Origin of the sequence: Streptomyces sp. NPDC004539, assembly GCF_040610055.1 — a bacterium.
GTDB lineage: Bacteria > Actinomycetota > Actinomycetes > Streptomycetales > Streptomycetaceae > Streptomyces.
On record NZ_JBEXLS010000044.1, the window covers coordinates 1 to 56846 of the forward strand.

The window sequence follows — 56846 nt, forward strand, 5'->3', positions numbered from 1 at the left end:
ACCCAGCCGTGCTGCGTCGCCAGGTAGCCGGTGAGCTGCTCGGCGAAGTACTGGACCATGTCGTTGCGTTCGGCCTCGCCGTGCACCAGCACGTCGATCCCGGTCTTCTCCTGGAAGGAGACGACCTCCTGGATCTCGGCCTTGATGCGCTCCTCGTAGCCGGCGGTGTCGATGCGCCGGGCCCGCAAGTCGGCTCGCGCGGCGCGCAGTTCACCGGTCTGCGGGAACGACCCGATCGTGGTCGTCGGCAGCAGCGGCAGCCCGAGGTGGGCGCGCTGCGCGATCGCGCGCTCGGTGTACGGCTGCGAGCGGCGGCCGTCCGCGTCGGTGACCGCCTCGGCGCGGGCCCGCACGGCCGGGTCGCGGGTGATCGGGGAGGCGGTGCGGGAGGCCAGGTCGGCGCGGTTCGCGGCGAGTTCGGCGGCGATGGTGTCCGTGCCCTGCGCGAGGCCCTTGGCGAGGGTGACGACCTCGGCGGTCTTCTGCTTCGCGAAGGCGAGCCAGCGCAGGATCTGCGGGTCGATGTCCTGCTCGGCGGCGGCGTCGAGCGGCACGTGCAGGAGGGACGACGAGGCGGAGACGTCGACCTGGTCGGCGAGGCCGAGGAGGGTCCCCAGGACCGACAGGGACTTCTGGAGATCGTTGATCCAGATGTTGCGGCCGTTGACGACCCCGGCGACCAGCCGCTTGCCGGGCAGCCCGCCGACGGCGGCCAGGTCGTCCAGGTTGGCGGCGGCAGCGTCGGTGAAGTCGAGGGCGAGCCCCTCGACCGGCGCCTTTGCCAGCACGGAGAGCGCCTCGCCGAGCCGGTCGAAGTACGAGGCGACCAGCAGCTTCGGCCGGTCGTTGAGCGCGCCGAGGTCCCGGTAGGCACGGGTCGCGGCGTTCAGCTCGGCCGGGGTGCGGTCCTGGACGAGAGCGGGCTCGTCGAGCTGCGCCCACTCGGCGCCGGCCGCGCGCAGGTCGGCGAGGACCTCCGCGTACACCGGCAGCAGCCGGTCCAGGAGGGTCAGCGGCTCGAAGTCCGAGGGGGCGCCGGGGGCGGGCTTGGCGAGGAGGAGGTAGGTGACGGGGCCGACCAGGACCGGGCGCGCGGTCAGGCCGAGCGCGAGGGCTTCCTTGAGTTCCGCGGCCTGCTTGGCGGATTCCGCGGAGAACACCGTGTCCGGGCCCAACTCTGGGACCAGGTAGTGGTAGTTGGTGTCGAACCACTTCGTCATCTCCAGCGGCGGCACGTCCTGGGTGCCGCGCGCCATGGCGAAGTAGCGGTCCAGCGGGTCCTCGACCGACGCGTGGCGGGCGGGGATCGCGCCGACCATGACGCTGGTGTCCAGGACGTGGTCGTAGAACGAGAAGTCGCCGGTCGGCACTTCGTGGACACCGGCGTCGGCGAGCTGCTTCCAGTTCGCGGCGCGCAGGTCGGCGGCCGTCGAGCGGAGTTCCTCTGCGGTGACGCGGCCCTTCCAGTAGCCCTCGATCGCCTTCTTCAGTTCCCGGTTCTGGCCCTGGCGGGGGTAGCCGTACACGGTGGCCCGTGCTGCCGCGGCTGCGGACTTGCTGGTCACGGAGATCTCCTTCGCGAGATGAATCCCTGAGATCCCGGAGACGGGACGAGAGCGCGAAGGGGATGACGAACCGGACGGCCACGACCCCGCGCGGCAAAGGCGCGGTCGTTCCGTCTGGTGTGTACGCCGACCCGCCCACGAGGTCACCGGGATGTCCGCGCCCGGAACGGTCCGCGCGCGGGCAGTGGGCAGGTCTTCGGACTCGCGGGCCCGTCCTCCTGCCGGAGGACACCTACTGGCCGTCGCTTCCCAGACCCTGTACGCCGGGCCCAGTGCGTATGACGGCGGTCGTTCCCACTCACCGCTGCGGGGCAGTCCCGGATTCCCACCGGGTTCCCTCTTACGACACCCCGCCTGGCTGGCAGGGCGAACCAACTGCTGCGGTCACCTTAAGGGGCGCCACGGCGTGGGGAAAGAGCGCGTTCCACCATGCGGACGGTGACATGGAACGCTCCGGGACACATCAGCCCTGGTCGTAGCGGTGGAAACCCCGGCCGGTCTTCCTGCCGAGCAGGCCCGCCTGCACCATCCGCTGGAGCAGTGGAGGCGGTGCGTAGAGGGGTTCGCGGAACTCCTCGTAGAGGGATTCCGCGATGGCCGCGACGGTGTCGAGGCCGATCAGGTCGGCGAGCCTGAGCGGGCCCATGGGATGCGCGCAGCCGAGTTCCATGCCCGTGTCGATGTCGGCGGCGGTGGCGAAGCCGGATTCGGCCATCCGGACGGCCGCCAGGAGGTAGGGGACGAGCAGCGCGTTGACGACGAAGCCGGCCCGGTCCTGCGAGTGGACGACCGTCTTACCGAGCGTCCCGGTGACGAACTCCCGTACGGCCGTCACCGTCCCCGGCGAGGTATGGAGGGACGACACCACCTCCACCAGCGGCAGCACCGGGACGGGGTTGAAGAAGTGCAGGCCCACGACCCGGTCCGCGCGGGACGTCGCCATGCCCAGCCGCATGATCGGCAGGGAGGAGGTGTTGGTGGCCAGCACCGCCTCGGGGTCCTCGACGATCTTGTCGAGCGTGGCGAACACCTCCGTCTTGGCGTCCGGGTTCTCCACGACGGCCTCGACGACGAGCTGCCGGTCGGCGAGGTCCGCCAGGTCGGCGGTGAAGACCAGGCGCGCGAGCGCGTCGTCAGCCGCCTCTCGCGTCAGCCTGCCGCGCCGTACCGCGCGCTCGAGGGAGCCGGTCACCCGGTCGCGGGCGGCGTGAGCCGCGATCATGTCCGTCTCGCAGACGACGGTGTCCAGCCCGGCCCGCGCGCACACCTCCGCGATCCCGGCCCCCATCTGCCCGCCGCCCACCACACCGACGCGCCTCACGCTCCGGCCTCCGTCCCGCGCACCAGGTGGCGGCTGTAGGCGTCCGGGGTGAAGAACAGTGGCAACTCGCCTGTCATTGTGGTCCGTTCGAAGAGGCCACGGACATCGGACCCGGCGCCGAGCGCGGCGATCTCGTCGTCGACGATCCGCTCCACCGTCTCCCGGTCGACGAGCCGGTGACGCAGCCACTGCCAGATCTGCACACGGGAGATCTCGGCGACGGCGGCGTCCTCGACGATCCCGTCGGCTGTGACCGTGCCCTGTCCGTGCAGCCAGACGGTGAAGTACCGCAGGGCGGCACGGACGTTCGCGCGCACCCCGTCGGAGGTGGGCGGGCGGCTGACCCGGCGCACCGACAGCAGGTCGGCCGGGGTCACCTCGACGGCGTCCCGGTGCCGGTCGCCGGGGCTGGCGTCGAAGACCTCGCGGCAGACCGGGACGAGGGAGGGGTGACGGACCCGCGACCCGTCGAAGCCGGCGGTGGCCTCGCGCTCCTTACCGAGCCGGACCTCGGTGACTGCGCCGGGGAACTGGTCCGTCGTCGCGCCGATCGCGTGCGCGCCGCGCCGGTGGCAGGTGTCGACCAGGAGGTCGGCGCAGGCGAGCAGGAAGGGCGCGGACGGGGTGATGTCCGAACGGTCGGGGAGGAGGAAGTCGGTGCGGTGGCCGAACGTCTTGACCAGGCTGGTGAGGTGGTTCCAGTAACCCAGGGCCAACCCCGAACTGTGCTCCCGCAGTTCGTGGAGGATCTCCTCCATCTCGAACGCGGCGGTGATCGTCTCGATGACGACGGTGGCCCGGACGGTGCCGCGCGGGATGCCCAGCAGATCCTGGGCGAACAGGAAGATGTCGTTCCACAGGCGGGCCTCGTAGCGGTTCTCCAGCTTGGGGAGGCAGAAGTACGGCCCCTGCCCGGCGTCGGTCCGGCGCCGCGCGCAGTGGAAGAAGTAGAGGCCGAAGTCGACGAGCGCGGCGGGCACCGGGCCGCCGCCGCACTCCAGGTGCTCCTCGTCGAGATGCCAGCCGCGCGGTTGCACCACGACCGTCACCGACCGCTGCTCCACCGCGTCCAGGAGATTGAGCTGTCCGCCGACGACGTTGTCCCACAGGGGCGCGGTGGCGTCCTCGAAGTCCGCCGTCCACACGCAGGCACCGGAGCCGAGCGCCTCGGCCGTCGTACGGCGGTCAGGCGGCCCGGTGATCTCCACCCGGCGGTCGGTGAGGCCCGGTGCCGGCGGTGCGACACGCCAGCCGGGGTCGGCGCGCGCCGACCGGGTGACCATGGGGAAGTCCAGCGGGGACCCGGCTGCCAGCCGCAGGGCCTGCCGCCGGCGCTCCTTCATCAGCGCGCGGCGCCGCTCGCCGAACGCGGCCACCAGCCGGCCGACGAAGTCCAGCGCGGCGGGGGTGAGGATCTCGTCGTGACGGTGACCGGGCGCGGCGAGGACCCGGACGGCGTGGGTGAGTGCGGTGATCGACATCGGCGTCTCCTGAACGGCGGGGGAGGGGTGCGCTCGCGCGCACCCCGGGGGACGGCTAGTGGAACTGCTCCTCCTCCGTGGACCCGGCCAGCGCGGTCGTCGACGAGGCCGGGTTGACGGCCGTCGACACCAGGTCGAAGTACCCGGTGCCGACCTCCCGCTGGTGGCGGACGGCGGTGAACCCCTGCGCCTGCGCCGCGAACTCCCGCTCCTGGAGGTCGACATAGGCGGTCATGCCGTGCTCGGCGTAGCCGCGCGCCAGGTCGAACATGCCGTGGTTGAGGGAGTGGAACCCGGCCAGGGTGATGAACTGGAACCGGTACCCCATCGCCCCCAGCTCCCGCTGGAACTTGGCGATCTGGTCGTCGTCCAGCGCGGCCTTCCAGTTGAAGGACGGCGAGCAGTTGTAGGCGAGCATCTGGTCCGGGTGGTGCGCGTGGATCGCCTCGGCGAACTCCCGCGCCTGCGCCAGGTCCGGAGTGCCGGTCTCGACCCAGATGAGATCGGCGTACGGCGCGTACGCGAGACCGCGCGCGATGACCGGCGCCATGCCGCCTCGGACCCGGTAGAAGCCCTCCGCCGTGCGCTCGCCGGTGGTGAACTCGGCGTCGCGCTCGTCGACGTCGCTGGTCAGCAGGTTCGCGGCGAGCGCGTCGGTGCGGGCGACGATCAGCGTCGGAACGTCCGCGATGTCGGCGGCCAGGCGGGCCGCGTTCAGGGTGCGGACGTGCTGCGACGTCGGCACCAGGACCTTCCCGCCGAGGTGGCCGCACTTCTTCTCGGAGGCGAGCTGGTCCTCGTAGTGGATGCCGGCGGCGCCCGCCGCGATCATCGCCTTCGTCAGCTCGAATGCGTTGAGTGGACCGCCGAACCCGGCCTCCGCGTCGGCGACGATCGGCGCCAGCCAGTCCGTGGTGTCCCCGGCGTTCTCGGCGTGCGCGATCTGGTCGGCGCGCAGCAGCGCGTTGTTGATCCGCCGGACCACCTGGGGGACGGAGTTGACCGGGTACAGAGACTGGTCCGGGTAGGTGTGACCGGCCTGGTTGGCGTCCGCCGCGACCTGCCAGCCGGACAGGTAGATCGCCTGGAGACCCGCTTTGACCTGCTGGACGGCCTGGCCGCCGGTCAGCGCGCCGAGCGCGTGGACGTAGTCCAGCTCGTGCAGCTGACGCCACAGCCGCTCGGCGCCGCGCCGGGCCAGCGTGTGCTCCTCACGGACACCGCCGGACAGCCGTACGACGTTCTCGGCGGTGTACGTGCGCTCGACACCCCGCCAGCGGGGGTCGGTGGCCCAACGCCGCGCGAGTTCCTCGGCCGCCTGCGTCCTCGCATCTGCCATGACTTGTCACCGTCTCCTCGGTCCGAGCGGATTGCCAACCCCGCTACCTGTGCGTGAAAGGGGTGGCACTGCGTGTCGTTTGTATGAGTGCGGCCCGCCGTCACTAGAGGGGCGGAGCTGAGCAATGCTGCCGTCGCAGGCGCCGACCGGTACCGGATCATCCGACGTCAGGGCAGAAGTCGTGGTCCGGTTCGGGTCCTTGCCTGCCGTTGTCCGGCGGGCCGCACTGCGACTGTGACATCGGCACTGAGTGCCAACAACCTTGGATGTCTGCCAACTTCTGCGAATCTTCCGGCCGTGTTCTGCCAACTTTGAGAAGGGTTAAGAACGGAGGAGCGTCCCGTACGCTGACCCGATCGAATCCCGGCCCCGAGGAGATGTCGGTGGGGAAGACGTACGCGGGGGCGCGGCTGCGGCGACTGCGCGAGGAACGCCGCATGAGCCAGGCGGAGCTGGCGCGGGTGCTGGGGATCTCGCCGAGTTACCTGAACCAGATGGAGCACGACTCCCGCCCGCTCACCGTCTCCGTCCTGCTCCGGCTCACCGAGGCGTTCGGCATCGACCCCGGGTTCTTCTCCGAGCGCGACACGACCCGGCTCGTCGCCGACCTGCGCGAGACGCTCGCCGGTGAGATCGCCGGGTCCCGGATCTCCGCCGCCGACCTCGGCGACCTCGCCGCCCGCCTCCCCGGCGTAGCCCAGGTCCTCCTCGACCTCGGCCACCGCAACCAGCAGCTCACCGAACGCCTCGCCGGCGCCGCCGACCACCGCGACGGCGACCGCACCACCGCCTTCTCACCCCACGAGGAGATCCGCGACTTCTTCTACCGCCGCCAGAACTACCTCCACACCACCGACCTCGCCGCCGAACACCTCGCCGCAAAGATCGGCATCCGCCCCGGCGAAGTGATCGGCGCCCTCACCACGCGCCTGTCCGACACCCACGGCGTCCGCCTCGGAACCGCCCCCGGCGACCGACTCCACCACTACGACGACAGAACCCGCACCCTCCACCTCTCCCCCCAACTCCGCCCCGGCCGACGCGCCTTCCGCATGGCCACCCAGCTCGCCCTCCTCGAACACGGCGACGACCTCACCCGACTGGCCACCGAGGACTTCACCCCCGAAACCCCCGCCCACGCGCTCGCCCGCATCGGCATCGCGCACTACTTCGCTGCCGCCCTGATCCTCCCCTACACCGCCTTCCACACCGCCGCCGAGGAAGCGCGCTACGACATCGAACGCCTCACCGACCACTACGGCCTCGGCCACGAGACCGTCTGCCACCGCCTCAGCACCCTCCAACGCCCCCGGCTGCGCGGCGTCCCGTTCTCCTTCGTCCGCGTCGACCGCGCGGGCAACCTCTCCAAACGCCAGTCCGCGTCCGGCTTCCCCTTCTCCCGCGCCGGCGGCACCTGCCCCCTGTGGAACGTCTACGAGGCGTTCTCCTCACCCGGCCGCATCCACGTCCAGATCGCCGAAATGCCCGACGGCGGACGCTACTTGTGGACCGCCCGAGCCATCACCCGCCACCGAGGCGGCTGGGGCGAACCGGGCCGGACCTACGTCATCGGCCTCGGCTGCGAGATCCGCCACGCCCACCGCCTCGTCTACTCCGACGGCCTCGACCTCACCAACGCCTCCACCGCCACCCCGATCGGCATGGGCTGCCGCGTCTGCGAACGCCTGGGCTGCTCCCAGCGGGCCGTGCCGCCACTGGGGCGAATTCTGCGTATCGATCCCGGCAGCAGCACGTTCGTGCCGTATCCGGTCGAGGACGACCGGGGCGCGTGACCAAGACCCGCTGCGCTCGATCATGGGTTGTCTACTCTTACGCTGAGGACCGGGCTGAAACTCGGCGGCGCATGGGGAGAAAGAAGGCTGGCCGGTGGAACCCAGGAGCGTTGCCGATTCCTGGGGGCGACAGCCGAGTGAATCGCCGCAGGCGTTCGAGGCGTTCGCTGTATACCGAGATCTCGGCCCGGCGCGGAGTGTCACGAAGGTGGCATGCGAGTTGGACAAGTCCCGCACGATGGCGGTGGTGGGGCGGGCGGCGGCGTGCCACCGGGAACAGGACCGGGTGTTCGTCGCGGAGCAGGCTCAAGCACGGCGTGATGTGACGCGTCGGCATGCGAGGTTGGCGCAGGCGGTGCAGAACAAGGCGGTCGCGAGGCTTCGGGGTCTTGACCCTCGGGAGCTGACGCCGTCGGAGTTTTTGCGGTACTTGCAGGTCGCGACGGAGATCGAGCGCAAGGCGGTGTGTGAGGGGGCCGTGGCGCCCGGTGTTGTGGACGGGCGGGAGGGGGCGCCGGACGCCGCCGTGCTGACGGATGAGAAGCGTCGGGCGTGGTTGGACCGGCTGGAGCTGGAGCGCCGGCTGGCGGGGGTGTGTCGTGAGCAGCGGTGGGGTGGAAGGACGGGGGGCGGCGGAGTTTGTCGATCCGTCGGTGATGAGTCTGGAGAGTGGAAGCGGAGATAGCCGAGTTGGTGCGCGCCGACGAGGTGTCGGCGCGGCGGTGGGCGTGCGAGGTGCCGGACTGCGACGGCCTGCCTCATGAGGGCTGGCGGCATCATCACGCTCGGGCGGCACAGCGGCGTCCTGGCTGGTGGTGGACGGTGTGGCTGCTGCTCACGGGGCGCGGGTGGGGGAAGACGCGGACGGGAGCGGAGGCGGTCCGGGAGCGGGCGGGGGGCGCCGGGGTTGCAGATCGCCGTGATCGCGAAGAACGCGACCCTGGTACGGGACAGCTGCTGCGAGTCCCCCAAGTCCGGTCTGCTGGCGGTGATTCCGCCGGAGGAGATGGCGAAGTGCAACTCCTAGCCCGGCGAGACGACGTTGCGGCTGAAGAAACGGGACGGTGTTCCGATGGTTCGGCGCGGAGACGCCGGACAACCTGCGCGGGTGGGCGTTCGGCAAGGCGTGGCTGTACGAGTTCGCGGCCTGGTCGCGGCACACCGCGCAGGACGTCTACGACATGCTGTGGTTCTGCCTGCGCGAGGCCGAGGAGCCGTAGGCGGTGATCTCGTCGACGCCGAAACCGCTCCCGCACGTGAAGAAGCTCGTGGAGCGCGGGCGCGCGCAAGAGAAGGCGCACCGGGAGGGCGGGCCGCCTCCCCGGGTAGTCATCACGCACGGTCACATGCGGGAGAACGACGCCAACCTGAGCGCGGTGGCGCGGGCGGAGCTGGAGGAGGAGTACGCCGGCACCCGGCTCGGGCGTCAGGAACTGTCCGGCGAACTCCTCGAAGACGTCGAGGGCGCGCTGTGGAAGGCGTGGATGTTGGAAGTCGAGGGCTTCCGGTTCCGGCCGGAGCATCTGCCGGACCTCCAGCGGGTGGTGGTCGCGGTGGACCCGGCGACGAAGTCGCACGAGGACGCGGACAGGACGGCCTTCACGGTCGCCGGACGCGGCTACCCGGTCGAGACGATGTACGGGGACGACCGGCCCCGCGGGTACCTGCTGCACTGCGAGCAGGAGCGGTTCACGCCGACCCAGTCGATGAAGCGGGCTGCCGAGCTGTACCACGAGCACCGCGCGGACTGCGTCGTCATCGAGGCGAACAACGGCGGCGACTACCTACCCGCGCTCCTGGAGCAGGTGGACCCGACGGTGAACTGGCGGATCGTGCACGCGCCCCGGGGCAAACGTGCTCGGGCTGCTCCGGCGGCCCAGCTGTACGAACAGGCGCGGGTATCACATGTGGGCTCGGCCCGGTTGTTCGCGGAGCTGGAGGAGCAGATGACGACGTTCGTGGGACAGGGGGAGACGGAGGACTCTCCGGACCTGCTGGACTCGGCGGTGTGGGATCTGTTCCTCGATCCGCTGATACCGCCGCCGCGGGGCGGGGACGATCAGCGGCTGAGCAGGTGCCGGTGAACCGGGGCGGTACCGGTCTCCATGGTCGGCGTCTTGATTCTGTCCGAGAACCTGTGTGTTCTCGGGGGTTCTGCTGACAGGCTCTAGCCATGTCGGAGATCAGTGATGCAGGCGCGGTCAGGGTCGAGTACAGCTATTTCCCCGTTGGGGAGCTATGGGAGCCGGGGTTCGAACGGCACGACAGCGGCTTCGACTTGGCGGCCGACGACGCGGTACTGACGGTCCCCGGCCAGATCGTCGTGAGAACTCGGGTGCAGGATCACACCGCACCTGTCGTTCTCACTTTGAGCCAGCGGCAGGTGGAGAGTCCCGGGGAGGGCTGGGTCCTCGTTGGCTCGGTGCCGTATCGGCCGGTGTACACGGGCCGGATGTCGGCGTTCGACACGACCAACGGTCCGGCCGGCCCGAGCCGGGAACCGGTGGAGGTCTTCGGGCGGCTCACGGAGCCCGGTGAACCCGCCCTGGTTCTCGACCCGTCCCGGATCTACGCCGTACAGGTGTGGGCCTTCGGGCGGGAGGACTCCCGCGAGCGGTACGAAGCGGCTGTACCTGATGACCAAGGCGGTCTTGCCGACCAGTACGAGACCTACGTGATCGCTTTCAGCCCGTCGGGTGTGCAGGAACTCCCGAGGTCCGCGCAGACGCAGGACCGGCGCGGGCGGCTTGCCGCCAAGTACGGCAAGCCGCCGTTGAACATGCGCTGACCCAGTCCGCCGTGCCGGTGGCTCGGCCGGCCGAGCAGGTCCACCGATACCGGCGGCTCTTGGGCTAGCTCACGGACATTCCGTACTGGTCGCCGTGGAGGATACGGTCGCTGCCGTACCACTCGGACAGCTCGGTTCCGGCCCGGCTGTTCTCGGTGCCGGGTACGTAGCGTACGGAGAAGTTTCCGTCACCCACGCCGGCGCCTTCCTTGGTGGACGCGAAGGGGAACTCGTCGCACTGGTAGGAGGGGTCGGGACGGTTCAACCCTCGACAGGCGGCGTCCTTGGCGCTGCGGTTCCTCTTCTCGGTGGTGTCTGCCGCCGCGTCGTACCTGCCCCAGTTGCGGTGCAGAGGCGCCTTCCCGCTCCAGATGTCGCCCGGAATCACCTTGCCGGTCTTGGACGGGTACGTCGTCTGCGGCCGGTAGAGGGCGTCGTAGATGTGGTTGGCGACGCCAGCGGTGTCGTTCTGCGCGCGGTCGTAGGAGAAAGTGGGGATGACGCGGTCGAAGATCACGCCCTGGGCGTAGTACTTGCTGCCCAGTGATACCGAGGAGTCGAAGCGGATACCGCTCGCGGGGCCGACGCTCCACGGGGTCGTGGCGCCGCCGCCGGTCACCTTCCAGCTGTGCTGGTACACGCAGGTGGCGATGTCGTCCGGGCCTGTGCCGGTGCCCTTGGTGGAGACCAGGCCGTAGGCGATGTACTCGTCCCGCCAGTCACCGACGGTCGTGGTGAACGGGTTGGAGGAGATGTCGGTGACCCGGCAGGAGCTGGCGGACGGCCAGCCCGCCTGGCCGACGTAGAAGCTCATGATCGCGGCGTCGTTGAACTTCCCGGAGGAGACGACCTGGTCGGTGTGGACCTCGATGGTCGCGTCCCGTATCTGGCCCGAGCCGGTTCCGATCTCCGTTTCCCGGAAGCGGACCATGCCCTCGACGGCGCCCTGCCCGCTGAGCTTGACGGCGGTGTTGTAACCCCAGCGGCAGAAGCTGAAGTGGTTGATGACCTTGCCGACGGCGCTGTGTGCGTCAGACCTTGCCCGGCACTGCTCCTTGGTGAGGGCGCGCGCGTCCCGTATTCGGCGATCCGCAGCGGCGTCGCCGGAGTCGGCGACGTACGTCGCGCCGTTTTCCAGGGCGATCTTCTGTTCGTCGGCGGGACTCGACGGCTCGGGAACGCTGGGAGTCTCGCTGGTCTGGAGCTGTTCCACGATGACCGCGGAACGGTGGGTCTTGAGGAACGACGGGTAGTCGGAGCCCAGCGGTACGTCGACGGGCGCACTGGAACGGAGCCAGACGACCTGCCCCTGGCCGTCGTCCGCCGGGCCGGCGGCCTGGGCGCTGGTTCCGCTGAGCAGCGCCGCGAGGCACGCGGCACCAAGGGCTCCGGCCGATAAGCGTCTGAGTATGCGCACGGTTGTTTTCCTCCCGTTCGGTGAATGGAGGAGCCACCACATCAAACGCAGAACCTGCAGACTGTGGCCCACTTCACGGTTTGCACAGGAAGCTCACAGGTTCAGTCAACTCGCTTATGGCTCAAGGGTGTTGGCATCGAAGAGTGCCGGATGGGCGCGGTCGGGCTGCGGACTGAGAAGTGCTGCCCGCCGCTTTGCGGATTCTGCGCCCCCAGGTCGTCACCGACCGGGAGAGCGGCTGCCCGCAAGGCGGCTCACTGATCCGAATGCGCCGAATTATGTCAATGAATGATCATCAACTGGACATGAACTGACCCCTGGTTCCCCCGCGTCCGGTAAGCAGGGGAGCCGGCGCTGCTGCTCGGAGAGCCGCAATATCTGCCGCACTGGATGGACGTGCGCGCTTATAGGCTGGTGGGCGGCGTGGGGCCGACGTCCGGGAGAACCTGTGGGCCTGCGTCAATTCGTCATCGACGCCTGGTCGTGGCTGAACTACAAGCCGGGGATGGCCGAGGTGGGGCGTCCGGGGAGTCGGGTGTTTCCGGGGCCGGCGGGGTCGTGGCTGCCGCCGGGTGAGTGGCGGCGGCTCGCGGCGTACAGGGTGCTGGCGTCGTACGACAACAACCAGGCCGGGCAGCTCGCGGCGGTGTCCGGTGACGAAAACGTACTGGATCGGCGGGAGTTGGGGGACGCGGCGAACCTGGTCGATACGGCGCTCGGGTATCTCCTGGGGACGGGTCAGCAGGTCGCGGTGGTGGGCGGCGAGAATGCGGACGAGGAGGCCCCGGAGCCCGGTGTGGTGGAGGCCGCGGTGGTGCAGGAGCGGTTGCGGGGGTGGGCGGAGAAGGAGTTGCTCACGCTGAGGGTCCAGCAGGCGGAGCGCGCGGCGGTGTTGCTGGGGGACGGCGTGTACACGCTCGTGTGGTCCCCGGAGAGCGGCGGCCGACGCTGCGGGTGTACGACCTGGGGTTCTTCTTCCCACAGTGGGACGACGACCAGGACCAGGACTTTCCCACGCGGGTGCACCTCGCCTGGGACCTGCCGGCCGACGACGCGGCTGGGCTGAAGGCCAGGGTGCGGCGGGTGACGTACGAGTTGGGACCGGTCTCCGACGACGGACAGGAAACCCGGCTCTACCCCTGGTCGCCGGGCTGGGCCCCGAACGTCACCTGCTACCTCACGGACGCCGAATGGCTGCTGGAGGACCTGAAGCGCGGGGAGAGCCTGGACCAACTCCCGCCGGAGAAGGCCATGTTCAGGGTCCGCTCGGACGGTACGGAGCTGAACCGGCTCGACCTGATGATCGACTTCGTGCCGGTCGTCCACATCACGAACACGATCCCGGACGGCGGGGAGCGCTGGGGGAGGTCCGTTCTCGCCCGGGTGCTCCAGGCCCTCGACGGGCTGGCGGCTACGGACTCCAACAGTTCGGCGGCCTCCGCGACCACCGGGACGCCGATCATCGCGCTGGCCGGGCGCGGCTCCCGACGGACCTGGCGACGGGTAAGCCGGAGAAGCTGACGGTGGAGGCCGGCGCGGTGTGGCAGCTGGGGGAGAGCGGGCGGATGGACGCGCTCGACACCTCGGCGCAGTCAGTCGAGCTGCGGGCACGGGTGGAGCACCTGCTGGACCGGATCGCGGCGAACTCGCGGATCACGGCCGCGGAGATGGGGACGGCGGACGTGACGGACGTGCCCTCTGGGTACGCGTTCCAGCTGGCGCTCGCACCGTTGGACGCGCTGATCGGGACGATGAGGCTCGCCAGGGAACGCAAGTACCGGCTGCTGCTGAAGTTCCTCCAGCGCCTCTACCAGGGTGATCTCCTGGATGTCGTCAAGGGCAAGATGATCCTCCCGCTGCGCAAGGGGAACTCGGAGAACCTGTCGGAGTACGAGTTCGTCGCCGACCAGGAAGCCACGGACCTGTACGCGCAACTGCTCGCGAGCCGCGCGGAGTTACAGGGCTCGCCCGCGATTCAGAGGACGATCATGTGGACCCCGCGCAACGAGGGTCACCTGATCGTCCTGGAGCCGAACGGGACCGCCCGCGCCTGGCCGGTGTACGACGCGCCGGACCTCTGGGAGGACCTGGGGAACGTCCTGGAGGAGCCGGTCACGGAGATCTGGGAGCGGTACCGCTTCAAGGAGAACCACGTCACCAAGTACGTCGGAACCTCGATCCTTGCGACGGCGTAGGGCGTTGCCAAGGGAAGGAAGTGATCGGCGTGCGGCAGTTCACCAACCTCTGTTACTCGGACATCCCCGACCAACTCCCGCGTCCCGTTGAGGGGCCACCGACGCCGCCACTCGCGGCCCGGAAGGCCACGACCATGGCGAGGAGTTGGGCGTCCGGACCGGAAGACCCGGCGAGGTCACGGGGTTCAACAGCGCGCTTCCCATCTCACCTGGGAAGGAAGACAAGAGGAACGGCTGTTGCTGAAGCTTCTTGAGTGGAGAGCTGGAGTTGTTCGAACTGGACGGGCTGTGCGTCGATGAGGCTGGCGGACACCGAACGCCGCCGACCGCTCCGACGCGCCCTCGTGTACATGTTTCAGCGTTCGGTACACCGAGGCCGACGATCACCATCTCGTGTGACGTACGGCTATCTCCTTGCTGTGCCGAGTTACCCGGCGGCGGGATTTCCGCACCTTGGCCGCTCTTGTCTCGTTAGCGTTGGTGCCGGTCGTCCAGGGGGCCTGTACCGAGGCCGGAAAGCGAAGCATCGTGTCTGTCTTGATCGCCGGTGGAGCCGGTTACATCGGAAGTACTGTCGCGTCGGCGTGTCTGGACGCGGGCGTCACTCCGGTGATCCTCGACAATCTCGTACGGGGGCGGCGGGAGTTCGCCGACGGGCGGGCCTTCTACGAGGGTGACATCGCGGACGGGGCGCTGGTCGACCGGATCTTCGAGGAGCACCCGGAGATCACGGCGGTGGTGCACTGCGCGGCGTTGATCGTGGTGCCGGAGTCGGTGGCGGACCCGATCGGCTACTACGAGGCGAACGTCGCCAAGTCTTTGGCGTTCGTGGGGCACTTGCACCGCAACGGCTGCGACCGTCTGATCTTCAGCAGTTCGGCGTCGATCTACCGGGCTGAGGACGGTTCCCCCGTCTCGGAGGAGTCGCCGCTGGCGCCGCAGAGCCCGTACGCGCGGACGAAGGCGGTGTGCGAGGAGATGTTCGCGGACATCGCGGCGGCGGGGAAGATGCGGGTGCTGTCGCTGCGGTACTTCAACCCGGTCGGCTCGGACCCGCTGCTGCGGACCGGCCTCCAGCTGAAGCGGCCGAGCCATGCGCTGGGGAAACTGATCCAGGCTCACCAGGAGGGCACGCCGTTCCCGGTCACCGGTACCCACTGGCCGACCAGGGACGGGTCCGGTATCCGGGACTACGTGCACGTCTGGGATCTCGCGGCGGCGCACATCGCGGCGATCGAGCGGTTCGACGCGATCCTCGACGCGTCCCGGCCGTCGGTCGCGATCAACCTGGGCACGGGTGCGGGGACCACGGTCCGGGAGCTGTGCGCGGCGTTCAACAACGTCGTCGCCACCCCCCTGACCACAGTCGACACCGACCCGCGCCCCGGCGACGTCGCGGGGGGCTACACCCGGAGCGACCGGGCGTCGGAGTTGCTGGGCTGGACGCCGAAGCTGTCCCTGGAGGAGGCGATCCGTTCGGCTCTGGACTGGATTCCGGTCCGTGACGAGAAGCTGAAGGACTGACGCTCCCGCCGGTGGCCTCGGGGTCAGCGGAGGCGGGCTTCCAGGGCGAGGAGATGGCGTAGGGCGGGGTCGAGCCATGCGGTGTCCCACCGGTGTTCGGCCGGAGCGTCCCGGTAGACGTGGTGGGGGATGCCGAGGGTGTCGAGGAGCTGGCGGCCGGCGGTCCAGTCGGCCTCCAGCGTGCCGACGCCCCCGAGCATGATGCGGCGGGCTCCGCGGAGGTGCGGGGCGTGGCGGCGCAGGTTTCTGGCGTACGTCGTACTCGGCGAGCTGTTCGGTGCTTCCGGTGGCGTCGACGAGCTGAGGGTGGGGCGGCCGGTCGCTGAGGAGTGAGGGGTCCCAGACGCTGGCGGCGGTGAGGAGAAGGGGGCGGCGGGCGAGGAGGTTGAGGGCGGCGAAGCCTCCCTTGCTGAACCCCACCAGGTGCACGGGCTGCTGGGGCTGGCCGCCGAGGGCTGCGCGGACGGCCGGTAGGACGTGGGGGACGAGGTGGTCTTCTTGGCGGCGGTCGGTGTAGGTGGTGTGGTTGACCAGCCGGGGGGCGAAGCTCTCAACGGGCTCTAGCCTATTTGGTGGGCCAGAACCGCGACTCACTGACAGGGGGAGTCGCTCAGGGCAGGCCACAGAGCAGGGCCCGGTCGGGCATCCCAGGAAAACGGTCGCGCACCGGGTTCCCCGGGCTCGCCCTCCGCCCTAGATGTGCGAGTTGCGCAGCGACTGCCGCACAGCGCCGGCCAGCGCCCGCGTCGCTCGCGGGACCGACAGCTGCTCGTGCTCGCGGTACAGGGCCCGGTAACTCGCGATCTCTGGCCTCATCGACGACCTGTCAGTGGCCCTCCTCACCATTGTGACCGACACCCTGACCCGTACCGGCACCGTTCCTGCCGAAGAGCTGGAACTCGACGGACTGCTGTCGGACAGCGACAAGCTCCGACTTCGGCAGGTTCAGCCGACCTGAGCGACTCGGCATCATCCACGCCCTGTTCGGACATACCTCGCCTGTCTGGCAGGTGATGTGGCCCGGCAAGGATCACGTCTTTCCCGACGACGAGAACAGCCACACGGTCGCACAGGCCCAGCCTCTCCTGTGAACCCGCCCCGAATCGCACCATCGAAATGAGTCTCTTGGAAAGGAGGGAGGAGCCATGGAACCGACTGTTCTGAAAGATGGGGAGCGCTCGACCGGCTGAGGGCACTCGCCACCGGTGATCGGGATGTGCGTTCCGACGGCCCTCGGGGGGGCGAATTCAGGGGCCCGCCGCAGCTCGCGGATCACGGCCCCGCGCCTTCTTGTCTCAGCCGCCCAGCGGGTGGAGGGCCGAGTCCAGGGGATGGAGGGACCAACCGCCGCCGCCCGGGTGGCAGCTGAGTGCGGTGTCGGGCGCGTTGGCCGCGTTGGTGCCGGTGTTGAAGTTCACGTTCGGGGTGTTCGGCAGCACGCCCATGTAGTACATGCCGGCCGATGTCCACACGCACTGGTGCAGGTTGAGGAAGTGGTTGCCGGTCATGTCGAAGGACATGACGGCGGAGTTGGCGAGCGTCAGTGTCCAGCCGCCTCCGCCCGGGCTGCACCGCAGCGTGGTGTCGGGCGTGTCGGAGACGTTGGTGCCGGTGTTGAAGTTGACGTTCGGGGTGTTCGGCAGGATGGCGGTGTAGTGCTGACCGGCTGAGAAGTAGACGCACTGGTGGATGTTCAGGTAGCGGCCGGCGGTGAGGTCGAACGCCTTCACCGCCGAGTTGGCAGGCGCCGGCCTCCAGCCCCCGCTCCCCGGACCGCAGGAGAGCGCCGTGTCCGGCGTAGCGGAGACGTTTGTTCCGGTGTTGAAGGACGTGCTGGCGGTGTTCGGCAGCAGGTTGGTGTAGTGCCCACCGGGGCCGTAGTAGACGCACTGGTGGATGTTCAGATAGCGCGCGGCGAGCCGCGGACCCGGCGGCGCCGCTACGGCGGTGCTCCCCAGGACGAGGGCTGCGGCTCCCGTGAACGCCGCCACGGTGATCGACAATCTGCGCACGGTGCACTCCTCGCGGATCTGCGCCCCACCCGTCAGGGGGGCGTGCACCAAGCTACTGAGCACCAGCAGGAGTTGTGTGCCGATGTCGGGGGCGCGTTGGAGCGCGTAGGCCGCGCGAGCTGTGCCAGGTGCACCGCCGTCCGAGGTGCATTCCCTCCTGAACGTTGACTACTATCAGATCCCAAGTGAACGCTTTGAGTGACAATTTGGGCGGACGGTCGTCGTCGGTCAGGGCTACGCAGGGCTTCCCCTGGCCGTACGTGCCGCCGAGACGGGGCACCGCGTCATCGGCTACGACGTGGACCCGCACCGCGTCCAGCAGCTCGCCGCCGGCCAGTCCTACGTGAGGGATGCGGACTCCTCGCAGCTGCGCGAAGTGCTGCACTCCGGGGCCTCCAGCGGGCGCATCACCGTGGTGAGCGATCGCCGTGTGTTTGAGCTCCGAGGTCCGCTCAAGCGTCGGCGCCTCCGTGCCCAGCCTGCACCGGGCCGGCGCGGACAAGCACTGCCCCGAACCTCCCCCCACCTGTCACAGAGGCAAGGAGTTGTCCCGCCGAATCTTGTACGTGAACGATCTGGCCGGTGATGTTGTGACCGACACAGCCCGGATTGTGGGGCAGACGGTTCCGCTGTCGTCGGGCGCACGCCGACGTCACAGCTCGTTCAGCGGGTTACTCCGGTTGCCGCGGCCAGTTGAGGGACGCCTGGTGTCCGGGGGTGCCGGCTGCTGAGTTGGGTGACGATGTTGTGGATGGCGGGCCGGTCGCGGACCTCGGCGAGGGACGCCCGGGTCGCGGACAGGAGTGCCGTTGCGGTCTGCTCCGGTTTACGGAGCTGCCACCAGACGCGGGCGATATCGGTGTGCAGGCGTGCTTTGCGTTCGGCGGTGCGGAACTGGCCGGGATGGAGTGTGCGGCCGACGTCGAGTGCGGCTCCAGCGTCGCCGAGCGCCCAGTGGACGCCCACGGCGTAGAGCTGGACCGCGGCGGGGGTCAGGGGGAACAGACGCCCGTTCGGAGCTTGGTCGGGCAGGGAGCGGGCTGCTCTCTCGGCGTCCCGGATCATGGTGAGTGCCGTGGCGCGGTCCGCGGCGACGGCATGGGTGTATGCCTGGGTGCACAGCATCTGCGCATACGCGGAGGCTTGTGCGTCGGTCTTCAGGCCGGTGTCCTCGATGCGGGTGACCGCGGCCATGATGTGCCGCTGGGCGGCGGCCGGCTGGTCCTGGTGGCGCAGGATGATGCTCGTCTCGCGGGCCGCCGCGGCGGCGGCGATGGCGGAGCCGGACAGGTCGGCGTAGACCAGAGCGCGGTCGGTGGTCGTACGAGCCTGGTCGTAGTGGCCCTGTTTGGTGAGGAGCTGGGAGGCCAGGGTGTAGACGGCGGAGAGGCGGGCGAGGGCGATCTCCTCGCGGCCCCGGGCCGCGTGGTGGGCGTCGGCCAGCAGGCCCGGCAGGGCGGTGAGGAGCTGGGTGTGGCGTCCGGCGTCGAAATGGGCACGGGCGCGGGCGATGCGGGTGCCGAGCGGGACCGGGGAGCCGGTGGGCTGTTCGGGCATCTGGGCGAGGGCGTCGTTCAAGCCGGTGAACAGGGTGGCGGGTGCTGCGAGACCGGCGGCTGCGAGCAGTGTGCGGCGGCGCATCGGGTCCTCCTCGGCACGGCGTGGCCCTTGCGGATCAACTCTAGTGGCCTTGGTGACGCCGAGACCTAAAGACGCCGCTAGCACATGTGTCGGGACGCTCACCGCCTCGGCCGCCTGCCGCAGCAGAGCGATGTCGGTGTGCCGCCCGCCGCGCTGCTCCAGGCGGGAGACGGTCGACGCGGAGCAGCCGATGCGGGCTCCGAGATCGGCCTGACGCCAGCGCAGGGTCTGCCGCCCCAGGCGGATCAGCCCGCCGGGATCGCGGGCGGTGACGAGCGCCCGGACCTGCATGGTGTCCCACTGTAGATCGGCGTTCACCGGGCCTCCCGCGGATGAAGGGGCCGAGCAGGATGCGCAGGCACACGGTAGACCACGCGCTACGCGCCGTACGCGCCGTATGCGGGATCTGCACACGGCGTGCGGGACATGACCATGGATCACCGCGGCCCGCCGTGACGCGGTGTCATGGAGGACGAAGGCCGAAGCGCCCGGGAGTCCACGGGCCGACGGCCCGCGCACGGCCCCTCTCCCGGGGCGCTCCTCTCACCTGGAGGCACTCCATGCTCGCTCTCCTGCACGCCCGCGCCCACCGACCCGAGCAGCCGCTGCTCAGCGGCGTCTCCTACAACCCGCGGACGCAGATGTCCGAGCTCGACGGCGTCCCGTTCCTGGACACCCACGGCGAGGCTCTGGCGTCCACCTCCCACACCACCACCGTGATCAACTCCGAGGACACGGACTGATGATCCTGCTCCTCACACGTCCTCTGGACCCGACCGCCGACATGGTGATCCGGGAACTGGGTACGACGGGAACCCCTGTGGTCCGCATGGACCCGGGGGACCTCCCGCACGCCGTCGAACTGACCGGACACTTCGAGCAGGGGCAGTGGCGCGGCAGGCTGACGGACGCGCACCGGGAGGTGGACCTGACTGAGGTGTCCGCCGTCTACAATCGCCGCCCGAACCCGCCGCAGGCCGCAGCACCGGGCCTACGGCCCCAGGACGCCGAGTGGGCCTCGAACGAGTGCTACGAGGGCTTCTTCGGCATCCTGTACTCCCTGCCCGCGCTGTGGCTCAACCGGCCCGACCGCAACCGGACCGCATCGTTGAAGGCGTTGCAACTCCCCGTCGCCCACTCCTGCGGGCTGCTGACCCCCACGACGCTCGTCACGAACTCCCCCTTCGACGCGAAGGAGTTCGTCTCCGAGGCCCCTTCCGTGATCAAGACCCTGAGAGGGGTCCCGCAGCGCGATGCGGACGACGCCGCCGGCCATCCGCTGATCGTCTACACCTGGGAGGTCTCCCCGCAGGAGGTGAACGACACCGTCTCTCAGGCCCTCTGCCAGTTCCAGCGCCGGATCGTCCCGCACTACGAGGTCCGGCTGATCGCAGTCGGCACACAGATGTTCGCCGCCCGGATCGACTCACCCTCCGGGCAGGACGGCGAGATCACGGACTGGCGGGCCTATCAGCTGACCGACCGCATCTACTACACACCCATCGCCGTACCCGACGAGATCCGCGAAGGCGTCCTCGCCTACCTCGCCGCATTCCAGCTCCTGTACGGCGCGTTCGACTTCATGGTCGACGCAGAAGGATGGCACTTCCTCGAAGCGAACCCCAACGGCCAGTTCGCGTTCGTCGAGCACGCGACCGGACAGCCGATCGCCCGAGCAGTCGCCGACCTGCTCGTCCAGGCCGATGCCGAGCACGCCACAACCCGCTCCGGCTGAGCGCCTGACACACCCGTGGCGGCCGGGACAGCCCTACGGGGTGGTCCCGGCCGCCGACGGCCGGTCGGCACGCAACGCCAGCAGCTCGCTGAACCTCCCTTCCCGGGAGAGCGTGTCCCAACTGCCGCACTGGATCACCCGGCCGCCCTCCATGACGTAGATCCGGTCCGCGACCTGGGTGTTCTCCAGGTTGTGCGTCACCAGGACGACGGCCGCGCCACCGGCCGCGTCCCGCAGCCTCTGGAAGACGGCGTGCTCACCGCGCGGGTCCATGTCGGAAGTCGGCTCGTCCAACACCAGCAGCCCCCGCCCGCGGTGCAGGGCACGCGCGAGAGCGATCCTCTGCCACTGGCCCGACGACAGCGCCTCCCCGCCCCACATCGCCTTGGCCAGCAGCGTGTCCAGACCCGACCTCAAGCGGGTGATGACCTCGTCCGCACCGCTGGCCTCCGCCGCCCGCCACACCGCCGCATCCCCGTCGTCCCGCGACTGCCCCAGGGCGATGTTCTCGCGCGCGGTCATCGGCCACCTGGCGAACTCCTGAGGAACCACCCCACACAGCTTCCACAACGCCTCGGGATCGTACTCACGCACGTCCACACCGTCCCAGCGTGCCGCGCCGCCGGTCGGCAGATTCAATCCGCACAACAGCTTCAGCAGCGTGGACTTGCCCGACCCGTTCTCGCCGACCACCGCGACGACCTCCCCGGCCCCCACCTCGAAATCCACACCCCGCAGCGTGTCCTCCTCAGCGCCCGGATAACGGAACAAGGCGTCCTCCAGCACGATCCGCACCGGCCTCCCAGGCACCAGACGGCCGCGCGTGCGCTCCACCCGCTGTGCGTCGGCCTCCCGGACGAACCGCTCCCAGTCGTCCATGAAGTACCCGGACAACATCAGCGCGCTGCCCTGCGTGACCAGACTCTGCACCGCCAACCCCGCCTCCCGCAGCGCGACGACTGCTGTCCCCGCCACCGCCGTGCTGATCCGCCCCGACGCCAGCAGACCCAGCACCGCCGCCCACAGCACCGCCGCCCCCGCCCCCGACGCCAGCGCCCCGACAATCCCCACCCGCATCCGGGCGGCCACCGCCCGGTCCGTCGTGGCGCGCACCCGCAGCCCGGCCCGCTGGTACTGCTCCAGCAGAACCGGCGCCACCGTGTCCGTACGGACCTGATCAGCCTGGTCCGAACCCACCAGCCACCACCTCAGCACGTAGAGCACCCGCCGGTCTCGGGACATCTCCGCCATCGACACATAGGTGATCCGCTCCGCCCGCAGTGCCGCCCACACCCTGGGCACCGCACTCGCCGCCAACAGCACCAGAAGCAACGGATACAACGAACCCACCACCGCGCCCGCCGCCACCAGACCCGCCACCGCCGACACGAGGTACTGCGTCTGCCCCAGGGCCGCCTGCGCCTCTTCCACCCCGCGCTCCGCCTGCTCGTACCGGTCCGCGAAACCCGGATCGTCGTAGACGGCCATCTCCGTTCCCGACCCCGCGCGCATCAGCCGCAGCCCGGCCTCCTGATAGATCCTCGGCTCCAGCCGCAAAACCAGCCCCTGGATCACCAGCGTCAGCAACGCCCGTGCCCCGGCCGCGCCGGCGAGCACCAGCACCGACGGAACCGCCCGCCACACCCGAGAAGGCTCTGACGCCGCCTCCACCACCACGATGAGCGCGGACGCGGTTGCCAGCAGCCCGAGCGCAGTCAGCAGACCCGACACTGTCTGACACACCAACAGCACCACGGTTTTCCGGCGGTCCACCCGCCAGGCCAGAACGAACACCCTGCCCACCAGCCGTGGCAGCCTGCGCCGCATCTGCCGCGGCGACATCACGCCGACTGCGTCAGCGGCCTGATCCGCCGCCGGGTGAACGAAACGCATCTCTTCCTGATCGGCGGTACCGGCTTCAGCTCGCACGCCGCGTCCTGCGTCCAACACGCCTCCTCCTTCAGCCCGAGTGAGCACCTTTTCTGTCTGTTGAAGTGGTCTGCCGGGCGTATCGGAAGGGCCGCCCCTCTCTTCCTGGTGAGGGACGGCCCCATGTGGTCCATTGTCGAGGTGAAGACAGGGGCTTCGAGCGGTCAGCCGGAGGATTCCTCCTCTCGCCGCTTTCTGACCCGGTCGAGTAGCTCTGGATGCGCTTCAGCCCAGAGGGCCAGCGGGGTCGCGGAGGCGAGTAGTTCCCTCGCTGTGGGCAGGAGTTCGTAGGTGGCGGGCCGGGGGAAACCGGACTCGCGGGTGTGTCGGACGAGTTCGGCCTGTTCGAGGCGTCTGAGTGTGCGGTTCAGTGGGCCGTCTCGGAGGTGGAGGTGCTTTCGTCCGGGCCACTTGGCTTCGGTGTTCAGGTCGCGGATGGTGTCGCGCAGGTGCGTGAACCGGAGCGGTCCGTCGTAGAGGGCGACGAGGGTGTCCCAGGTCCATTCTCCGCTCATCACGTGGCGGACGTCGTGGAGCCCGTGCAGGAAGGTCTCCTGGCGGGGAGATGGCAGATCCAGCCGTGTGGGACAGCCGTCCGGTCTGCATGGTTGCCACCGCGTTTCGTGGTTCGACACACAACTCCCTTCGGAGGAAACGGGACTGTGCCGCGACGGCCGAGGTGGTCGACGGCTCCGGTGGGAGAACGGCTGCCGCGGCGGCGGTGCTTCAGCCACTGGGGTACACCCTCGTGTCGACGTCACTTCAAAATTCGTGAGTCCGTTGATCTTCAGGGCTTGCTTGCGACACCCGCGTAGACCGCAGGTTCGTCATGGACGGTCATAGTGTCGTCCGGTCGCCACTCGGTGGACGGGACGATGCCGGGTTCGCACACCTGAAGTCCCTGGAAGAACAGGGTGATCTCCTCGAAGGATCTCGCCCTGACCGAGGTGCCTCCGGCCCGGTAGATGGCGTCCACTTTCTTCACGATCTCAGGATCTTCGACGATGGCGTGAGACAGCATCAAATGACTCTCTGGAACCAGGGGTTCCAGTAGTTTTTCGACGATCTGGTAAGGCTGCTGCTCATCGGTCACGAAGTGCAACAGCGCGATGATGGACAGGCCGATCGGCTGGGTGAAGTCGAGGTGTTCGCGGGCGTGCGCGAGGATCTGCTCGGGGTCGCGGACGTCGGCGTGGAGGTAGGTGAGATGCCCCTCGGGTGTACCTCGGAGGAGGGCTTGAGCATGGCGCAGGACGATCGGATCGTTGTCCACGTAGACGATGCGGGCGGTGGGGGTGGCTCGCTGGACGATCTGGTGGAGGTTGGGTTCGGTGGGGATGCCGGTGCCGATATCGAGGAACTGAGTGATACCGAGTTCGCTGAGGTAGCGGGCGGCCCGGTGCATGAACTCACGGTTGGAGCGCGCCGTTTGCTTCACGCGAGGGAAGAGCTCCATGACTTTCTCGGCCGCGGCTATGTCGGCGGCGTAGTGGTCTTTGCCGCCGAGGTACCAGTCGTATAAGCGGGCCGAGTGCGGAACGCTCGTGTCGATGTCGTGCACGTTGAATCCGTCTTCGGTCATGGCGACTCCGTTTTTGGTGAATCCGTTTCGTGGTTCATGATTTCCGGGCCACGCCGACGTACAGGGACGGCTCGTCGTGGACGCGCATCCGGTCGTCGGGGCGCCATCGGGTGGAGAGCACGACGCCGGGGTCGTGGAGTTCGAGGCCGTCGAAGAATTTGGTGACTCCGGCGATGGATCTGCCCTGGATGGAGTTGCCGCCGGCGCGGTAGATGTCTTCGACCTGTTTCATGAGTTCGGGGTTCTCCAGGACGAAGTGGGAGAGCATCAGGTGGCTTCCGGTGGCCATGGGTTCGAGGAGTTGCCTGACGATCCGGTGGGCGCCCTGTTCGTCGGTGACGAAGTGCATGAGGGCGATCAGGGAGAGGCCGATCGGCTGGGTGAAGTCGAGGTGTTCGCGGGCGTGCGCGAGGATCTGCTGGGGGTCGCGGACGTCGGCGTGGACGTAGGCGATGTGGCCTTCGGGGGTTCCGTGGAGGAGGGCCTGGGCGTGGCGCAGGACGATGGGGTCGTGGTCGACGTAGACGATGCGGGCGGTGGGGGTGGTTCGTTGGACGATCTGGTGGAGGTTGGGTTCGGTGGGGATGCCGGTGCCGATGTCGAGGAACTGGGTGATTCCCTGGTTGCCGAGGTGGCGCGCGGCGCGGTGCATGAACTCCCGGTTGGCCCATGCGGAGTTCTTGACATGGGGGAAGAGCTCCATCACCTTCTTGGCCGCGGCTATGTCGGCGGCGTAGTGGTCCTTGCCGTTGAGGAACCAGTCGTACATGCGCGCCGAGTGAGGCTTACTCGTATCGATTAGGTGCGGACTGAATCCGTCTTCTGTCATGGTCGGTCCCCGTCGTATCCGGTTGATGAGCTGTTCTGTTTCAGGAGATGAGAAAGTCGGCCAGGCCGGCCTTGGCGGCCGTGATGAACTGGGTGATCTGTTCGGGGGTGCAGATGAGGGCGGGGCCGTGGGGGTCGGTGGACTGCCGTAGGGCGACGTTTCCGCCGTCGAGTTTTTTGGCTTCTAGGCAGTTTCCGTTGTTGCTGCCGCTCCAGGGTTTGCGCCATCCTCGGATTCCGAGTTCTTGGGCGGCGTTTATGGCGTGGTTCATCGGTCCAGTTCCTTGCGGACGTCCAGGAGAAGGTTCCTGGTGCGTCGGTGGGACATTGCCTGGGTGCTCATCCGGTCGAAGACTTCGCGGTGCAGCGCGACGTCGGAGTCCTCCTCGGTGTAGGCGGCGCTGCTGAGGGTGTCGGTGCCGACGATGTCGGGGAAGTCGGCCATCGGGAACCGGAAGAGGGTGAAGGGGCCGAAGGCTCCGGCGTGGAGGCCGGCGGTGAACGGCATGACCTGGAGGGTGACGTTCGGGAGGTCGCCGGTGGTGAGGAGGTGGTCGATCTGGGTGCGCATGAGGGCGGGGGTGCCGGGTGGGCGGCGCAGGACGGTCTCGTCGAGGATGGCCCAGATCTGGGGCGGTGCGGGGTGGGTGCGGTTGAGGAGGGTCTGGCGTTCGAGGCGGAGGGCGACGCGGCGGTCGAGTTCGTCGGGGGTGGGGTGGGGGCGGTTGAGGGAGAGGACGGCGCGGGCGTAGTCGGGGGTCTGGAGGAGGCCGGGGACGACGTGGGGTTCGTAGCCGCGGATATGGGTGGCGGCGTTCTCCAGGCTGACGTGGACGGCGAACCAGTCGGGCAGGGCGTCGCGGTAGCGCTGCCACCAGCCGGGCTCGTTGGCCTTCACCACGAGGGCGAGGAACTGCTCGGCCTCGGGCCCGGGGACGCCGTACAGCTCCAGCAGGGCTTTGACGGTTGCCCATTTGAGAGTGACCTTCGCCTGCTCCATGCGGATGACGGTGGTGTGCGCGATGTGCAGCCGTGCGCCGGCCTCCTGGGAGGAGTGTCCCGCGGCTCTGCGCAGGTCGAGGAGGCGCCGGCCCAGAACCATCTGGAGGACGGTGGGGGCGGACCGTGGTGCGCTCACGTCGTTGCCTCCTGGAAGTCTGAGGTCCCGGATTTTGCCACGGCCCGGGTTGGACGGACAGGGCGCACACGAATTCTGTGCACTGTGCGGAGTGATGTGTTGCCAAGAGGCGGGTGGGGCGCGCATAGTGACGGCGCGACCGGAGTCGTCTTTGTTCCGTGACGCGCGCCGACCGCATGCGGTGGCCGTCGTGAGTCGACAACGGGTGACTCCACCATTCGGATGCCGTGCCTGAGGCTCTTCGCCGACGCCGTGCACACCTGCTCCTCGGCGAACCCCCACGAGCCCCGCTGCCGTCGACCGATCCTGACCGCGAACACCGGGAGGTCCGGGCAGCGCACGGTTACGGCCGTCCTCGACTTCCGTTAGGAACCAGCCGTGGCAATCTCCGAGAGCACCGCCTCGGGAGGTCCCCCTCTCGAACTCCTCAACGCTGCCAACCGAGTTGACTTCGATCTGCCGGCCACCGCCGAGTGCGTGACCGAGGCCCGTCGATACGTCCGGCAGGTACTCGGCACCTGGCACCTCGCGTCCGACAGCCGCGAAGCGGCGGCCCTCGTGGTGAGCGAGTTGATTACCAATGCCGTCGTCCACACCGACACCCGGACCGTCACCTGCGTCCTCGCCGCCACCGGACATCAGACGTTGATCCAGGTGGAGGACCACGGCACTGGGTGCGCCGTCCCGACCCCTCAACTCCCCATGCCTGACTGGGAAAGAGGTCGGGGGCTGATGCTGGTCGAAGCCATGTCCCGGCACTGGGGCACGGTCCCGTCGGAGAACGGACGCGGCGGACGGGTGGTCTGGGCGACGCTGAACACCGCAGCGGAGTAGCGGACCCTGATGGACGCGGACGTGCGAAGACAGCGAGGGATCGGTATGACCCTCGAGCTGCTCCGGAATCGCTGGACCTACTCGGTCCTGGTCGCCCTCCTCGACGGCCCGCTGCCCAGCGGTCTGCTCCTGCTCCGCATCAACGCCGGGGCGGCGCGCAACGCGGAACTCGTGGGTCCGTACGTTCTCCGTGCTCCCGTCCTTCTGGCGAGGCTGCGGCAGATGGAGACCGAAGGGCTCCTGCTCACCAGGCATGCCGATCCCGGTGGTGGGAAAGGCTCCGATCTGGAGGAGTTGACGCAGGCGGGCAGGGAACTGCTGAACTCCCTTTGGAGGGTGTCCGGATGGGCGACCGATCGGCGTGAGCACCTGACGTTCGCGCTGCTACGGCACCGTCGGCATCAACAGCGGAACAGCGGAGGCGATGAACTTCGTCTTGCTGCGGAGGTCTTGACGCCCGAGCAGGAGTCTCGGCGTGCAACAGGCTTGGCGCTTGGGGTACTTCGGACTCGCTGGGCCTTTGCCGTTCTCTGCCAGCTGGACCACGGCGCGCAGCGTCCCACCGCTGTCACGGAGGCCGTGAACGCGGGCGTCGGCCGCAACCGCGACCTGACCAAGGGCCGTTCCTTGTCGGAGAAGGTGTTCTGGGACACCCTTCACCGACTCGTGGACGCCGGACTCGCTGTTCACCGCCCCCGTCCCGGCCAGATCGCCTCCACCGCTCGCTGCACCCCCACCCCGGCCGGCCGCGCACTCCTGGACGCCCTTACGCCGGTCGGGGAGTGGGCGGTCGAACACGAAGAGGATCTCCTGACGATCGTGCGCCGGAGACGCGGGCTGGCCGACCCGGGTGGTCTCTGAAACGGTCGGATCAGGGAACGGTCGCGTGAGCAAACTGGATGAGCCGGGCCCGAGGGAGGGTTCCGTGCCGGTGGACAAGCGGTCGAAATCCGCGCGAACAAGACCGGAATCCGTTGAGGTCCCGTTCTCACCTTGCAGTGTGAACGGGAACGCACGGTAGATCTGGGAACGCCGGTACGTCTGACGGCGATCCGCATCGTTCGGAGGTGACGAGCTGTGGCTGTCTTAGGGACGTGTACGTCCGTGAAGTGGGCGAGTGCGGCGGCGTTGGTGTTGCTGGTCGTCGGCTGTACGTCGGCGGGGGAGAGCGCATCGGGTGGAGGGGGAACGCCTGCGAGGTCGGCTCCCGCTTCCTCTCCTGATGTGTCGTTGGCGAAGGTCGCGCGTGAGCGGGCGTCGGCGGCGTACGTGGGGATGTGGCGGGATGTGGCCGAGGTGGCGAGAACGTCGGACTGGAAGTCCCCGAAGTTGGCGCGATACACGACGGGGGACGCGCTCTCGGTGATCTCGCGCAGCATGTACGCGGATCACCGCAACGGCCTGGTGACAAAGGGCGAGCCGAAGAACTACCCGAAGGTGATCTCGGCGGAGCCGGAGGAGAACCCGAGGGAAGTGCTGATCTCTGACTGCGGTGACTCGACGAACTGGCTGAAGTACCGCAGGGACAGCGGCGAACTCGCGGACGACACGCCCGGCGGGCGACGCGCGATCACCGCCGAGGTGAAGAAGGGCGCGGGCGGCTGGAAGGTGGCACGGTTCGCGGTCGAGGCGGTGGGGTCGTGCTGACGCGGACCCTCGGCGTTGTGAGCGTCGCGCTGGTCGCTGTGTTGGCGGCCGTGACTCCGGCCGTGGGCGATGACTGGTGGGGGTCGGTCCAATGCGGCCAGAGCCCGAGCCCCGGATGCGAACTCGGAGCGGGGAGCGACCCGGGGCAAGGCCAACCTCCCCAGCGGAGGCGAGAGGCCACCGGACCGGATGGAACAACCGACGGGGGCAGCGACCGGACGCTCCCGCGATCGTCGAATCCGGACCTGAATCTGGCGTCGTGTTCGTACGAGCGCAGTGACTTCGAGCCGCCGCTCAACGTGGTGCGGACGTCGTACGACGGCGGGGCGGGCGGCGGGGGAGTGGTGGCTGTCGCGTACAGCGTGAGGCGGCCGGTGGCGGAGCCGAAGCTGGGTGGGGCCGGTGCGTGGTACGTGTACAAGTGCGCGGCGGGAGGTGTGCGGGACGCGTTGTACCGTCCGCCGGTCTGGATTCCGGATGGCCCGCAGGAGGACGGCGATGCCCCGCAGCCGTCGCCCGAGCAGTTGGCGCAGATCGCGCGCGAGCAGCTCCGTTTGCCGTCCCCGCAGATCGAAGCGAGCCCTGTGGCGGAGCAGTTGGTGGATTTGCCGACGTGGTTGTGGCTGGAGCGGGGGGTGTGGGGCGCGGTGTCGGCGACGGCGTCGGTTCCGGGGGTGTCGGTGACCGCCGTGGCGAGGCCGGTGTCGGTGGTGTGGTCGATGGGGGACGGCGGTTCGGTCACGTGTGAGGGTCCCGGGACGGCGTACGACGCGGCGGTGGACCCGAAGAGCGCTTCTCCGGACTGTGGTTACACCTACCGCGCGTCGTCCGCCGGCCGTCCGCACGACGCGTACGCGGTGGCGGCGACGGTGCGCTGGACGGTGAACTGGTCCGGTGCGGGGGAGAGCGGCGTGTTCCCCGGGCTGACGACCGAGTCGGGCGCGGAGTTCCGTGTCGCGGAGAGCCAGGCCCTCAACAGCAGCGGCGGCTGACCGCCGGACAACTCATCCGTTTTCCCGCTCTCCGGGCCGTGCGCGCGGAGTAGGGGACACCTCTGTGCCGGGAGGCACCCGTTGGCGAACACCCGAACGTTCCCGCGTCCCGACCGTCCCGGGCGTGACAGCCCGCCGGCGGGCCGTGGACGGCCGTCGGCGCGCCTGGCCGGGGTGTCGCGTCCACGGCGGCTGCCCTATCTGCTGGTGGGTGTGCTCCTGGTGCTGGGCTGTACCGCGGGCGGCGTGGTGGTGGCGACCCAAGTGGGGGAGCGGGAGCCGGTGTTGGTGCTGGCCCGTCCGGTGACGGTGGGTCAGGTACTGTCGGGCCGGGATCTGCGGGAGGGGAGCGCGTCGGTCGAGGGGATGGCGCTGATTTCGGTGCGCTCACGGTCGTCGGTCGTGGGCCGTCCGGTCGCCTACAGCCTTCCCGCCGGAACCCCGTTGACGAAGGACGTGCTGGGCCCGGCGCGAGTCCCGCCCGCCGGCCGGTCGGTGGCGGCGGTCGCGCTGAAGGCGGGACAGGTCCCGCCCGAGGTCGAGCCGGGCAGCCGGGTGAGCGTCGTCCTGGTCCCCGCCGAGGGCTCCGCGAACGCGTCGTCCTCGCCGCCGACGGCGTGGTCGGCGACGGTGACCGACGTGCACGCCGACACCACCGGGCAGATCACGGTGCTGTCCCTCCTCCTTGTCCAGGCCGACGCCCGCGAGCTCGCGGCGGCGCCGGCGGGACAGCTCAGCGTCGTGATGGAACACGGGGACGGCCCGTGACTCTGGTGGCGGTGGGAAGCCTCAAGGGCTCCCCGGGGGTGACGACCACGTCGGTGGGGCTGGCGGCCGGATGGCCGTCGGGCGGGCATCCGGTGGTCGTCGAATGCGACCCGGCCGGGGGCGATCTCCTGGCTCGGTTCCGCCTGGAGGCGGGTTCGGGGGTGGTGTCGTTGGCGGCGGCTGCCCGCCACCGGGCGGGTCCGGGGCTGGTGTGGCAGCACACGCAGCGGCTCCCCGGAGGACTTCCCGTGGCGGCCGGCCCGGTCGGCGCGGAGCAGGCCCGTACGTCGCTGGCCCAGCTCACCCGGCGGGGGAGCGAGGTGCTGCGGTGGGCGGCGAACCGTCCCGGCACGGTCGTGATCGCCGACTGCGGTCGCCTCGACCCCGACTCCCCGGCGTGGAAGGTGATCGAGGGCGCCGACGCGCTGCTCCTGCTGTCCGGCGCCTACGACGACGCTCTCGCTCACGTCGCGACCCGGTGGCCGGCGACGGCGTCCCGGGTGCCGCGCGCGTGCTTCGTCCTGGTCGGCGACGGCTACCCGACGGACGAGGTCGTCCGGGAACTCGACATCGCCGTGACCGCCCGCCTCCCGCACGACCCGAAGGGCGCCGCCCTCCTGGGCGGCCGACCGGGTCGTCGTACGACGCCGTCCCGCACGCCTCTGGGCCGCGCCCTGGCCGAACTCGCCGACACCGTCGCCTCGTTCACCCTCTCCGCGGCGCAGGAGCAGACCACGGCTCTGCGTATCCAGCAGACCGAGCACCGTACCGATCCGAGACCGTCGTGGAGCGAGGTATCACGATGAGCCAACCGAACAAGACCTACCGGGTTCTTCCCGCCGGGGGCGTCATCCCGCCCCCGGGCGACCACACGGGATCTCCCGCCCGCCCCACGATGTCCCCCGGCCTGGGGGAGCGCCGGATACAGACCGCGCCTCCCGCCGAAGCCCTCCGCCTGCACCTACGCAAACGCCTCGCGGAGGAGCTGACGCAGCGGTTGCGCGCCGACGAGGAGGCCGGACGTCCGCCGATTCCCGACACGGAACGGGCGGCCGTGGCCGGGAAGATCCTGCGGGACGCCGTCGAGGAGTACACCCGCATGCTCCTGACCGCCGGCCAGGAGGCGCTGGCGGCGGACGTCGAACAGGCCGTCGTCACGACGGTCCTGAACGACATGTTCGGCGCGGGCGGCCTGGAGCCGCTGCTGAAGGACCCGCGGATCGAGAACATCAACGTCACCGGGGACCGGGTCTTCGTCCGTTACGACGACGGCCGCCGTGAACGTCTCCCGCCAGTCGTCGTCTCCGACAGCGACCTCGTCGACCTGATCCGGAGCCTGGCGGCACGCAGCGGGATCGAGGAACGCCGCTTCGACCGCGCCAGCCCCGGCGTCAGCTTCCAACTACCGGGCGGGGAAAGGGCGTTCGCGGTGATGGCGCTGACGCGGCGGCCGTCGTTGTCGATCCGCCGGCACCGTCTCCAGCACGCGACCCTCGCCCAGCTCCGCGCGAGCGGCACCTTCGACATCGGCCTCGAATCCTTCCTCGCCGCCCTGGTCCACGCGCGCAAGAACATTCTGGTCACCGGCGGGACCGGGATCGGGAAGACGACGATGCTGCGCGCGCTCGCGTCGGAGATCCCGGCGTGGGAGCGGCTGGTGACGGTCGAGGACGTCTTCGAACTCGGCCTCGACACCGACGAGCGGGCGCATCCGGACGTGGTGGCGATGCAGGCCCGCGAGGCGAACATCGAGGGCCGGGGCGAGGTGAGCGCGGCGGACCTGGTGCGGTGGGCGCTGCGGATGTCACCGGACCGGGTGATCGTCGGCGAGGTCCGAGGCCCGGAGGTGATCCCGATGTGCAACGCGATGTCCCAGGGCAACGACGGCTCGATGGGCACCCTGCACGCCTCCACGAGCCGGGGCGCGTTCACGAAACTCGCCGCCTACGCTGTCCAAGGGCCCGAGCGTCTCTCTCTGGAGGCCACGAATCTCCTGGTCGCCACCAGCGTCGACTTCGTCGTCCATCTCGACCGCCCGCGCGGCCTGCCCGGCAAACGCGTCGTCTCCTCGATCCGCGAGATCGTCGACGCCGACGAACGCCAGATCGTCTCCAACGAGATCTACCGGCCGGGTCCGGACCTGCACGCGATCCCCGGGGTGCCGTTGCGCACCGAGACGCTGGAGGACCTGGTCGCGGTCGGCTTCGACCCCGTCCATGCCGACTCGTCCGAGTGGGCCTGGCGCCGGGCATGAACACTCCGGTACTGGGACTGCTGGGGCTGGGGATCGGCTGCGGCCTGCTCCTCGTCGTCCACGCGTGGCGCACCCCCTCCGGCCGGCTCCTGCCTCGGCGGCGTACGTCCCGTCCGCATGCGGGGCGTTGGACGGTGGCCGCTGCGGGGGCGGGGCTCCTGGCGTGGGTGGTGACGGGCTGGATCGCGGGCGGACTGCTCGCGGCGATGGCCGCGTGGAACCTCCCGCATCTCCTCGGCGCGGGCACGGGGGAGCGGGAGCGGACCGCCCGCATCGAGGGGGTCGCGGGGTGGACGGAGATGCTGCGTGACACCCTCGCCGCCGCGGCCGGTCTGGAACAGACCATCCAGGCCACGGCCCCCGCCGCACCCCAGGCGATCCGCCCCCACGTCACCGCGCTCGCGACCCGGCTGGAACGCGGCGAACCCCTCGTCCCCGCTCTCCGGCACCTCGCCGACGATCTCCAGGACCCCACCGCCGACCTCGTGATCGCCGCCCTGATCCTCTCCTCCCGGCATCAGGCCCGCCAACTCTCACCCCTGCTGGGCGAGTTGGCGGCGACCGTCCGTGCACAGGTGGAGATGCGCCACCGCATCGAAGCGGGCCGCACCCGCATCCGCACCACCCAACGCGTCGTCGTCGCGACCACGTTCACGTTCATCACCGCACTCGTCCTCCTCAACCCCGCCTTCCTCACCCCCTACGACACCCCCGCCGGACAGATCATCCTGCTTACCATCGGCGCCCTGTTCACCGTCGCCCTCACCTGGCTGCGCCGCATCGCCCGCATCGAAGAACCCGAACGCTTCTTCGCCCCGGGCACGAGCCAGACCGCTTCACGGGAGGTGACCTGAGTGACCGCCCTGATCCTGCTGGCCGCCGGCACCGGGCTGGGCCTGTGGGCCCTGCTGGTGTGGCTCGTCCCGCCGCGTCCACCCCTGTCCGCTCTGACCGCCCGCCTCCACCCGGCCGCTGCCTCGCCCCTCAACCCGCCCCAGGAACAAGGAGGCTGGGCCGTACGTCTGGGCACCCCGTTCACCGCGGTGCTGCGCGCGGCCGGACTGCCGGGCCCCACCACCGTCCAGGACCTCGCCGTCACCGAACGCCCGCCCGACACCCACCTCGCGGAGAAAGCCGCCCTTGCACTGACCGGCCTCCTCCTCCCCGCCCTGGTCGGAGCACTCCTCGCGGCCGGCGGCCGGCCCCTGTCCTGGACCGTCCCCCTGACCGGCTCACTGGCCTTCGCGGTCGCCGGGTTCCTCCTGCCGGACGCGCTGCTGCGCGCCGAGGCCCGACGCCGCAGGACCGCTTTCCGGCACGCGCTGAGCGCCTACCTCAACCTGGTCCACGTCCTGCTCGCCGGCGGAACCGGCATCGAAGGCTCCCTCACCGACGCCGTGAACATCGGACACGGCCGGTCCTTCCGGCGCCTGCGCCACGCGCTGACCACCGCCCGCCTCACCCGCACCTCCCCCTGGACCGCACTCGGACACCTCGGCGAGGAACTCCAGATCCGGGAACTGTCCGAACTCGCCGCCTCCCTGTTCCTCGCCGGAACCGAAGGAGCAAAAGTCCGCGCATCCCTCGCCGCCAAAGCGGACGCCCTGCGCCGCAGCGCCGCCGCCGAAGCCGAGGGCCAGGCGGGCGCCGCCACCGAACGCATGGCCCTGCCAGCCGTCCTCATGGCCTTCGGGTTCATCCTCTTCGTCTTCTATCCCGCCCTCGCCCAGCTCACCCGCTCCCTGTGACGACATCCCACCCACACCCGGAAAGGGGAAAGCCGATGCCGCCCCTGCGTTCCCTCACCCCCCTGACCCGCCACCTCCTGCGCCGTCTGGCCGCGAAGGACGACCGGGGCAGCACGACGGAGAACGTCATCTGGATCGCCGGACTCGCGGCCCTGGCCATCACCGTCGTCCAGATCTTCGGGCCCGACATCATCGCCGCGGCGAAGAGCGTGACGTTCTCGGTCGGCCCGTGAACCACCGAGGCGACGCACGCCGGCTGAACGGCGACGCAGGAGCGGTCACCACCGAGATGGTGATCGTCATGCCGGTACTGCTCACCCTGGTCATGCTGCTCGCGCAGGTCACCGTCTGGTGGCACGCCGTCCACATCGCCCAGGCCACCGCCTCCCAGGCCCTCGCCGCCACCCGCGTCGAGGACGGAACCGCCGCCAACGGCTACGGCGAGGCCGAACGCGTCCTCGGCCAACTCGGCCACGGGCCCCTGCGCGACGTACGGATCACCGTGACCCGTACGGCCGCCAGCGCCGACGTCCGCATCACCGGCACCGCCGCCGGCGTCGTCCCCTTCCTCCACCTGCCCGTGCGCACCCACGCCTTCGGTCCCGTCGAGCGCTTCCGCCCTCCGGCGGCGCCATGACACGGCGACGCGGGGCCGGCCCCACCCCCGACGCAGGGTCGGCGACCGCTGAACTCGTCCTGCTCGCACCGGTGTTGCTCCTGACGCTGTGGTTCCTGGTCTACTGCGGACGCATCACCGACACCCTCCTGCGGATCGAGGCCGCCGCTCACCAGGCCGCCCGCGCCGCCACCCTCGAAGACACCCCCTCCGACGCCGCAGCCCGAGCCCGCACCACAGCCGCCACCGCCCTTGACGACTCCGGCATCACCTGCCAGAACCTGAACGTCACCACCAGGGGCGCCCTCACCAACGGCTCCACCCTCACCGTCGCCGTCACCTGCACCGTCGGCCTCCACGACCTGGCCCTCCTCCAGGCCCCCGGCACCATCACCCTCACCGCCGACTTCGCCGCCCCCGTCGACACCTACCGCTCCAGAACCCTCGGGGACGCGCGCTCCGAAACGCCGGGGCGTACGAACCGCCCTGCGGGGGACAGGCGATGAGCGGCGTACTACGTTCCGCGCGCCGAACGGACGCGAGCGCTCGTGACACAGGCCGCCCGAGCGGTCACCCAGACGGCCTCGAACTCCTCGGCGGTGAGGTCCTGCGGCGCGTACCCGTCCCAGTCGCCGACCGGTACCCCGGCCGTGGCGCCGAACGTCGCCTCGTAACCGACGAGAGTTCCGGCCCGCCGGGCGGCCTCCTCCTCGACCGACGCCGCCGCGGCGACCGGTTTCTGAAGCGGACCTCGCAGTTCGACCTGGCGGGTGACCCCGCCACCGGCGTCCGCCTCGACGTAGAACCAGGTGTCGTCCTCGGCCCAATAGCTGCGGAACCAGCGCGTCATGACGCCATTGTGCGGGACGCCAATGCCTCGTCAGGCGGCCGGAGGGATGCCACGACCCGGCGGGCCGGAGGACGACACCCCATGAAACGCCCCCTCACCGCAGACGACGGCCAGGTCACCCCCTTCCTCGTCATCCTCACCGCCGCGATCATCATGTTCGCCGGCCTCCTCCTCGACGGCGGCCTCGCCCTCGCCGCGAAGACCCGCGCGCTCGGCGAGGCCCAGGAAGCCGCCCGCGCCGGCGCCCAGGCCCTCGACCTCACCGCCTACCGCACCGACGGCACCGTACGCCTCGACCCCACCCAGGCCCGCACCCTCGCCCGGACCTACCTCGCCACCACGAAGGACACCGGCACCGTCACGGCCACCACCACGACCGTCACCGTGACCGTCACCGCCCACCAGACCACCCAACTCCTGCGCTTCATCGGCCTGGACACCCTCACCGTGACCGCCACCGGCACCGCCCACCCCGTCCGCGGCATCACCACCCCCGACCCCTGACGAGGCCCGCCCATGCCCACCCACCGAAACCGGCCGTCGCACCCACAAGGACGGAACAGCATCGCGCTGCTGCGCGGCCTGCTCGCCACCGGCCTGCTCACGGTCCTCGTGGCCGGTATCCCCTGGGGACTCGTTCACTACATCGGCCGGCCCCTCCCGCGTACGGTCCCCACCTGGCCGGAGATCGAGACGCTCCTCCTCACCCCGATGAGCACCACATTCCTGCTGAACGCCCTGGCCTGCCTCCTGTGGACGGCCTGGGCAGCCTTCCTCCTCGACATTACCCGCGCCGTCCTGGACGAACTCCGGGTCCTCCCGCGCCCCGCCCTGCCGCGCACCGGCCCCCTCAGCACCCTCGCCGCAGCCCTGGTCAGCGCGATCCTGGTGACGGTGCTCGCACGCCCCGCCGTCGCAGAGCCTCCCACCACAACGCCTGTATCAACGTCCCTACAGGTAAAGAAGGTTGACGTCCTCGCGACAGCTCCCACGCATACGCAGGCACAGCGCCGTACGACGAGGACGGTGGAAGTGCGCCCGCCCCGCGACGGCATACACGACAGCCTCTGGCGCATCGCGGAACGCACTCTCGGCGACGGAAACCGCTGGCCCCAGATCTACGCCCTCAACCACGGCCGCCCCCAACCCGACGGACACACCCTCACCCACCCCGACCTGATCCGCCCCGGCTGGATACTCCGCCTCCCCGACCGCCCCGCACAAACCACCCCGGCACCCGTTCCCCCACCCCGCTCCAACACCCCCACCACACCCAGCCCTTCACCCACCCCCACCACACCCACGCCCCCCACGAATACCCCGACGCCCCACGCGCAGCCCGGCATAAGCCTCCCCACCGGCGCCTACGTCAGCATCGGACTCGCCGGCCTCGTCACCGCCGCCCTCCTCACCGCACGCCGCCGCCACCGCATCCGCTACCGTCCCGGAAGCGGCGACCGCAGCGACCTCACCCTCGCCCCCGTCGTCCGAGCCCTCCGTCTCGCCCACGACGAAGCGACACCGCACAGCACCGGCGAAGCCGAAGCCCCCGCCAGCCCGCCGGAGACCGGCCAGCCCGTCGGCGTGAAAGACGGACAGACCCTCGCCCTGGACCTCGCCCGCACCCGAGGCATCGGCCTCATCGGACAAGGAGCCCCGGACGCAGCCCGCGCCCTCGTCGTCACCGCACTCGCACAACCACCCAACGGCGCAACGGAGTTCATCATCCCCGCCCCCGACGCCCACACCCTCCTCGGCGACCTCACCAGCCACCCCGCCACCCTCCACATCGTTCCCGACCTCGACGCAGCCCTCGACCAGATGGAAACCGAACTCCTCACCCGCACCCACTCCACCCCATCCGGCGCCCTGATCCTCGTCGCCACCCCTGCGCCCCACGCCGAACACCGCCTCCAAGCCGTCCTCGACAACGGCTCCACCCTCCGCCTCGCCGGCATCCTCCTCGGCCAATGGCCCCCCGGAGGCACCGCCCACGTCCACTCCGACGGAATCGTCGCCGCCACCAGCACGTCCCTCTCCACCCTCACGGGAACCCGCCTCTTCACCCTCCCCGCCCCCGACACCCACGACCTGCTCCACCTCCTCCACCAAGCACAACCACCCCAACACCCCGTCTCCGAGAACCCGTCGGTGATCCCGCTCCGAACACCACGTCGCCGCGACACCACCGCCCTCCCGCCACCCGCCAACCCGCCCAGCACCCCGGACCCACCGCGCCGCGAGCCACCCCGAAAGGACAACCCGACCCGCCCACCGACCTCCGAGTCGACACCGACGAACCTCAGGAGCAGCCCGAACCTCCCGGACACCGAAGACGCCGACGACATCGAGCACCCACCACCCCTCCACCTCTGCGTCCTCGGCCGCATCCGCCTCCTCCACCAACCCGACGACGGCGACCCCACCGACCTCACCGCCGCCCTCACCCCCCGACAACGCGAAGTCCTCGCCTACCTCGCCCTCCACCGCAACGGCGCCCGCCGCGAAACCCTCACCACCACCCTGTGGCCCGACGCCCCGCCCGACCGCCCCTCCAACACCTTCCACGCCACCGTCAGCCAACTACGCCGCACCCTGCGCACCGCCACCCACGACACCGTCACCGACATCACCACCCACACCGACAGCTACTACGCCCTCGACCCCCACCGGACCACCGTCGACCTCTGGAACCTCCAACACGCCCTCACCATCACCCACCACCTCCCCGAACACGACCGCCGCCACGCCCTGCAACACGCCATCGACCTCTACCCCGACGACTTCGCCGCCGACCTCACCGCGGACTGGACCGACGCTCCCCGCGAAACCCTCCGCCGCGGAGTACTCGACGCCGTCAGCAGCCTCGTCCGCATCCTGCGCACCACCGACCCCGAAGAAGCCCTCACCCTCCTCGAACACGCACGCACCCTCGACCGCTACAACGAAGCCGTCTACCGCGACATCGCCCGCTTCCAGGCCCACCTCGGCCACCACGACGCCGTCCCCCGCACCCTCACTCTCCTCACCACCGTCCTCACCGAGATCGACGAGGAACCCAGCGCGGAGACGCGGGAGTTGTACGCAGCCCTCCAACAGCACCGGCCCTCCCGGCAGACCACCGGGAGACGCCCGGCCGACTGAGGCTCAGGGGAGGTGCTGCCTCACTACCAGGCACTCCACAGTGAATGATTATTTGTGCAGATTTTATGTAGTTTCGAGGGTGATCATTTTCACTTTCCTTGCATGGTTGTGAATTTCTCTTGTGCTCCTACTTAAAGAATCTTTAAATTCCCCTCGCTCTTGATCGTCCGGGTGGGGGGAATCACCGTGCGCCCAGCACCTCCGCTTGTCGTCGCTGTCGCCTTCGTCATGGCTGTTCTGGCCGGTACCGAAGGGGTGGCGTCCGCGCAGATCCTCACGGCCCCGAGCCCGGAGTCGGTCGAGGCCCCCGAACAGCGGTGGGGTTCCGCGGACGGGCGTTCGTCCACGGCGACGGCCGACGCGACCTCGGCCGAGGCGGCCGGCGGGCGGCGTGGGCACACGGCGGCGCCGGGGGAGTTGCCGTTGGAGAGCGGTACATCGTCCCCGGTCGGCGCCCCGAGCGCCCCGCTCCCTGATGCCGAGACCACACCCGTGTCAGTGGACACGGCGGACCCGAAGGGTTTCGACGCGGCGACGAGCCGTGAGGTCGCCGCCGAACGGCAGCGCACCTCCCGGACGTTCGAGAACACGGACGGCACCCTCACCACCCGCTTCTACGACGAGCCGGTCAACTTCCAGGACGCGTCGGGCAACTGGAAGCCGATCGACACGACCCTGAAGGAACTGCCCGCGAACGGCGGGCTGTCGACACAGACCGTCAGCGCTTCCACCGATGGCTGGAAGATCACGGCGGGTGACACGGAAACGACGTTCGCCGGATACGCCGACGGTGCCCCGCTGGTCTCCCTGAAGACCGGTACGGACACCGCGGTCGGCTTCTCGATCCAGGACGCCGCCCATGTGCCGGGCACGGCCGACGAGAGCACCGTCGTGTACCAGGGCGTGCGCCCCTTCGCGGACGTCCGGTTCGTCGCGGGCGGCACCTCGGTCAAGGAGGTCATCACCCTCAACAGCGCCGCTGCTCCCACGGAGTGGGTCTTCCCGCTCCACACGCAGGGGGTGACGGCCCGTCTGGAGGCCACAGGGGCGGTGACGTTCCGCGATGCGGCAGGCGGAGTGCGGGCGACCGTACCGGCCGGGTGGATGGAGGATTCGAACCTCGCTCCCGACTCCAACCAGGGCGAGATATCCACCGGCGTCAGCTACGAACTGCTCGATACCGCCGACGGGCAGGCTCTGAAGGTCTCGCTCGACACCGAGTGGCTGAACGCGCCGCAGCGCGTCTTCCCGGTGAAGGTGGACCCGACCGTCACCACCGTCACCTCGGCCAACGCCTCCTCGGGCACCTACGTGCAGTCCCCGTACAACGCGGACTTCTCCGGCGACACGAACGTCAAGGTGGGCACCTACGACGGCGGCGGCCACAAGGCCGCGGCGTTCCTGCGGTTCGCCGGGGTGGAGAACACCCTGAAGAACGCCTGGGTGGTCGGCGCCCGCCTCGCGCTGTACAACACGTGGTCCTACTCGTGCACAGCCCGCCCGGTGACGGTCCACGCGATCACGTCGAACTGGGCGGAGTCGACGACGAAGACCTACCCGGGTCCCTCGACCGGTTCCGCGCTCTCCTCGAAGTCCTTCACCCACGGCTGGCGCCCCGAAGGACAGACCGCCTACCCGTGCGGGGCCGCGGCATGGGAGTCGATCCCGCTGGGGTCGGCGGGCCGGCAGCTCGTCGACGACTGGACGCACGGCCGGAAGAAGAACTACGGCCTCGCGCTGAAGGCGTCGACGACCGACTCCAAGGCGTGGAAAACCTTCGGCTCCGACGACTACCCCAACGGCAAGCCGTCCCTGGACGTGACCTGGACGAAGTACGGCGCCACCTACAAGCTGGGCGAGTTCGTCACCCCGATGACCGCGACCTCCGAAGGCGTCTTCAAGGTCACGGTCACCAACCGCGGCCAGCAGACCTGGCCCAAGGGCGGCAACTTCACCCTGCGCTACCTGCTGTACGACGCGGCCGGCAAGGAGATCACCGACACCTCCAAGATCCGCTGGACGACGATGCCCGCCGACGTCCCGCCGGGCGCCACCGTCACCGTCGACGCGAAGATCGCACCGCTCACCCCGGCCGACTACACCCTCGCCTGGACGATGAACGACAACGGCGTCGCCACCTTCAGCGGCGCCGGAGTCCCGGTCTCCGCGATGCGAGTGTCCGCCGTCAACGTCCCGCCCTACCTGACCGGCGCCGCCCCGGCGAGCGGAGCCGTCGTCAACACCCTGACCCCGACCCTGTGGGCCTCCGGCGCCGACCGCGACCGCTACCCCAAGGCGCTCCAGTACCAGTTCGAGGTCTGCGAGGTCGAGGGCAAGAACACCCGCAAGAACTGCAAGACAGGACCGCGCGTCGCCTCCCAGCAGTGGGCGGTCACCAGCGGCTGGCTGTCCTGGTCGAAGACGTACGCCTGGTACGGATACGCCTACGACGGCAGCTCCACATCGGCCCGCCCCGGCCCCTCGCTGCTGACGACCCAGGTGCCCCAGCCCGCGATCACCAGCCACCTCGGCGGCTCCGACAGCGGACGCAGCTTCGGCGAGCGCTCCGGGAACTACGCCACCTCGGCCACCGACGCCGCGATACCGACCGTCGGCCCCGAACTGTCGGTGACCCGCACCTACAACTCCCAGGACCCGCGGCAGAAGAACGCCTTCGGCGCGGGCTGGGCGACCCGCTGGGACATGCGCGCCGAGGCGGAGAGCACCGGCAGCGTGGTGCTCACCCTCGCGACCGGCACCCAGGTCCGCTTCGGCAAGAACGCCGACGGCACCTACGCCGCCCCGTCCGGATCGGTCGGTGTCCTCAAAGCACAGAGCGGCGGCGGCTGGACCCTGCGCGACGGCTCCGGAACCCTCTACACCTTCAGCACCGCCGGACTCCTGACGAAGATCGCCGACGGGCACGGCCGCACGCAGGAACTCACCTACACCGACGGCCGGCTGACCCAGGCCAAGGACGTACTCTCCGGCCGCCTCCTGACGTTCACCTGGTCCGGCGGCCACGTCACGACGGCCGAGACGAACGCGGTGGCCGGCACGGGAACCGGCCTGAAGTGGACCTACACCTACGACGGAGACCGCCTGGCCAAGGTCTGCCCGCCCTCGTCGACGACCGCCTGCACGGTCTACACCTACGAGAACGGCAGCCTCTACCGCAGCACGGTGCTGGACGACGGCCCCTCCGGATACTGGCGGCTGAACGAGAGCGAACAGGAGAGCGCGGCCAGCGAAGCCGTCTCCAACACCGGGCTGAACGACGCCCTGTACCGGGACGTCACCCGCGGTGCGAACGGTGCCCTGTCCGGAACCGGCAACAAGGCGGGCTCCTTCGACGGCACGGACTCCCATCTCGCGCTGCCCGACGACGCCCTGGGCTCCTCCCCGTTCGCGTCGGTGGAGCTGTGGTTCCAGACCACGAAGCCCGGCGTGCTGCTCTCTCAGGCCAACGAGCGGATGGAGGACGTCGATCCGTCCGTCAGCCAGGCCACCCCGCTCCTCTACGTGGGCACCGACGGCAAGCTGCGCGGCCAGTTCTACTTCGCCGGCACCACCTGGACCCCGCTGACTTCTACTGCGGCGGTCAACGACGGAGCCTGGCACCACGTCGTCCTCTCGGGTGCGGGCACGTCCCAGACGCTCTACCTCGACGGCGCGGCGGTCGGCTCCAAGACCGGTGTCATCGACCACCTCGAACAGCGTTACACCTACGCCGGCCTGGGCTGGACCAGCGTGCCCTGGGCGGGCATCGACAAGACCGACCAGCTCGGCCACTTCACCGGATCGATCGACGAAGTCGCTGTATACGGCCACACCGTGGACGCGAGCACGGTCGCCGACCACTACGCGGCCAGGACGGCTGTCTCCCGGATCACCAAGGTCACCTTGCCCTCGGGACGCGTCAGCGCCGAGGTGACGTACGACTCCGACACCGAGCGCGTCACCCAGGCCAAGGACAACAACGGCGGGACGTGGAAGGTGTCCGCGCCCTCCTACTCGGCCGGTTCCGCCGCCTACAGCGACACCGTGCGCGCCTCCGGCCCCGCCGAGTACTGGCGCCTGGGCGACCGGCGCGGCACTACCGCCGCCACCGCCCTCGCGGAAGGATCGGACGGCACCTACGGCGACAACGCCGCCCTCGGCACCTACGGGGCCTTCGCTGCCGGGGACGACACCGCCGTCGGCCTGAACGGCGACTCCTACGTCCAGGTCGCCGACAACTCCCTGACCGGCACCGCCCTGTCGGCGGAGCTGTGGTTCCGCACGGACAAGCCCGGCATCCTCCTGACCGAGTCCAACGCCGACATCAGCGAGGACGAAGTCCCCTCCCGGGCCACCCCGCTGCTGTACGTGGGCACGGACGGCAAGCTGCGCGGCCAGTTCTACTCGGACACCACCAACTGGACGCCTCCGGTCTCCAAGAGCACGGTCACCGACAGCCAGTGGCACCATGCCGTCCTGACCGGAAACGGCACCACCTCCGCCCTGTACGTCGACGGAGCCCTCGCCGGCACGGTGCCCGGCGCGATCACCCACCTCGACCAGACGCGGATCTTCCTCGGCAAGGGCCGCACCGGCTCCCGCTGGACGGCCCTGGACTCCACCGACCCCTGGGGCCACTTCAGCGGCGCCCTCGACGAAGTCGCCTTCTACCCCAAGACCCTCACCGCCGCCGAGATCGGCGCACACTACCGCTCCCGCACCGGCATGGTCACCGGCGACGGACCCCACTACCGCGGCGCCGTCACCGTCGACGCCCCCGCCGGCTACTGGCGCCTCGACGAGACCGGCGGCTCCACCGCGCGCAGCCAGGTCGCCGTCCTCGACGGCGACGGCACCTACACCAACGCCACCCTTGGCGCCGACGGCGCCTTCGGCACCGGCGACAACACCGCCGTCACCCTGGCCGGCAACGGCTACGCCGAGATCCCGGGCACCATCCTGCGCGGCTCCACCGACCTCGCCGTCGAACTCTGGTTCAAGACCACCAAGGCCGGCGTCCTGATCGGCGACCAGTCCGCCCCCATGGGCGCCACCGCCACCGGCACCTACGCCCCCCTGCTCTACGTGGGCACCGACGGCAAACTCAACGGCAAGTTCTACTCACCCGGCCTCGGCACCGCGAAGGTCGCCTCCGCCGACACCGTCACCGACGACCAGTGGCACCACGCCGTCGTCACCGCCACCGGCACCGCCCAGACCCTCTACCTCGACGGCGTCCAAGCCGCCACCCTCACCGGAGCCGTCAGCCACCAGTCCAACACCCGCACCTACATAGGCGCCGGCTTCGCCAAGAACTGGCCCGCCGCCCCCGCCGACGCCAGCTACTTCACCGGCCAGATCGACGAAGTCGCCGTCTACCAGCACGGCCTGACCGCCGACCAGGTCGCCGAGCACTACCGTTCCCGCGAACACTCCGGCAGCTCCGCCCTGGCCATGACGGTCACCGTCACCGACCCCGCAGGCGCCACCACCAGCACCACCTACGACGCCCTGCGCGGCCAGCGTCGCACCGCCGCCACCGACGCCGACGGCGGCACCACCACCTACGCCTACGACACCGGCGGCTACCTCCACACCGTCACCGACCCCAACGGCCACGCCACCGTCACCGGCCACGACACGCGCGGCAACACCGTCTCCACCACCACCTGCCGCGACGCCGCCTCCTGCGCCACCAGCTTCGCCACCTACTTCCTCAACGCCGACGACCCGCTCGACCCGCGCAACGACAAACCCCTCACCCAGCGCGACGCCCGCTCCACCGGCCCCGCGGACAACCGCTACCGCACCACCTTCACCTACAGCACCCTCGGCCTGCCCACCACCGTCACCCGCACCGACACAACGGCCGCCGCGACCACCTACACCGCGGGTACCGAAGCCGCAGTCGGAGGCGGCACCGCCCCGGCCGGCCTCGTCCTCACCCAGACCACCCCCGGCGGAGCGAAGACCTCCTACCGCTACTACGCGGGCGGCGACCTCGCCGAAGTGACCTCGCCCTCCGGCCTGATCACGTCGTACACCTACGACGGCCTCGGCCGGAAAACCGCCGAGAAGCAGATCTCCGACACCTTCCCGACCGGCGTCACCACCACCTACGGCTACGACGAGGCGTCCCGCATCGTCAGCGAGACCGGCGCCGGCGTGAAGAACGAGATCACGAACACCGTCCACACCGCCGCGATCACCCGCACCTACGACGCCGACGGCAACCTCCTTACCGAGACCACGAAGGACACCACCGGCGACGACCCCGAGCGCACGACCGTCAACCACTACGACGCCTACGGCCTCAACGACAGCAGCACGGACGCCGAACAGAACACCACCCGCTACGAACACGACCCGCTCGGCCGCGTCACCGCCCAGACCGACCCGGCCGGCACCCGCCTCACCTACACGTACACCGCACGCGGCCAGCACGCCACGACCGTCCTGAAGGACTGGACCGGCGACCCGACCGGCACCACCCGGGACCTGACCGTCGCCGCCAACGCCTACGACCCGGCCGGCCGTCTCGCGTCCACCACCGACGCCATGGGCGCCACCACCGCGTACACCTACTACGACGACGGCCTCCCCGCCACGACCACCGCACGGCAGGTCACCCAGGCCGACGGCTCCCGCCGCGACATCGTCGCGCAGGCCGACACCTACGACCTGGCCGGCCACCTCACCCGCCGCACCACCGGGAGCGGCGCCACCGTCCAGACCTTCACCGTGGACGCCCTCGGCCGCACCACCACCGCGGTCCTCGACCCCACCGGCCTGGGCCGCGCCACCACCTACGCCTACGACAACGACGACCGCGTCACCGAGCAGGCCCAGACCATCACGGGAACCGGCAAGCTCACCACCACCTCCGTCTACGACCCGGCCGGCAACGTCACCCGGCAGACCGCCACCGACGGCACCACCACCCACACCGTCACCACCACCTACGACCGCCGCGGCCTGCCGCTCACCACCGTCAGCCCGCGAGGCAACACCACCGGCGCCGACCCGGCCGCCCACACCACCACCTACCGCTACGACCCGCTCGGCCGCCTCGTCCAGTCGACCGCCCCGGCCGTCCAGACCGAGGAGAACGGCGCCACCCCCGCCACGCTCAGCCCGACCGCCCTCACCGGCTACAACACCTTCGGCGAAGCCACCGAGGCCAAGGACCCCCGCGGCAACATCACCCGCACCCAGCTCGACCGCCTCGGCCGCACCACCGCCGTCACCCTCCCCGACTACACCCCACCGGGCACCACCACCCCCCTCACCGCCACCTCCCGCACCACCTACACCACCACCGGCCTCCCCCAGACCACCACCGACCCGCTCGGCCGCGTCACCCGCTACACCTACGACCAGTTCGGCCAACTCCTCACCCGGACCGACCCGGCCGCCGACGCCGCCGCAGCCCTCGCGGCCGAGACCGACCCCGCCCTCCTCAACCCCACCAGCACGGACGGCGGCGGAATCACCCGCTACAGCTGGACCCCCACCGGCCTCCAACTGTCGGCCACCGACCCGCTGGGCGCCCGCACCGAGTCCACCTACGACGAACTCGGCCGCGCCCTCACCGCCACCACCGTCGAGCGCCATCCCACCACGGCCAACCTCGTCTCCCGCTACACCTGGGACGACGCGAACAACCAGACCGCCTCGACCACCCCGACCGGCATCACCACCACCAGCACCTACAACCCGGCCGGCGAACCCAGGACCGTCACCACCCCCACCGGAACCACCAAGTTCGACTACGACGGCCTCGGCCGCCGAACCCAGACCACCGACGCCACCAACCGCCGCACCACCACCGCGTACAACGCCCTCGGCAACACCACCGCCACCACCGACTACGGCACCGGCACCACCGCCCTGCGCACCGCGACCGCCGAGTACGACGCCGAAGGCAACCTCACCGCGGCCATCTCCCCCCAGACCAACGCCCGCACCACCTACACCTACGACGCCCTGAGCCGCACCACCCGGCAGACCGAACCGGTCTCCACGACCGCCTCCCTCACCACCTCGTTCGGCTACGACGCGACGGGCAACCGCACCAGACTCACCGACGGCCGCAGCAACACGACCACCTACACCTTCACCCCGTGGGGCCTGCCCGAATCCACCGTCGAACCCTCCACCCAGGCCCACCCAGCCGCCTCCGACCGCACCTGGACCACCGTCTACGACAAGACCGGCCAGGCCGTGAAGGAACTCCTGCCCGGCGGCGTGCAGCGTGACAAGACCTACGACGCTCTCGGCCGCCTCACCAGAGAAACCGGCACCGGCGCCGAAGCCGCCACCACGACCCGCACCCTGGAGTACGACCTCGCCGGCCGCCTCACCACCACCGGCACCGCGGACGCCCTCACCCGCAACACCTACACCTACAACGACCGCGGCCAACTCCTCACCACAGCCGGTCCAGGCGGTGCCTCCGAATACCGCTACAACGCCGACGGCGCCATGACGATGCGCAAGACCACCGCAGGCACCACCAGCTACGGCTACGACACCGCTGGCCGCATCGACTGGACCGCCGACGGAATCACCAACAACCAGATCTGGTACGACTTCGACGCCGCCGGCCGACCGAAGCTGGAGCAGTACGCGACGAAGCCCGCAGGAGCCACCGCCTATACGGCCACCGCCAAACGCGCCTACGCCTACGACGAATTCGGCCGCCTGAACACCGACACCGTCACCACGATCGACGGCACGACCACGGTCGCCTCGACCACCTACGGCTACGACCTCGACAACAACCTCACGTCGAAGAAGACGACGGGCACCGCGGGCGCGGGAACCAACACCTACGCCTACGACCAGGCCAACCGCATGATGTCCTGGACCAAGGACGCCACCACCACCGCCTACACCTGGGACGCCTCCGGCAACCGCACCCAGGCCGGCACGAAGACAGCGACCTTCGACGCCCGCAACCGCCAACTCACCGACGGCACCACGGCCTACACCTACACAGCCCGCGGCACCCTCGCCTCTTCCACCACGGGAACCGGCACCCCGCGCGCCCTCACCTCCGACGCCTTCGAACGCAAGATCACCGACGGCACCACCACCTACACCTACGACTCCCTCGACCGCGTCCAGGCCCGAGGCACCACGACCTTTACCTACGACGGCGGCTCCAACAACCTCGCCACGGACGGCACCACCACCTACAACCGCACCCCCGACGGCGCCCTCCTCTCCTACACCGACGGCACCACCAAACAGTGGGCCCTCACCGACCAGCACACCGACCTCATCGCCGGCCTCACCCCCGACGCCACCCAGACTTCCAGCTCCACCACCTACGACCCCTTCGGCACCAAGACCGCCACCACCGGCACCACCCCCGCCGTCGGCTACCAGTCCGGCTGGACCGACCCCACCACCGGCGACGTCAACATGGCCGCCCGCTGGTACCAGCCGGGCACCGGCACCTTCGGGGCGCGGGACACCTGGCAACTGGAACCGACACCCTCGGGGAACGCCAACCGATACAGCTACGGCGCCGGCGGGCCGCTGAACGGGACCGACCCCACCGGCCACTGCTTCTGGGACGCCTGCGTATTCGAGGGATATGTGGTGGCAGCCGGCCTGGTGGCACTTGCAGGAGTGGCGTCGTACCAGCTGAGTAAGGTCGACACCTCGGACTGGTCCTGGGACTGGTCTTGGTCGTCTTCATCGTCGTCCTCGACAACCTCGACGACATCTCTTCCTCTGAACACGACTCCTTTGCGAAGCCGATCCGGCCGTCTGGACCGAGGGAACGACACGCCAGGAACGGGAAGCAAGGTCGGACCTGGTGCAGGTACCCAAACCTGCACGTACGCCTGCCGTGTTGTTTCAGAAGTGGCAAGGCCCAGGGTCATCAAGCCGTACCGGCCCCCGATCGACCAGAACCCCAACAACGGAAAGAACCCCAAGCCCGGCCCGGACCGCCCGGCCCCCAAGCCTGACTGGGACCCGAACAACGGCAAGTGGAAGCCCGGTGACATGCTTAAGTTGGTCATTGGTGCTGTTGAGATAATGGATCTGCTGGATAATGAGCAGTACACGCCGGGTGCGCACGAAGCACCTGGGACTGATCCGGGCGTTCGAGACGGCTCAAGCAGTAGAGGCGACGATTCTTCTGACTGCCGCAGGCAGGGAATTGGTTGGGTGGACCCTGGCCCGCTGGACGCCGCCAATGGCAACCGGGCTACCGGCATCGAAGCATGCTTGGACTCTGCCTACGTGATTGCCAACCCCGGTACCAAGACCCGGACGCGCGAAGGTATCAAACCGCCTGGTTACGACTGGGCAGTGTCCTACCTCAAGCATCTGGGCGGCCGGCCTCAGGATCGCAACGCCTGTCACCTCCTCGGCCGTCAGCTCAGTGGGAAAGGCGACCAATTGGAGAACCTGGCAACCTGCGGTTCTGACGCCAACTCTGATGTCGGCAAGCCCCACAAGCCGATTCCTCCAATGGACAACATGCTGTACTTCGAGGACAGCGTCCGCTCCCTCATCGACTCGGAGCATGTAGTGCAGTACGAGGTGACTCCGATCTACAGCGGCCGACGGACCGTGCCCTACGAGTTCCGAATGACCTACACAGCGTGGGACAAGAACGGACGCTATGCCGGTTTCGATGCCGCAACCGTCTCGAACCTCGTATACACGGCAGGTCGGGGCTGGAAAAATCTCGGTACCGTGATCGATAGCCGTACCGGTGCCGATGTGCCCATGCCAGGGCAGCCGTAGGCACTGGCTGTTGCAAGCACCTGAAAGGAAGCCCTGGATGCCACGTCCCGATCTTGAACACCTGCGCGAACTGCTCCCCGTACCTCCTTCCGGCGGTGATGCGGTTGACTGGCAGGAGGTCGAGCGGAATACGGAGCTAGTATTCCCGGCCGACTACCGTGCGTTCGTGGAAGAGTACGGTGGTGGTGTGATCAACGAGTATCTCTCCGTAAACACGCCACCCGTCCTTGATTCGCCCTACGGCGATATCTTGGACAAGCTCGAAACCACTCTTTCGGATCGGGATCAGCAAGAGCTGAGTGCCCTGCTCGGCGTATCAGACCTGCCGCCCCTGCTGCCTTTCGCGGACACTGCCAATGGCGACACCGCTTTCTGGCTACGAGTGGGTTCTCCCGACGACTGGAGGGTGACCGTTTTCCGTAGACAATCGCCTTACGGGACTAGCCGATGGACTCTGTTTGATGCTGGCATGGTTCCGTTTTTCATAGCCGTTCTGGTCAATGAGATAGACCCGTTCAGCGAGCGATTGTCGACGGGCGGGCCTCATGAGTTCGAGAGCTGGCATACAGAGTATTAATCATAAATCCAAAGGGTTCCGTTCGAGGATGTAGCGGACGTGTGGACCGCCGAAGTAGCCGCGGACGATGTGTGGCTGCCGCGGGCGCTGGTGGAAGAACCTGCGGGTCTCAGCGGCCAGTTGGGCCTGGTCACGGGCGCGGCTATGAATCGGCAGGCTCCGTTTGAGGTTGGCTTTGACCAACTCGTCGGGGTTCAGTTCGGGTGAGTACGACGGCAGGAAGTGCAGCTCGATCCGGTCGGGGTTATCGGTCAGCGAGGTGCGGACCTTACGGGAGCGGTGCGCGGAGTGGCCGTTCAGGACGAGGTGGACCTTTGCGGTCGAAGTGGCCTGCGAGCCGGTCGAGGAAGCGGCACATCACGTCGGCGTCGAAGGTCTCGGTGAACACCATGAAGTGCATCCGGCCCTTCGTGCTGATCGCGGACATCGCGTTGACCGAGAACCGGTTCCCGCTGCGGCGCGCGATGGAGGTGCACCCCTTGGCGCCCCAGGTGCGGCCGGTGACCTGGTCGGCGAAGAGCACCTCACCGCCTTCGGCCTTCGCTTTTGCACGGATCGCCGGCCAAGTCTTCTCCCGCCAGACGCGCACCGCCTCCGGGCTCTGCTCGACGGCCCGCTTGTCCGGACGCTGGAACGGCAAGCCCCACCGGCGCAGGTGCTTGCCCACCCCTTGCTCGGTCAGTCGCACCCGGTACGGCTTCGCGATCAGATCCCCCACCCCGGCGCGCGTCCACAACTGCCCGGCCAGTCGCAGGTCACAGGGTCGGTGGTCCGGCACGGCCTGCCGGACCACCTCACCCAGGATCTGATGCTCGCCTACCCGGCACCCTCGTGGCTGGGCCATGAGTGCCTCGCCCGCCGGCCAGCCACTTCGCCCACCAGTTGTCCACCACCTTGAGCGAGACCTGGAACACCGCCGCGACATCCTCGCGAGTCCGGCCCGCCACCAGTGCTGCCACCGCCCGCAGCTGAAGCGCCTCCTGCGCCGACGGCGACAACTGCCGTGTATCCCACACCGGTTTACTCACACAGGGACCAACGACCCAGAACACCTACCATTTTGGATTAATCTGGATATTCAGCGGAATTGGGCGACCTGACCCCCGGTAGCAGAAGGGTGCCGCTGACCTGTGAGGATGCGAGTGTCTAGGTCGTATCCGCTGAGGGGTGGTCTGTTGGGGCAGGCCGGTGGCGTGTGATGCCGAGTTGACAGCGCTGCTTCCCCACCTGGCTTCGGTGCTGGTCGAGGCGGTCGAGACAGGCGAGGGCCTGGTCAGGATCACGGTGCGGACCGCCGCCGCGGTTTCGGTGGTCTGCACGGGCTGCGGGCAGGAATTGAGGTGCGGAACTTCCACACGAACCCGTTGAGGACCCTGCGGTCGTCCAGTCGTCGGCGTCAGTGTCGAGCGAACCGGCGCAGGGCGTCGAGTACGGGTGGCGCGAGCGTGTCCGGGTGGTCGGCGTCGTGCAGCAGATGGTCCACTCCCGGCAGCGTCGCTCGGCCCGGTCCACCGGCATGCGCGTGACGCAGGGCGGCCGTCAGGGCGTTCGTCGTGGCGCAGGGGACCTGAGCGTCGTTCGTGCCGCACGTCAGCAGCACCTTGGTTCCCGGCCGGAGTGCGGCGGCGGTGTCCGGTGGGTAGACGGCGTCATCGCTCAGCACGAACCGGGCGTTGGGGCCTTGGAACGCCTCGAAGAGCCGGGCGATCGCGGGGGGCAGGTCGGTGGTGTCGACCGGTCGGCGTTCGCGCAGGGAGGCGACGGCCGCGTCGACGGCCGCGTTGACGATGCGTTGCTGCTCCGGGGTGAACTGGCCCTGTCGGGTCGCTTCGGCGATCTGAGCCTTGAGCTGGAGCGCGACCAGGTCCAGCATGCGGATCGCCTGGGGTTGCAGCAGCGCCAGGCCGGCCGGGCGCGGGCGGACGGTGCCACCCAGCAGCAGTCCCGTCATCGCGCCCTCGCTGTGTCCGACGAGCAGCAGTTCGTGCGGGTCGGTCTCCGGCTGGTCGCGCAAAAACTCGTAGGCGGCCCGTGCCTGGCGGACGAAAGCTGGGTAGTCGAGTTCTTCCGGGTGGTCCCGGTAGGCGCCGAGCCCGGTGCGGCCAGTGCCGTACTTGTCGAACCGCAGCGTGGCGATTCCGTCCCCGTCGAGCGCGTCGGCCAACTGTGCCAGGGTGTTCGGTGCGGACCCGGGCGGTTGATTTCCGTCGCGGTCGGTGGGTCCGCTGCCGGGCAGCAGCAGTGCCGCCCGCAGCCGTTGCCCGGCACGATGCTCGGGAACGTGCAGGGTGCCGTACACGCTCGTACCGTCGGCCGTGAAGACGACCTCACGGTCGGTGGCAGGGACGAGACCGGGCGTCGCCTCGGCCGGGGCGACGGTGACGACGGTCAGTGCCATTAAAGCCGCTGCCAAGTGGCGAAACATTGGCCTACCTCCTTTCAGGAAAGGGCGTTCTCGACCAGGGCGACAGTCGCGCGGGGGTCGTCGACTTGTAGGACGAGGCGTGAGTACGTCTCGTCGGCGAGTTCAACCACGATTGCCTTCGATGGGTCCCTGACGTCCCAGAAGACCTTTTCGCCATCCTGATGGAAGGTGCCGGCGGTGATCACACGGGGTACGTGGGAGCCCGGCGCGCGGATTCCCTTGGGGTCGGAGGCGATACCGGGGTCGGCGGTCGCGCCACGGACGTTGGCCAGCGGGATGGTCAGGCTGCTCTTGAAGGACCAGAGCTTGTCGAGACCCTCGATCACGACGACGAGGTCGTCGCCGTCGATACGTATCAGTGCCATGTCGGTCTCCATTTCAGGGGAGTGGGTCGAGGTGTCGGGCCAGCGCGGTGGTGGCGTTGTCGGGGTTGCCGCGCAGGAGGATGCCCAGCGCGGCGGCGGTGAGGGCGGCGGCCAGGTCGGCGGGAACGCCGAGGGTGTCGGCGATCGCCTGGTCGATGGCGGCCAACGCGGCCGTCACCTCGGAGGCGGCTTCCGCGTCGACCGGTGCGCGTTCGATCGCCGCGAGCAGCAGCAGGCGGAGGTCGGCCGACGTGACGAGCCGCAGCGCGTCTGCGGCATCCGATGCGTCGGCGAGGGCGTCGAGCAAAGGGCGGACGTCGTCGGTGAGGTGGCGGCGCAGAGCGATGAGGTAGAGGCCGCGCTTGCTGCCGAACGTCTTGTACAGGCTGTTGCGGTGCACGCCGAGGTGGCTGACGAGATCGTCGACGGACACACCGTCATATGCACGTCCGCCGAACAAGTCCACGGCGGCACGTACCGCTTCGTCCTCGTCGAATGCCCTTGGCCTGCCCATGACCGCCACGGTAGACAGTTGAGGAACGACCAGTCAAGAACGATCGTTCCTTAATTACCCGATCCCCTTCACGGCCCGCGATTCCAGCAGTTGCGAGACAGTCGCGAGACTGGTGCGCCGCGTCAAGCCGCTTGAGGGGGTCGCGTCCCCCGCCGAAGTGGACGCCGACGTGACGGAGGCCGCGGCCGGCGGCCGAAATCCTGCCCAGGAAGCCCTTCCGATCGCCGTTGACAACCACTCGCGCACCCCTCCATCATCATTCCACTAATCGAGTAGTGAAATGGTGGTGGCAATCGTGGAGTTCCGCATCAACAGGCGGAGCGGAGTCCCCGCCTTCCAGCAGATCGTGCAGCAGACCAAGCAGGCCCTGCGGCTGGGCGTACTGGTGCCGGGCGATCGGCTGCCGACCGCCAAGGATGTCGCCGAGGTCAGCGCGGTCAACCCGAACACCACCCTCAAGGCGTACCGCGAGCTGGAGCGTGAGGGGCTGGTCGAACCGCGGCCCGGCCAGGGCACGTTCGTACGCCGCACACTGGCCCGCCCTTCGGCAAGCACCGACTCACCGCTGTACCGGGAGCTGGTGGCGTGGGTGTCCCGGGCGGCCGAGGCGGGTCTGGAGCAGGAGGATGTGGCCGCGTTGGTCGCCTCGGCAATGGAGAAGCAGTACGCCGCCGGTACGGAGACGGCGGTCACGACGACTAGGAGCACTGGTGAGTGACGGTATGAACGCGGGGGAGCCGGCGCTTGAGGCGCACGGCCTGGGGATGCGCTACCGGCGGGGCTGGGCGTTGAAGGACTGTTCCTTCCGGCTCCCGGCGGGACGGATCTGCGGGCTGGTCGGTCCCAACGGGGCGGGCAAGACCACGCTGCTGAGCATCATGGCCCACGTCCTGGAGCCGACGGAGGGCAGGCTCAGCGTGTTCGGCGCGGCACCGGGCTCGGTGGACTCGGGGCGCACCTCGTTCCTCGCCCAGGAGAAGCCTCTGTTCCGCCGGTTCACCGTGGCTGAGACCCTGCGGCTGGGGCGGGAACTGAACCCCGGCTGGGACCAGCGCGCCGCCGAGGACATCGTCCGCGCGGGCAATGTGCCCTTCGACGCGAAGGTCGGCAGCCTGTCCGGCGGTCAACGCACCCGCGTCGCCCTCGCCGTCGCCCTCGGCAAGCACCCCGACCTGCTGCTGCTCGACGAGCCGATGTCGGATCTCGACCCGGTCGCGCGCCACGAACTGATGGGCACCCTCCTCGCCGAGGCTGCCGAGCACGGCACCACCGTGCTGATGTCCACCCACGTCCTGGCCGAACTGGAGAACGTGTGCGACTACCTGGTCGTCCTCTCCGACGGCGGAGTACGCCTCGCCGGAGACGTGGACGAGCTGCTCTCCGCACACACCATGGTCACCGGCACCAAGGACGGCGAGGGCCTGCCGGCCTCCCTCGCGTACCACCCCCTCGTCGAGTCCCGGATCAGCGGACGGCAGTTCACCGCCCTGATCCGCCCCGATGGCCCGGCCACCGGTCCTTGGGAAACGGACAGCCCGAGCATGGAAGAACTCCTGCTCGCCTATCTCCGCTCACCCGACGCACCATCTCTGATCACCCCACCGCCCAGGTCCAGGACCAGGCGCACAACACCCGGACGGTGGCAGTATGAGCTCTCTCACCAGCACCTCTACGACGGCCAGATTCACGGCCCCGGGCACCACGGGCGCCGGCCGACTCCCCCAACTCCGCCAGCCCTTCAAGGGCATGACCTGGCTGGTCTGGCGTCAGCACCGGGCCGCGTTCTGGACCATCCTCGGCGTCTCCACGCTCGCCGTGGCGTTCATCGTCTTCCAGCGCTCCCAGCTGCATACCGCCGGGTACGACGCCACGTCCACGGGACTGCGGCTGATGCCGATCCTGCTCGGTGTCTTCCTCGGTGCTCCGCTGTTCGCCGGCGACCTGGAGAACGGCACCGCCAAGCTGGTCGTCACCCAGTCCGTGAGCCGAACCCGCTGGCTGACCACGAAACTGGCCCTGACCGCGCTGGTGGTCGTGGTGAGCACGGTCGCGCTGTCGGTCGGGTTCGGGTGGTGGTGGAGCCTCTACGACGAGTCCACGAGCTCGGAGTGGACCTCCGGGTCCACCTTCAACAACACCGGACCCGTGCCCGTCGCCCTCGCCCTCTTCTCTGTCTTCGGCGGGGTGGCGATCGGCGTGGTGCTGCGCCGCACGCTGGTGGCCATGATGGTCACCCTCGGTTTCACCGTCGTCGTCCAGATTGCCTGGTCACACTTCCTGGCCCACTTCCTGCTGTCGCTCGCCAACGTCGTCACGATCACGACGAACAAGGGCGTCCCGTTCCAACAGGCGATGCCGACGTTGCCCTCAGGCGCGCACCAGGTGAACTGGTCGAACCCCCCGTACGTCACCGGCGACGGGAAAATCCTCGGCTGGAACACCTGCAATCAAGGACAGACGGAACAGGCGCATGACCTGTGCATGAAGAAGGCCGATGTCGTCGGCTGGTCGGTCGACTACCTGCCGATCTCCCAAATGAACGGCCTTCAGTGGTTCGGCGCGTCGATCCTGCTGGCCCTGACAGCCGCCGTCACGGTGTTCCTCTTCTTCTGGGGCCGTAAGCGCCTCGCCTGAGGAGCTCTTGTCTTTTCGGGTGTGATCGGTATGTTTCCGCCCGGCGGGATAGCAGTGGTGATTCCGTGGGAGTCGTGGCCTGCCGGGTCGTCGCTCCCCGGGAGGTTACGAATGCCGTCAGCCGTCGGACTGCTGGAATAGCACGAACGCGCTGCTCGCCGTCGAGTCGACGGGCTGCGGGAGGAGGCCGGCCGCATCCAAGTCGAGCTTGCCGCGGCCGAGCGGGAATGGCAGGAGTGGGCGATCGCCCGCAGACGGGTCGACACGGTGTTGGCTCCGGACGGCGGCAACACCGCCGGCGCCGAGGTCACTGAGCTGTTTCAGAGTGGCCACTGATTCCCAATCAGGTTGTCAAGTGGCTGTGGTGACATGCGGTGAAGGCGTCATGTCGCTGCGGCACCGGCGCGGGCAGCGGCGGTC

48 protein-coding genes, 4 pseudogenes and 1 riboswitch are annotated in these 56846 nt (G+C 69.4%); of the genes and pseudogenes, 32 read left to right on the forward strand and 20 right to left on the reverse strand.

The features are described from left to right. The 4 genes from metE to aceA all read right to left on the reverse strand — a co-directional run. Positions 1-1565 (reverse strand): 5-methyltetrahydropteroyltriglutamate--homocysteine S-methyltransferase (gene metE, locus ABZX85_RS47115; protein WP_355884300.1); only part of this gene is annotated, 1565 nt, incomplete at its 3' end. Between the two features lie 169 nt (positions 1566-1734). Continuing rightward, a riboswitch (cobalamin riboswitch) is annotated at positions 1735-1956 on the reverse strand. A gap of 72 nt (positions 1957-2028) precedes the next feature. After that, positions 2029-2886, reverse strand: coding sequence for a 3-hydroxybutyryl-CoA dehydrogenase (locus ABZX85_RS47120; protein ID WP_355884302.1), 858 nt, complete (start codon positions 2884-2886; stop codon positions 2029-2031). Further along, complete coding sequence (locus ABZX85_RS47125) at positions 2883-4367, reverse strand: malate synthase A (RefSeq protein WP_355884304.1); 1485 nt, start codon at positions 4365-4367, stop codon at positions 2883-2885. Before ABZX85_RS47125 ends, ABZX85_RS47120 begins: the two co-directional genes overlap by 4 nt. 55 nt (positions 4368-4422) lie before the next feature. Beyond that, complete coding sequence (aceA, locus tag ABZX85_RS47130; RefSeq protein WP_355884306.1) at positions 4423-5706, reverse strand: isocitrate lyase; 1284 nt, start codon at positions 5704-5706, stop codon at positions 4423-4425. A 383-nt stretch (positions 5707-6089) separates the two neighbouring features. Between aceA and ABZX85_RS47135 the strand changes: the two genes are divergently transcribed. The 5 genes from ABZX85_RS47135 to ABZX85_RS47155 all read left to right on the forward strand — a co-directional run bounded on the left by ABZX85_RS47135 (position 6090) and on the right by ABZX85_RS47155 (position 10287). Further along, complete coding sequence (locus ABZX85_RS47135; protein WP_355884308.1) at positions 6090-7499, forward strand: short-chain fatty acyl-CoA regulator family protein; 1410 nt, start codon at positions 6090-6092, stop codon at positions 7497-7499. A gap of 94 nt (positions 7500-7593) precedes the next feature. Further along, complete coding sequence (locus tag ABZX85_RS47140; RefSeq protein ID WP_355884310.1) at positions 7594-8184, forward strand: hypothetical protein; 591 nt, start codon at positions 7594-7596, stop codon at positions 8182-8184. A gap of 379 nt (positions 8185-8563) precedes the next feature. Beyond that, the gene (locus ABZX85_RS47145) at positions 8564-8719 is read left to right on the forward strand and encodes a hypothetical protein (protein ID WP_355884312.1); all 156 of its coding nucleotides are present in this window, start codon (positions 8564-8566) and stop codon (positions 8717-8719) included. A gap of 126 nt (positions 8720-8845) precedes the next feature. Next, entirely contained in the window at positions 8846-9583 is a 738-nt protein-coding gene (locus ABZX85_RS47150) for a hypothetical protein (protein ID WP_355884314.1), read from the forward strand. 89 nt (positions 9584-9672) lie between these two features. Next, a complete protein-coding gene (locus ABZX85_RS47155; protein ID WP_355884316.1) occupies positions 9673-10287 on the forward strand; it encodes a hypothetical protein in 615 nt (204 codons plus the stop codon). A gap of 64 nt (positions 10288-10351) precedes the next feature. Here the strand turns inward: ABZX85_RS47155 and ABZX85_RS47160 are convergent, their stop codons facing one another. Further along, the gene (locus tag ABZX85_RS47160; RefSeq protein ID WP_355884318.1) at positions 10352-11704 is read right to left on the reverse strand and encodes a NucA/NucB deoxyribonuclease domain-containing protein; all 1353 of its coding nucleotides are present in this window, start codon (positions 11702-11704) and stop codon (positions 10352-10354) included. 448 nt (positions 11705-12152) lie between these two features. Between ABZX85_RS47160 and ABZX85_RS47165 the strand changes: the two genes are divergently transcribed. The 4 genes from ABZX85_RS47165 to galE all read left to right on the forward strand — a co-directional run bounded on the left by ABZX85_RS47165 (position 12153) and on the right by galE (position 15423). After that, positions 12153-12770, forward strand: coding sequence for a hypothetical protein (locus tag ABZX85_RS47165; protein WP_355884320.1), 618 nt, complete (start codon positions 12153-12155; stop codon positions 12768-12770). Then, positions 12725-13225, forward strand: a complete 501-nt coding sequence (locus ABZX85_RS47170; protein WP_355884322.1) for a hypothetical protein — start codon at positions 12725-12727, stop codon at positions 13223-13225. The genes ABZX85_RS47165 and ABZX85_RS47170 overlap by 46 nt, the downstream gene beginning before the upstream one ends. Before the next feature lie 2 nt (positions 13226-13227). Beyond that, complete coding sequence (locus tag ABZX85_RS47175; protein WP_355884323.1) at positions 13228-13899, forward strand: hypothetical protein; 672 nt, start codon at positions 13228-13230, stop codon at positions 13897-13899. A 528-nt stretch (positions 13900-14427) separates the two neighbouring features. Then, positions 14428-15423: a UDP-glucose 4-epimerase GalE gene (galE, locus tag ABZX85_RS47180; RefSeq protein ID WP_355884325.1), complete on the forward strand. Its 996-nt coding sequence runs from the start codon at positions 14428-14430 to the stop codon at positions 15421-15423. A gap of 23 nt (positions 15424-15446) precedes the next feature. Here galE and ABZX85_RS47185 read toward each other — a convergent pair whose 3' ends face one another. Together ABZX85_RS47185 and ABZX85_RS47190 are read right to left on the reverse strand one after the other, a co-directional pair. Next, a complete protein-coding gene (locus tag ABZX85_RS47185; RefSeq protein ID WP_355884327.1) occupies positions 15447-15623 on the reverse strand; it encodes a hypothetical protein in 177 nt (58 codons plus the stop codon). A gap of 493 nt (positions 15624-16116) precedes the next feature. Beyond that, positions 16117-16209, reverse strand: a pseudogene (locus ABZX85_RS47190) (glycosyltransferase family 2 protein); the annotation flags it as partial. Positions 16210-16252: 43 nt separating this feature from the next. Here ABZX85_RS47190 and ABZX85_RS47195 point away from each other — a divergent pair. Beyond that, positions 16253-16381, forward strand: a complete 129-nt coding sequence (locus ABZX85_RS47195; protein ID WP_355884329.1) for a hypothetical protein — start codon at positions 16253-16255, stop codon at positions 16379-16381. 337 nt (positions 16382-16718) lie between these two features. Here the strand turns inward: ABZX85_RS47195 and ABZX85_RS47200 are convergent, their stop codons facing one another. Further along, positions 16719-17435 carry a hypothetical protein gene (locus ABZX85_RS47200; protein ID WP_355884331.1) on the reverse strand — a complete coding sequence of 239 codons (717 nt, stop codon included), beginning with the start codon at positions 17433-17435 and terminating at the stop codon, positions 16719-16721. Between the two features lie 226 nt (positions 17436-17661). On the opposite strand from ABZX85_RS47200, the pseudogene ABZX85_RS47205 reads away from it, so the two are divergent. Further along, positions 17662-18021: pseudogene (locus tag ABZX85_RS47205) on the forward strand (hypothetical protein); the annotation flags it as partial. A gap of 77 nt (positions 18022-18098) precedes the next feature. Here the strand turns inward: ABZX85_RS47205 and ABZX85_RS47210 are convergent. Next, complete coding sequence (locus ABZX85_RS47210; protein ID WP_355884333.1) at positions 18099-19394, reverse strand: helix-turn-helix transcriptional regulator; 1296 nt, start codon at positions 19392-19394, stop codon at positions 18099-18101. Between the two features lie 242 nt (positions 19395-19636). Here ABZX85_RS47210 and ABZX85_RS47215 point away from each other — a divergent pair, with 242 nt between their 5' ends. Together ABZX85_RS47215 and ABZX85_RS47220 are read left to right on the forward strand one after the other, a co-directional pair. Continuing rightward, entirely contained in the window at positions 19637-19819 is a 183-nt protein-coding gene (locus tag ABZX85_RS47215) for a hypothetical protein (RefSeq protein ID WP_355884335.1), read from the forward strand. Then, entirely contained in the window at positions 19819-20811 is a 993-nt protein-coding gene (locus ABZX85_RS47220; RefSeq protein ID WP_355884337.1) for an MvdC/MvdD family ATP grasp protein, read from the forward strand. The genes ABZX85_RS47215 and ABZX85_RS47220 overlap by 1 nt, the downstream gene beginning before the upstream one ends. 33 nt (positions 20812-20844) lie before the next feature. On the opposite strand, the gene ABZX85_RS47225 is transcribed toward ABZX85_RS47220, so the two are convergent. The 6 genes from ABZX85_RS47225 to ABZX85_RS47250 all read right to left on the reverse strand — a co-directional run bounded on the left by ABZX85_RS47225 (position 20845) and on the right by ABZX85_RS47250 (position 26288). After that, complete coding sequence (locus ABZX85_RS47225; protein ID WP_355884390.1) at positions 20845-22554, reverse strand: ABC transporter ATP-binding protein; 1710 nt, start codon at positions 22552-22554, stop codon at positions 20845-20847. Between the two features lie 350 nt (positions 22555-22904). Continuing rightward, complete coding sequence (locus ABZX85_RS47230; protein WP_355884339.1) at positions 22905-23375, reverse strand: hypothetical protein; 471 nt, start codon at positions 23373-23375, stop codon at positions 22905-22907. 152 nt (positions 23376-23527) lie between these two features. Next, on the reverse strand, positions 23528-24322 hold the full coding sequence (locus ABZX85_RS47235; RefSeq protein ID WP_355884341.1) for an SAM-dependent methyltransferase: 795 nt from the start codon (positions 24320-24322) through the stop codon (positions 23528-23530). 34 nt (positions 24323-24356) lie between these two features. After that, positions 24357-25151, reverse strand: coding sequence for an SAM-dependent methyltransferase (locus ABZX85_RS47240; RefSeq protein WP_355884343.1), 795 nt, complete (start codon positions 25149-25151; stop codon positions 24357-24359). Between the two features lie 40 nt (positions 25152-25191). Then, positions 25192-25422 carry a DUF397 domain-containing protein gene (locus ABZX85_RS47245; protein ID WP_355884345.1) on the reverse strand — a complete coding sequence of 77 codons (231 nt, stop codon included), beginning with the start codon at positions 25420-25422 and terminating at the stop codon, positions 25192-25194. Further along, positions 25419-26288, reverse strand: coding sequence for a helix-turn-helix transcriptional regulator (locus ABZX85_RS47250; protein WP_355884346.1), 870 nt, complete (start codon positions 26286-26288; stop codon positions 25419-25421). Before ABZX85_RS47250 ends, ABZX85_RS47245 begins: the two co-directional genes overlap by 4 nt. Before the next feature lie 378 nt (positions 26289-26666). Between ABZX85_RS47250 and ABZX85_RS47255 the strand changes: the two genes are divergently transcribed. The 12 genes from ABZX85_RS47255 to ABZX85_RS47310 all read left to right on the forward strand — a co-directional run bounded on the left by ABZX85_RS47255 (position 26667) and on the right by ABZX85_RS47310 (position 35653). Further along, positions 26667-27122, forward strand: a complete 456-nt coding sequence (locus ABZX85_RS47255; protein ID WP_355884348.1) for an ATP-binding protein — start codon at positions 26667-26669, stop codon at positions 27120-27122. A 45-nt stretch (positions 27123-27167) separates the two neighbouring features. After that, positions 27168-27983 carry a hypothetical protein gene (locus ABZX85_RS47260; RefSeq protein WP_355884350.1) on the forward strand — a complete coding sequence of 272 codons (816 nt, stop codon included), beginning with the start codon at positions 27168-27170 and terminating at the stop codon, positions 27981-27983. A gap of 363 nt (positions 27984-28346) precedes the next feature. Next, positions 28347-28769, forward strand: a complete 423-nt coding sequence (locus tag ABZX85_RS47265) for a hypothetical protein (RefSeq protein ID WP_355884352.1) — start codon at positions 28347-28349, stop codon at positions 28767-28769. 302 nt (positions 28770-29071) lie between these two features. Then, positions 29072-29761 carry a hypothetical protein gene (locus ABZX85_RS47270; protein WP_355884353.1) on the forward strand — a complete coding sequence of 230 codons (690 nt, stop codon included), beginning with the start codon at positions 29072-29074 and terminating at the stop codon, positions 29759-29761. 81 nt (positions 29762-29842) lie between these two features. Further along, complete coding sequence (locus ABZX85_RS47275) at positions 29843-30529, forward strand: hypothetical protein (protein WP_355884355.1); 687 nt, start codon at positions 29843-29845, stop codon at positions 30527-30529. An 11-nt stretch (positions 30530-30540) separates the two neighbouring features. Next, the gene (locus ABZX85_RS47280) at positions 30541-31335 is read left to right on the forward strand and encodes a hypothetical protein (RefSeq protein ID WP_355884357.1); all 795 of its coding nucleotides are present in this window, start codon (positions 30541-30543) and stop codon (positions 31333-31335) included. Beyond that, a complete protein-coding gene (locus ABZX85_RS47285) occupies positions 31332-32783 on the forward strand; it encodes an ATPase, T2SS/T4P/T4SS family (protein ID WP_355884359.1) in 1452 nt (483 codons plus the stop codon). Before ABZX85_RS47280 ends, ABZX85_RS47285 begins: the two co-directional genes overlap by 4 nt. Then, positions 32780-33637, forward strand: coding sequence for a type II secretion protein F (locus tag ABZX85_RS47290; RefSeq protein ID WP_355884361.1), 858 nt, complete (start codon positions 32780-32782; stop codon positions 33635-33637). Before ABZX85_RS47285 ends, ABZX85_RS47290 begins: the two co-directional genes overlap by 4 nt. Beyond that, positions 33638-34531 (forward strand): type II secretion system F family protein, encoded by an 894-nt coding sequence (locus ABZX85_RS47295; protein ID WP_355884363.1) that lies wholly within the window; start codon positions 33638-33640, stop codon positions 34529-34531. It begins immediately after the preceding gene. Positions 34532-34566: 35 nt separating this feature from the next. Beyond that, complete coding sequence (locus ABZX85_RS47300) at positions 34567-34764, forward strand: hypothetical protein (RefSeq protein WP_355884365.1); 198 nt, start codon at positions 34567-34569, stop codon at positions 34762-34764. Continuing rightward, positions 34761-35168, forward strand: a complete 408-nt coding sequence (locus tag ABZX85_RS47305; RefSeq protein WP_355884367.1) for a TadE family protein — start codon at positions 34761-34763, stop codon at positions 35166-35168. The genes ABZX85_RS47300 and ABZX85_RS47305 overlap by 4 nt, the downstream gene beginning before the upstream one ends. Beyond that, a complete protein-coding gene (locus tag ABZX85_RS47310; RefSeq protein WP_355884369.1) occupies positions 35165-35653 on the forward strand; it encodes a TadE/TadG family type IV pilus assembly protein in 489 nt (162 codons plus the stop codon). Before ABZX85_RS47305 ends, ABZX85_RS47310 begins: the two co-directional genes overlap by 4 nt. Positions 35654-35661: 8 nt before the next feature. Here the strand turns inward: ABZX85_RS47310 and ABZX85_RS47315 are convergent, their stop codons facing one another. Continuing rightward, positions 35662-35997, reverse strand: a complete 336-nt coding sequence (locus ABZX85_RS47315; RefSeq protein ID WP_355884371.1) for a hypothetical protein — start codon at positions 35995-35997, stop codon at positions 35662-35664. An 81-nt stretch (positions 35998-36078) separates the two neighbouring features. Here ABZX85_RS47315 and ABZX85_RS47320 point away from each other — a divergent pair, with 81 nt between their 5' ends. From ABZX85_RS47320 to ABZX85_RS47335, 4 genes are all read left to right on the forward strand, one after another. Then, positions 36079-36501 (forward strand): pilus assembly protein TadG-related protein, encoded by a 423-nt coding sequence (locus ABZX85_RS47320; RefSeq protein ID WP_355884372.1) that lies wholly within the window; start codon positions 36079-36081, stop codon positions 36499-36501. A gap of 12 nt (positions 36502-36513) precedes the next feature. Continuing rightward, a complete protein-coding gene (locus tag ABZX85_RS47325; RefSeq protein WP_355884374.1) occupies positions 36514-39141 on the forward strand; it encodes a winged helix-turn-helix domain-containing protein in 2628 nt (875 codons plus the stop codon). 186 nt (positions 39142-39327) lie between these two features. After that, positions 39328-49911, forward strand: coding sequence for a LamG-like jellyroll fold domain-containing protein (locus ABZX85_RS47330; RefSeq protein WP_355884376.1), 10584 nt, complete (start codon positions 39328-39330; stop codon positions 49909-49911). A 37-nt stretch (positions 49912-49948) separates the two neighbouring features. Beyond that, positions 49949-50488, forward strand: coding sequence for an SMI1/KNR4 family protein (locus tag ABZX85_RS47335; RefSeq protein WP_355884378.1), 540 nt, complete (start codon positions 49949-49951; stop codon positions 50486-50488). On the opposite strand, the pseudogene ABZX85_RS47340 reads toward ABZX85_RS47335, so the two are convergent. The 4 genes and pseudogenes from ABZX85_RS47340 to ABZX85_RS47355 all read right to left on the reverse strand — a co-directional run bounded on the left by ABZX85_RS47340 (position 50489) and on the right by ABZX85_RS47355 (position 53792). Then, positions 50489-51456: pseudogene (locus tag ABZX85_RS47340) on the reverse strand (IS630 family transposase). 428 nt (positions 51457-51884) lie between these two features. Continuing rightward, a complete protein-coding gene (locus ABZX85_RS47345) occupies positions 51885-52913 on the reverse strand; it encodes an alpha/beta hydrolase (protein WP_355884380.1) in 1029 nt (342 codons plus the stop codon). Between the two features lie 14 nt (positions 52914-52927). Further along, positions 52928-53278 carry a hypothetical protein gene (locus ABZX85_RS47350; RefSeq protein WP_355884382.1) on the reverse strand — a complete coding sequence of 117 codons (351 nt, stop codon included), beginning with the start codon at positions 53276-53278 and terminating at the stop codon, positions 52928-52930. A gap of 13 nt (positions 53279-53291) precedes the next feature. Then, positions 53292-53792 (reverse strand): helix-turn-helix domain-containing protein, encoded by a 501-nt coding sequence (locus ABZX85_RS47355; RefSeq protein WP_355884384.1) that lies wholly within the window; start codon positions 53790-53792, stop codon positions 53292-53294. Positions 53793-54072: 280 nt separating this feature from the next. Here ABZX85_RS47355 and ABZX85_RS47360 point away from each other — a divergent pair, with 280 nt between their 5' ends. From ABZX85_RS47360 to ABZX85_RS47370, 3 genes and pseudogenes are all read left to right on the forward strand, one after another. Beyond that, positions 54073-54510 carry a GntR family transcriptional regulator gene (locus ABZX85_RS47360; protein WP_355884386.1) on the forward strand — a complete coding sequence of 146 codons (438 nt, stop codon included), beginning with the start codon at positions 54073-54075 and terminating at the stop codon, positions 54508-54510. 4 nt (positions 54511-54514) lie between these two features. After that, positions 54515-55390 (forward strand): annotated as a pseudogene (locus tag ABZX85_RS47365) (ABC transporter ATP-binding protein); the annotation flags it as partial. A 49-nt stretch (positions 55391-55439) separates the two neighbouring features. Next, positions 55440-56426 carry an ABC transporter permease subunit gene (locus ABZX85_RS47370; protein ID WP_355884388.1) on the forward strand — a complete coding sequence of 329 codons (987 nt, stop codon included), beginning with the start codon at positions 55440-55442 and terminating at the stop codon, positions 56424-56426. Positions 56427-56846: the final 420 nt, after the last annotated feature.

Excerpts from the sequence above, each read along its gene's own strand:
- ABZX85_RS47125 (WP_355884304.1), bottom strand. The coding sequence starts at position 4,367 with ATGTCGATCACCGCACTCACCCACGCCGTCCGGGTCCTCGCCGCGCCC.
- ABZX85_RS47310 (WP_355884369.1), top strand. The coding sequence starts at position 35,165 with ATGACACGGCGACGCGGGGCCGGCCCCACCCCCGACGCAGGGTCGGCG.
- ABZX85_RS47355 (WP_355884384.1), bottom strand. The coding sequence starts at position 53,792 with ATGGGCAGGCCAAGGGCATTCGACGAGGACGAAGCGGTACGTGCCGCC.
- ABZX85_RS47150 (WP_355884314.1), top strand. The coding sequence starts at position 8,846 with ATGCGGGAGAACGACGCCAACCTGAGCGCGGTGGCGCGGGCGGAGCTG.
- ABZX85_RS47345 (WP_355884380.1), bottom strand. The coding sequence starts at position 52,913 with ATGTTTCGCCACTTGGCAGCGGCTTTAATGGCACTGACCGTCGTCACC.
- ABZX85_RS47185 (WP_355884327.1), bottom strand. The coding sequence starts at position 15,623 with ATGCTCGGGGGCGTCGGCACGCTGGAGGCCGACTGGACCGCCGGCCGC.
- ABZX85_RS47245 (WP_355884345.1), bottom strand. The coding sequence starts at position 25,422 with ATGAACCACGCCATAAACGCCGCCCAAGAACTCGGAATCCGAGGATGG.
- ABZX85_RS47215 (WP_355884335.1), top strand. The coding sequence starts at position 19,637 with ATGCTCGCTCTCCTGCACGCCCGCGCCCACCGACCCGAGCAGCCGCTG.
- ABZX85_RS47235 (WP_355884341.1), bottom strand. The coding sequence starts at position 24,322 with ATGACCGAAGACGGATTCAACGTGCACGACATCGACACGAGCGTTCCG.
- ABZX85_RS47240 (WP_355884343.1), bottom strand. The coding sequence starts at position 25,151 with ATGACAGAAGACGGATTCAGTCCGCACCTAATCGATACGAGTAAGCCT.
- ABZX85_RS47370 (WP_355884388.1), top strand. The coding sequence starts at position 55,440 with ATGAGCTCTCTCACCAGCACCTCTACGACGGCCAGATTCACGGCCCCG.
- ABZX85_RS47315 (WP_355884371.1), bottom strand. The coding sequence starts at position 35,997 with ATGACGCGCTGGTTCCGCAGCTATTGGGCCGAGGACGACACCTGGTTC.
- aceA (WP_355884306.1), bottom strand. The coding sequence starts at position 5,706 with ATGGCAGATGCGAGGACGCAGGCGGCCGAGGAACTCGCGCGGCGTTGG.
- ABZX85_RS47360 (WP_355884386.1), top strand. The coding sequence starts at position 54,073 with ATGGTGGTGGCAATCGTGGAGTTCCGCATCAACAGGCGGAGCGGAGTC.
- ABZX85_RS47260 (WP_355884350.1), top strand. The coding sequence starts at position 27,168 with ATGACCCTCGAGCTGCTCCGGAATCGCTGGACCTACTCGGTCCTGGTC.
- ABZX85_RS47220 (WP_355884337.1), top strand. The coding sequence starts at position 19,819 with ATGATCCTGCTCCTCACACGTCCTCTGGACCCGACCGCCGACATGGTG.
- ABZX85_RS47350 (WP_355884382.1), bottom strand. The coding sequence starts at position 53,278 with ATGGCACTGATACGTATCGACGGCGACGACCTCGTCGTCGTGATCGAG.
- ABZX85_RS47325 (WP_355884374.1), top strand. The coding sequence starts at position 36,514 with ATGCCCACCCACCGAAACCGGCCGTCGCACCCACAAGGACGGAACAGC.
- ABZX85_RS47290 (WP_355884361.1), top strand. The coding sequence starts at position 32,780 with ATGAACACTCCGGTACTGGGACTGCTGGGGCTGGGGATCGGCTGCGGC.
- ABZX85_RS47285 (WP_355884359.1), top strand. The coding sequence starts at position 31,332 with ATGAGCCAACCGAACAAGACCTACCGGGTTCTTCCCGCCGGGGGCGTC.
- ABZX85_RS47335 (WP_355884378.1), top strand. The coding sequence starts at position 49,949 with ATGCCACGTCCCGATCTTGAACACCTGCGCGAACTGCTCCCCGTACCT.
- ABZX85_RS47155 (WP_355884316.1), top strand. The coding sequence starts at position 9,673 with ATGTCGGAGATCAGTGATGCAGGCGCGGTCAGGGTCGAGTACAGCTAT.
- ABZX85_RS47300 (WP_355884365.1), top strand. The coding sequence starts at position 34,567 with ATGCCGCCCCTGCGTTCCCTCACCCCCCTGACCCGCCACCTCCTGCGC.
- ABZX85_RS47320 (WP_355884372.1), top strand. The coding sequence starts at position 36,079 with ATGAAACGCCCCCTCACCGCAGACGACGGCCAGGTCACCCCCTTCCTC.